A 57,671-nucleotide genomic window follows, 5' to 3' on the forward strand; every position below is an offset into this window, starting at 1 on the left:
CGCTTCGGGCTACGCCCTACGCGCCTTGCCGCGCAGCGAGTGAAAGAAGACTTACACCACTTGCCGGGACATCAACGATGACCTGGCCGGGCGAAAATCGCGTTGTGGACCAATCGACGTGGGCAAACTTTGCGCTCCATTGTCTTCGCAGAGATCTTGCTCAGACGCGCGAGTGGGCGGAACGGTTCGAAGATTTCGACACTCTTTCGAACGATCTGGCGCATTCCAGGTGCTATGAACTGCTATCTGAGTTCGGCGAGGGGCTTTATCCCTGGCGCGGGCATCTGCCTCGGGGCGTCGGACTCCTGGAGCACGGCACCGGAGTGGAGCTTTTCTGTGTCCAGCAGGGGCCGAGCCTCCTCGCTCGCGGGCGACAAAAGATTTGAGTTGGCCGCTTGGGGGCATGGCGGAAAATAGCGGAGTAGGGCTGCCGAGGCAGTGATCTCGGGCTACTTGGAGCGCCGATGTTCTTGGCGAACGACTAACTTTCTCACTTGCATAACGAGATCGCTGGCAGGCGGGCCCGAGCCTTTTGCCACGCGAGGACTACCTCGAGCGAAGGCGGGTCGGTCGCCGCACCCTGCGTTGTAAGTGCTAGCGGCGTCGCGGCCATCTCATAGGGTCGCGCGCAGATGTGGAACCAGCAAAGCCAAGCCTCAACGGCGGCAGAGCATGTTGTTCGATTTACATTTTGAAATACCCCGAAGAGTGCGTTACATTGTCATCGCAGCGCAATGTAGGTGGAACGTATGGCTCAAAAAACGGCAACTCTCAACCTCCGCGTGACACCAGAACTGAAGGAGTTGCTCCGACTGGCGGCAGAACGTGAGCATCGAACCGTAGCCAATCTCATCGAGGTGCTCGTCTACGAGCATTGCTCCCGCCTCGGAGTCAGCGCAGATATCAAGAAGCAGCCCAAGAAAAGCTGACCAAACTACCGGAGGAGAAAAGGTGGACGTTTTTAAATTTCGCGAGAACCTGGTCAGCGAGTACGAACAGTTCACCCGTAGCTTCACGCGCATCAAAGCAGACGACATCCGGGAATTTGTCGACCGCGAATACGACAGCCAGCGCTATTGGCCTGAGCCGCTGATACAAATCAACCCGAACTACCGTCAAGGCGGGACGGTGGAAGAGCTCGTTCATGCCGGGCAACTGAGCCCAGAGTGCTCTGACATCTTCCGGTTGGGTAAGTCGGCAAGTTCCGCAGGCGTCGCGCTGCCCCTGCACAAGCACCAGGCAGAGGCCGTCAGCCTGGCGTTGGCCGGCGAGAGCTATGTGCTGACCACCGGCACCGGCTCCGGCAAGTCGCTCTGCTATTTCATTCCGGTCGTCGACGCCTGCCTAAAGGCGAAGAAGGCGGACCCGATGCCGCGGACGCGCGCCATCGTCATCTATCCGATGAACGCGCTGGCCAACTCGCAGCTCGAGGAGCTGAAGAAGTTTCTCGGGTCGGACCCCGCCACACGCGCCGTGAGCTTTGGCCGCTACACCGGGCAGGAATCTGACGAGGAACGTCAGGCTATGGCGGCCAAGCCGCCGGACATCCTTCTGACCAATTTCATGATGCTCGAACTGCTGATGACCCGGCAGAATGACATCGACAAGGCGGTGATGCGCAACGCCAGGGGCCTGCGTTTCCTGGTCCTCGACGAACTGCACACCTACCGCGGTCGCCAAGGCGCTGACGTTGCGCTGCTGGTTCGCCGCGTGCGCGAAGCGCTCGCCGACGAGCTCATCTGCATCGGCACTTCGGCCACCATGGCGTCCGAGGGCAGTCAGATGGAGCGCAATGCCGTCGTCGCCAAGGTGGCGCGCCGGCTGTTCGGCACGTCCATCGCCGACCGCAACGTCATCACCGAAACTCTGCGGCGCACAACGCCGGAGAGTCAGACACTAGCTTCCGTCCGCGGCAGTCTTGGACCGGCCATTCGGGCAGGTGTCCCGACTGACCTCAACTTCGACGCCTTGGCCGCACACCCGATGTCGGTTTGGGTCGAGCTGACGCTGGGCCTGACCTACGAAGACGACAAGCCGAGGCGCGCTCGCCCTCGCACTCTGGCGGACGCCGCGAAGCTGCTCCACGAAGCCTCTGGCGAGCCCATCGGCAGCTGTCTTGCCTACCTGCAACAGTTCATGCTACGTGCCTACGCCGTCACTGATGGCGCGGGAAAAAGCTTGTTCGCGTTCAAGCTCCACCAGTTCATCGCCGGCGGTGGCAAGGTCTACACGACGCTCCAAGCGCCAGGGCATCGTGCCATCACGCTCGATGGTCAGCAGTTTGTCTCCGGCGACGATGAGCGTCAGCGTCGCTACTACCACGTGCATTTCTGCCGCGACTGCGGGCAGGAGTACATCCCGGTCTGGGACACGGACGGTCATGAAGGCCGGACCTTCAACGTTCGCAGTATCGAAGAGCGGCAACATGACGACGAGCAGGTCAAGTTCGGCTTCCTGATGCCCGACGGCCGAGGCCTCTGGGACCCGGAATCCCTGGAGCGCTATCCAGAGTCATGGCTCGAGGAGCGTGCCGACGGCGAGTGGCGCATCAAATCCGGCCAGCGCAAGTTCGTCCCCCAGGCGCTCAAGGTGCGGCCGGATGGCGTGGTCAGTACCGACAGCGGTCTGCCCGCGTGGTTTATCCCGGGCGCTTTCCGCTTCTGCCTGGCTTGCGGGGTGTCGCATACGACGTCGGGCAAGGACGCGCTGCGCCTGACCTCGTTGTCTGGCGAGGGCCGCAGTTCTGCAACGACGATGCTCACGCTGTCGGCCCTGCGCTACCTGTACGAGCAAGACCAGCAGCTGTCCGCGGACGCCAAGAAGGTCCTTGGCTTCTCCGACAACCGGCAAGACGCCGCGCTGCAGGCGGGGCACTTCAACGACTTCCTGCAGGTGCTGCTGACGCGGTCGGCGCTGCTGTCGGCTGTGCGCAAGGCGGGCGGTAGCGCGCTGTCGGAGCGTGAGGTTGCCAACGCCATCTTCGAGGCGCTCGGGTTTCACCGCGACGACCCGTCAGTGCGGGCCGAGTACATGCAGCAACCCGAGGTCAAAGGCAACACACGGCGGCAGGTGCAGGAGGCCATGCGCGGCATCCTCGGCTATCGAAGCTACTTCGACCTGCGGCGCGGCTGGCGCTTCAATAACCCAAACCTCGAACAGCTCGGCCTGGTCCGCATCGGCTACCAAGACATCGACGATCTGGCGGCAGACGCCACAGAGTGGGCCGAAGCCCCCCAGATCCTGCAAGCGGCCAATCCGGCGGAGCGAGCAACAGTTCTGCGAGCACTGTTCGACTTCATGCGCCAGGGCCTGTGCATCGCTACGCGCTACCTCGACCGCACTGAACTCGAACAGCTCCGCACCCAGAGCTACGCCAACCTGTGCGAGCCCTGGGGCTTCACCGAAGACGAGCGCCCGGTGGCGTCCCGCTGGTTCGTCACCTCGCGCCCGCGTGAGGAAACCGACCGCCGTGGTCGTCGCTTACAGGTCGAAGATTTCCTGATCATTGGCTCCAGCCGCTCGCGCCTGGGCAAGCTGCTGCGGCAAGGCAGCACATGGGGCGGCGGCAACCCGTACTACAAGTACATCAACGACCAGACCTACCCCGATGTCATCCAAGCACTGCTGACGGCCGCCGAGTCCTACGGCATGGTCAAGCGCGAGGAGACAGACTTCGGCATGACGGGCTGGCAGCTCAACGGCACCGCGTTGCAGTGGGAGGTTGGCTCCGGCGAGAGCACGCGCCAGGCCGAAGACAACGCCTTCTTCCGCAGCCTCTACCTGAACATCGCCGGGCTGTTAGACAGCCCCGTTCATCAGCTGTTCGACTTCGAGGCCCGCGAGCATACGGCACAGGTGGAACAAGAAGACCGGCTCGAACGCGAGGCACGCTTCCGCTTCACTGACAAGGACCGCGCGGAATGGCGCAGCAAGAACGGGATTGAGCTCGAATGGCTGCCAGTCCTGTTCTGCTCACCCACGATGGAACTCGGCGTCGATATCTCGTCACTGAACACCGTCTACATGCGCAACGTGCCGCCCACCCCGGCCAACTACGCCCAGCGCAGCGGCCGCGCCGGGCGTGCGGGTCAGCCGGCGCTGGTCATCACGTATTGCGCGAGCCAGTCGCCTCACGACCAGTACTATTTCCGCGACCCTGTGCGCATGGTGCACGGGCAAGTGAATGCGCCCACGCTCGACTTGGCCAACCTGGAATTGGTCAAGAGCCACATGCATGCCATCTGGCTGGCAGAGACCGGCAAGCGCCTAGGCAACAGCGTGCGCGACCTGCTGGACATGAACCTGCCGGAGGCGCTGCCGGTGACCGAAGAGATGGCCACGGAACTCGACAAGCCGGAAGCCAAGAAGCGCGCACACCAACGTGGCCTGAAGGTTCTGAGCATGTTGGTCACCGAGCTAACGCCAAAGAACGCCCCCTGGTACACGGACCAGTGGGCCGAGGCGGTGTTCCAGCGGGCGTACCACGAGTTCGACGGTGCCCTGCAACGCTGGCGTGACCTGTATCGCGCCACTGCGCAGGCCATCGAGCTGAACTTCAAGATAGAGAACAACCCGGCCGCCAGCGAGCGTGAGCGCCGCGAAGCCCAGCAGCGCCACAACGAGGCTCGCAAACAGCGTGACTTGCTGCTGGCCGGCGACAGCGCATTCAACAGCGACTTCTACACCTACCGCTACCTAGCCAGCCAAGGCTTTTTGCCGGGCTACAACTTCCCACGCCTGCCGCTGCTGGCCTATCTGCCTGCACGCCGCGGCTCCATCGGTCGCGAGAGCTTCCTGTCGCGCCCGCGCTTCCTGGCGCTGGGAGAGTTCGGCCCCTATAGCCTTATCTACCACGAGGGCAGCCAGTACCGCGTCACCAAGGCCCTGCTGACCATCACGGGCCAGGACCAAGTCAGCGAAGGCGCCAGGCTGCCCACTGAGATTGCCCGCCTGTGCCCGGCATGCGGCTACGGCCACTTCCGCTCGCAGCGCGACGCCGATCGCTGCGTTTCCTGCGGAGCCTCGCTGTCCGGAGCGCAGGAAATCAAGAACCTCTACCGCATCGAGAACGTCTCGACCAAACGCGCTGAGCGCATCACTGCGAACGAGGAAGAGCGGGTGCGCCAGGGCTATGAGATGCAGACCACGCTGCAGTTCGCCCAGGCCGAAGGCAAGCTGCAGATGGTCACCACAGTGGTCGAGGACGACCAGGGGCCGCTGCTCGAAATGCAGTACGGCCCCGCCGCAACCGTCTGGCGCATGAATTTCGGTTGGCGCCGCCGCAAAGAAAAGGCCATTCAGGGCTTCATGATGAACCCGGTGACCGGCCATTGGGTGGGCGGTGTTGACGACGGCAATGGTGAGAAGGAAGCCGAGAGCGAGGCGCCGCCGGACAAGACACCGCCGCAGCGCATCGTTCCCTACGTCGAAGACCGGCGGAACATCCTCATCGTGCGCCCGCACTACCGCCTGGGCGAACTCGCGGCCGAAACGCTGACCACCCTGCAGTACGCGCTCAAGCGTGGCATTGAGGCGGTTTACCAGCTCGAAGAGAGTGAGCTGATGGCCGAACCGCTGCCCACGCGCGACAACCGCCAATCCATCCTACTGTTCGAGGCGGCCGAAGGCGGCGCCGGCGTGTTGACCCGTCTGGCCACCGAGCCGGATGCCCTGTCAGCCGTTGCCGCGAAGGCCTTGGAGGTCCTGCATTTCCTGGCGTCGCCGGCTGGTCAGCCTTGGTCTCGCAAGACGCTGACCGAAGAACTCGACCACGACGGCAAGCCTTTGTGCGAGGCCGGCTGCTACCGCTGCCTACTGTCGTACTACAACCAGCCCGACCACGCGCTCATCGACCGCAAGGACAAGGACGCCGGCGGACTGCTGCTCGACATTCTGTGCCGCCTGACGCAGGCACATGCCCACCAAGGCACGCAGGGGCGCGCCCCCCACGAGCACGACGCCCAGCTTGCGCGCACCGCGGGCAGCTCGCTCGAACAGGCCTGGCTGGACCATGTGAACGAGCACGGCTACCGCAAACCTGACCGTGGCCAGCACACCATCGCCGGCGCCAAGGCTTGCGCCGACTTTTTCTACGACGAACTGAACCTGGCCGTCTTCATCGACGGCCCGCACCACGAAGCCGAGGCCCAAAGCGCCAAGGATTCCACCATCGACCGCGCACTCGACGAGCTCGGTGTCCTGGTAGTGCGCTTCCCCAAGGAAGTGTCTCGCTGGCCCGATATCTTCGAGAACAACGCCGACCTCTTCGGTCCCGGCAAGCCCTGATCGACATGAACGCTCCTACGCCGGAATTCCTTCCGGGCAGCCTCGTTGCGGCCCGTGGCCGTGAGTGGATAGTTCTGCCCGAGTCAAACACCGAGACGCTGCGCTTGCGCCCTTTGGGTGGCGGTGAGCGAGACGAGACGCTCATCTACCTGCCGCTCGAGCGGCAGCCCGTGCAGCCGGCCACTTTCCCCTGGCCGAACGTCACGCAAGCGCGCAACCACGCGGCCAGCCAATTGCTGCTGGACGCACTACAGCTCAAGCTGCGCAGCGGCGCGGGCCCGTTCCGCAGCTTTGGCAACATAGCTGTGGAGCCCCGCGCTTACCAGCTCGTGCCATTGCTGATGGCGCTCAAGCAGCCCACGGTGCGTCTGCTGGTAGCCGACGACGTGGGTGTCGGCAAGACCATCGAAGGCGCCCTTATCGCCCGCGAGTTGCTCGACCGAGGCGAAATCCAGCGCATGACGGTGCTCTGCCCGCCGCACCTGTGCGAGCAGTGGCAGCGCGAGCTCTCCGAGCGCTTCCACATCCAAGCAGCGGTGGTCCGGTCCAACTCGGCTGACCGATTGGAGCGAGATCTCCCGCCCGGCACCTCGCTGTTCCATGCCCACCCATTCACCGTCGTCAGCCTGGACTACATCAAGTCCGAGCGCCGCCGGGAAGCTTTTCAGCGCTCCTGTCCCGAGTTCGTCATCGTTGACGAAGCGCACACTTGCACCCAGGGCAGTCAGGGTCGACAGCAGCGCTACCAATTGCTCAAGGGTCTAGCAGCGCAGCCCGAGCGACACTTGCTGCTGCTGACCGCCACGCCGCACAGCGGCGATGAGGAGGCCTTCTTCAACCTTCTCGGCCTGCTACGCCCCGACTTCACGCAGCTCAAGGACCTGCCCGTTGGCCAGCGCAGCGACCTGCGCGAAGACCTGTCACGGCACTTCGTCCAGCGTCGTCGGCCCGACATCGCCGAATGGCAAGACACCTCCATGTTCCCCGACCGGCGCACGGCTGAGCTAACTTACAAGCTCACTGGTGCGTGGGGTCAGCTCTTCAACGATGTGCTGGTGTATGCCCGAGAACTCGTCGAGCGTTCCGAGGGGCAGGGGCTGCGCGAGCAGCGCATGAATTGGTGGGCGGCGCTGGCACTGTTGCGCTGCATTTCCTCGTCGCCAGCTGCAGCAGTCAATGCGTTGCGAACCCGCCTGGTGGGTGCACTCGGTGAAGCGGCGGCAGATGACGCCGTCTCGCTCGAAGAATTCGAAGCCCAGGCCAGCGACCGAGTGCTCGACGGAACAGACGACGCGCTTTCCACCGACGACATTGAGCCCGGGGCGCAGACCGAAGATGGGCAACGGCTGCAGGCGCTCACGGCCAGCGCCGCCGCGCTGGCCGGCCAACAGAACGACCCCAAGTTCGCCAAGCTGCAGGAGCATTTGGCGTTGCTGCTGAAGGACGGCTTCCAGCCCGTGGTCTTCTGCCGCTACATCGCCACGGCGCACTACCTAGCGTCGGCGTTGCAGGAGAAGTTCAAGTCGGCGACCGTCAAGGCGGTCACAGGTGAGCTCACACCGGATGAGCGCGAAGCAGCCGTCGAGCAACTGGGCGAGAGCGAATGCCGTGTACTTGTCGCCACCGATTGCCTCTCCGAGGGCATCAACCTGCAAGGCCTGTTCACCGCCGTCGTCCACTACGACCTCAGCTGGAATCCGACCCGGCACGAGCAACGTGAAGGGCGCGTGGACCGCTTCGGCCAGAAGGCTCGCGAGGTGCGCAGCACCATGCTGTATGGCGAAGACAACCCGGTCGATGGCGCGGTGCTGCACGTCATCCTTCGTAAGGCCGAAAGCATCCGCAAGGAACTGGGTGTCCTTGTGCCGATGCCGGACAATGAAGGCAAACTGACTCAGGCGTTGATGAACGCAGTGCTGCTGCGCAAGGGCGCAGCGACTTCCTATCAACCCGAACTCGACCTATGGGGTGAACCCGCCAAGGAAATTGACCTCGCCTGGCAGAGCGCCAAAGAGAAGGCCAAACAGAACCGCTCCATCTTCGCCCAGCGCAGGCTGAAGCCCGAGGACGTGCTGCCCGAATGGCGCAAGTCCACCGCCGTGCTGGGAGGTGAAGCCGAGGTCGAGCGTTTCGTCAGTCGCGCTGCCGCCCAACTCGGGGCACCACTTCAGTCCGTGAAGCAGCACTTCAAGCTGCTCACCGAACACCTGCCAGCATCCGTTCGTGAACGCCTGGCCGCAGAAGGCTTGACCGGCACGCTGCGCATCGATTTTCACCAACCCGCCGGTCAGGGCACTGCCTTCGTGCACCGCACTCACCCCCTGGTGGCCGTGTTGGCTGATACGTTGCTGGAGCAAGCGCTGGACGTCTCGCCCATCAACGCCGATGACCCTCTGGTTGCCCGCGCCGGCGTTGCGTTCGTCGCGAAGGTGTCGCTCAAGACCACGGTGCTGCTGCTACGCATTCGCCACCAACTCACGGTCACTCATGGCGCGAACACACGACTCTTGATGTGCGAAGAGGCAGTGGCCGTCGCTGCAAGTGGCTCGGAACCTTTCTCCGAACTGCCCTCTGACCAGACCCGTACTCTGTTGGGCGCCGAGGCAACCCGTAACTTGCCCGCGCCGCTGCGTGACCGTCAATTGCAAACCGCGCTCGACGCATTGCCGTCTTGGCAGCCTCAGCTCGAAGCCATCGCCAAGGCTCGTGCCCAATCCCTCCTGTTGGACCACCGCCGCGTACGCGAGGCAGCCGAAGGTCGCGGAAGCTACCAGGTCACCGCCAGTCTACCGGTGGATGTGATGGGTCTGTACGTGCTGTTGCCCGATGCGGGTGCCTCGGGTGGCAACTCAGTCATGGGAGCCTGACACCATGGCCAAGCGAATCACTCATCAACTCGCCTACCGCGCTATCCGAATCGAAGGCGGACTGCTCCCGGCCGACGAGCTCACCCGCCTGACCCTGCTTGCTGACCCCAAGGGCAGCGAACAGACCGAGACTCAATACCGCATTGCCAAGGGGCTGAAGCTGCGCGACGAAATCGCGCGCGACTTCAAGATTGCACTCAACCTCTGGCAGGACTTTCAGGCCCTTCGCCGGCGACAAGACGTACGGGTCCATGACGTGACCGTACGAGAGTGGCTGTTGCCGCTTCTGCGCGACGTGTTGCACTTCCACGATGCGGCGCGCTGCCCGGTCATCAAGCACGGCGACCACCAGTACGCCATCGGCCATGCCGGCAACAGCGGCCACGTTCCCCTGGTGTTCGCGGGCTTCGACCAACCGCTGGACTCTGCCGCCGAACGATTCGGGGAATTGAATCCGGACACCGACAAGACGCGCAAACGCAGCCCCTTCATGCTGGCGCAAGAAGCGCTGAATGCCACCGATACCTCACTCTGGGCCATCGTAAGCAATGGCCTCACGCTGCGCATCCTGCGCGACAACGCGAGCCTGACCCGGCCTGCCTACATCGAGGTTGACCTCGAGGCACTCTTCACCGAAGAGCTGCTGGCCGACTTCAGCGCCTTCTGGCTACTGGCCCACGCCACCCGTTTCTCCAGCGCATCTGGCAGTGCTGATACGTCACCCGCCGATTGCCCCTGGGAACGCTGGCGCGCCGCCGGCGAACTGGCCGGCGTCACCGTGCGCGGCAAGCTGCGCTACCAGGTGGCCGAGGCCCTGCGGGCACTGGGCACCGGCTTCGTCTCGCACCCAGCCAACGGGGCACTGCGCGCTGCACTGCAGTCGTCAGACAGTGGCTACGACCGCCAAGCCTTCTTCGAGGAACTGCTCCAGCTGGTCTACCGCTTCATCTTTCTTGCCACCGTAGAGGACCGACGTGACCGCACCACTGGCGAGCGCCTAGTCTTTGCGCCCGATTCGACAGCCGAGTCGAAAGCCCGCTACCTGTCCGGCTACTCGCTCACCTGGCTGCGCGAGCGGGCCGTTCGCCGTAGCCAACACGACCGCCATGCCGACCTTTGGCAGGCGCTGACCATCACGTTTGGAGCGCTGGCTCGCGGTGAGCCCGCGCTGGGACTACCCGCGTTGGGTGGTCTGTTTGAAGCCGACCAGTGTCCATACCTGGACACCGCCGAACTGGAGAACCGCCACCTGCTTTCCGCCGTATTCCAGCTTGGCTGGTTCCGCGCAGACGGCGGCCTCTCGCGCGTCAACTACCGCGACATGGGCCCCGAGGAACTGGGCAGCGTCTATGAAAGCCTGTTGGAACTGGTGCCGGACCTGCAAGGCCTCAGCCACCTAGCGAGCGCTCGCCTGGCCTTCGTCGGTGACGACGAGACAGACGCATCCACCAAGGGCAACACCCGCAAGCTCACCGGCAGCTACTACACACCCGACAGCCTGGTGCAGGAGCTCATCAAGAGCGCTCTGGAGCCGGTTATCACTCAGACCGTCAAGGCCAACCCGGAACGTCCGGTGGATGCCCTGCTGTCGCTCACCGTCTGCGACCCGGCCTGCGGCAGTGGTCACTTCCTGCTGTCGGCCGCGCGCCGGCTGGCTGACGAAGTGGCGCTGCACCGCGCTGCCGCTGAACGCGAAGGCGGCGCTCCCACCCCCGCCGACTACCGCCACGCGCTGCGCGACGTGGTCAGCCGCTGCATCTACGGCGTGGACAAGAACCCCATGGCCATCCAGTTGGCAAAGACCGCCCTATGGCTAGAGGCGTACTCGCCTGACCGGCCTTTGAGCTTCGTGGACCACCACCTGCGCGTGGGTGACGCATTGCTGGGCGTGCTGGACCCGAAGGTGTTGGAACACGGTATCCCCGATGAGGCCTACACCGCTCTGTCGGGCGACGACAAGGCAGTGGCCAGTGCATTGAAGAAACAGAACAAGGCTGATTTGAAGAGTTGGAAGAGCATTGCGTCCGGCGACTGGGTGACACCGGCCCGTTTCGCAGCGCAGGTGGTGTCGGCCGACACGTTGGACGACGACACGCCCGAACACCTCGCTGCCAAGCGCCAGGCCTGGCAGGCCGCCGACGCCGCCGCGCACAGCAGCACCTTCGCCCGACTGGCAGACACCTACGTGGCGGCCTTCCTGGCCCCCAAGCTGGTGGATACCACGGCGACCGTTCCCCTGTCGGGCTATCTTTGGAGTGTGCTGAGCGACCAGCCTGCCAACTCCAATGTCGAGAGTGCAGCCCAGGCGCTGTGCCGGCAGCACAGAGTCTTCCACTGGTGGCTGGCGTTTCCTCAGGTGGCGGCGCAGGGTGGCTTCAGCGTGATGTTGGGTAACCCGCCCTGGGAGCGCATCAAGCTGCAGGAAGAAGAGTTCTTTGCCACCCGCAGCCCCTTGGTGGCCGAGGCGAAACACAAGGCTGAGCGAGCCCAGCGCATCGAGTGGCTGCGCGAAGGTGTGTTGCTGCACAGCGTGAACCCAGACCTGGAACGCACCGAAGGTCTGACGCCGCCTAACCGGGCCGAGATGGCGCTGTACGCCGGGTTCATCGCGGCTCGGCGCGGCGCCGAGGCAGCCAGCCTCTATGCGCACGATGGGCGGCGCTACCCGCTCTCTGGCGTAGGTGATGTGAATACCTACGCGCTGTTTGCCGAAGCCTTCTTGCAGGCCACCGCGCCGAGTGGACGAGCTGGCTTCATTGTGCCGACTGGCATTGCAACGGACGACTCAACCAAGGCGTACTTCGAGCGCTTGGCCGTAGGTGGCTATTTGCGCGGCCTGCTGTGCCTGGAGAACGAGGAGTTCGTGTTCCCCTCGGTGCACCACTCGTTCCGCTTCGCCTTGTTGACTTTGGGGGGGAGCCCGACTACCGACCCGGCGAATCTGGTGTTCTTCGCGCGTCAGCCCGAACAGATTCACGATGTGCGCCGTCGGTTTCAACTGACCTCCGCCGAGTTCGCCCTCATCAACCCGAATACTCGTACCTGCCCGGTCTTCCGTAGCGAGCGCGACGCCGAGCTGACCAAGAAACTCTACCGCTCCGCGCGAGTACTCATTCAAGAGGCGGACATCAACGAAGCGGGCGATGTGGTCCAGCCGGAGATGAATCCGTGGGGCATCAGCTTCCAAGCAATGTTCCACATGTCCAGCGACAGCGGCCTGTTCGCCGATACCGCGGCCGGCGTCGGCCAGCCTCCGCATCTGCCGCTGTATGAGGCAAAGATGCTGCACCAGTTCGATCACCGCTGGGCGACCTACGTGGACGCCACCAGTGGTGCGGCGGGCGAGGTGGAAACCGCCGACCTCAGTGAAGCTCAGAAGGCGGATCCTGCCTTTGCAGTGCAGCCGCGCTACTGGGTGGATGAACGTGAAGTGCTGGCCCGCATCGCCCACGTGCCTGCGCGCGTGTCGCGCGCCTGGTTAGCCCTGCATGCCGCGCAGGACGCCGGGTTACAAGACGCCGTGGATGGCGCGCTGGCCGGACTGCTGTTGGCGCTGGCGCAGTGGGTGACCGGTGAGCTGTTCTATCGCGCTGCCGGCACACCCCCATCAGCCACTGGGTGGACGGCCACCCAAGCACAGCCGTACGTCGCGTCCACCGAACTGCAGCTCAAGGCCCGCTTCCCGCGCCTGAGCGAAGTTCTGCGTGGCGAAGGCCTAACTATCAAGAAGGCGCTTGTCGAGTTTCCGAAGTGGGCGATGCAGAACGCTAATGCGCGCCTAGCTGACTATGAACTTGCGGCCCTGACCGAAGAGTTGCAAGCTGCTACGCTCTCAACAGCGCTTCGTACGCTGCTCAACGCCTGGCTTGACCGTCGCAGTCCCCGGTGGTTGATTGGGTTTCGAAACATCGCTCGAAGTACCGACGAGCGTAGCTTCATCGCTTCAGTGGTGCCGCGCATCGCGGTGGGCCATTCGATGCCACTCATCGCTGTGGAGAAGCCTCCAGCGCAATGCGCATCACTCGTTGGCTTGCTGGGCGCGCTCGTTTTCGACTATGTTGTTCGCCAAAAATTGGGCGGCACGAATATGACGTTTGGCTACGTGAAGCAGTTTCCGGTGCCAGAGATTGATCGCTACACGCCCGCCGCCCTGGATTTCATCGTCCCCCGCGTACTCGAACTGACGTACACCGCGCACGACCTCAAGCCCTGGGCCGACGACCTAGCCGCATATGACGAGCGCCCCGCCACCGAACGCGGCCTGCCCTTCGCCTGGAACCCCGAGCGCCGCGCCCAACTGCGTGCCGAGCTCGACGCCTACTACGCCCGCCTCTACGGCCTCTCCCGCGATGAGCTTCGCTACATCCTCGACCCCAAGGAGGTGATGGGCGAAGACTATCCCAGCGAGACCTTCCGCGTACTCAAGGAAAGCGAGATTCGAAGCTTCGGCGAGTATCGGACGCGAAGGCTGATTCTCGAAGCGTGGGACAGGCTGGCTCAGGGCGAGCTTCCACAGTCGTCGAACCTCCAACAAGCTGCCCAGTACTCGGCGCAGGCCATGATTCGGAACGACGACGAAGCATGGCTCGCGGGTCTGGTCGCTGCGCTCTTGACGTCGGCCGCCGATGGCTGCACGGTGGATGAATTGCAAAACCTGGTAGCTCGGTCAGCTCAAGCGGGCGACCAGCTCGACGAGTCGGAGGCCCGGTTGCTGGCGAGCAATATCGACAGTGCCCAGTTGGTCAGAGCGCGAAGCCTCTTGGACAGAATCAGACCCATCGTTGAACGCTTGGAAGGTTGCGGCGCGGTTGCCCGACGCGTTGTGAGCGCCGCTTCCCGTTTCAGGCGGACAGACGTCGCGCTCCCTACCGACGTGGCGCAGACACCGGGCCAAGCAGAAGTTGCGGGCTTGCTGCATCTGGTCGAGAACCGACGACTGCAAAAGGCAGCCGGGGTCGAAGTGACGTCCAAACCGCAGTTGCCAATGAATCGCGGCGTGGGCTGACGGGAGGAGAAGACATGGCACAGTGGCTCGAGGCATTTCCGCGCATTCGGTCATCCCCCAGGTTGTGGGTTGAGATTGTCTGGCTTTTGGAATCGCGCGAGCCGCTGGTGCTGACGCGCACCATCAAGCTTCAGCAGGGCCTGAACATTGTTTGGGCCAAGGAGTCCGGTACGCAGGCCGGCTCCAGTTTGCGTAGCGCTGGGCATGGGGTCGGGAAGACGTCGCTGTGTCTTCTGCTTCGCCATGCATTAGGTGACGACGCGCCCGCCATCGGTGCCTTGCGCGAAAAGGCCGTAAGCGGGTTCCCGAAGGGGGGTGTTGCGGCCAAGGTGCACGTGGACGGCGTGACCTGGGTGGTCTTCAGGCCTTATGGGGCTTATGGCCACTCGCTCGCTGCGGCGGTGGACACCTTGGACGCGTTGCTCGCTCCAGGGGTAGTCAATCAGTTCCAGGCGTACCTCGCCGCGTTGGAGGAGTTTTCAGTTGGGCGACTGGCGTCGCCGTCGTTGCCGGGCACCAACCAACCTTTGAAATGGCGACACGTGCTGGCGTGGTGCATTCGAGACCAGCGCAGGCGCTTTGACGGCTTCTACAACTGGCGCGACGGCGAGGGCCTAGGCTTCACACGTTCTCGCCGGGACCCGCCTGTTTTTGTCAGTGTTGTCCTCAGCTTGCTCGATGCCGCGATGGATGAACTGATTCGTGCCGCCGAAGTCAAGCAGGTCGAGGTCGACCGAACTGAAGCCAGGCTGCCAGACCTGGAGCGTGAGCCGGAGCTGATGCTGAGTGGCGCGCTGCGCGAGATGCGATCGCGCGTCAAGGCCGGCGAAGACGAGCCCGTCTTCCAAGACACCGCTGGAGAGTCTATTGAGTCGCGTGTTGCTGAGGCGACGGCCGCTGCCTTGGCGCAGGAATCCGAACTCGAGAAGCAGTCTGACGCGGCTGAAGAACGCGTCCTAGATGCCCTCCGTCGGCTCAAGGAACTGGAGCACGAGCTCGAGGTAGAGAAAGCTGAGGTCGGTATCGCCCAATCGCGAGTCACTCAGAACCAACCGGAACTGGAGAGGTTCATCAAGCTGCGCGAGACGCTGCAAAACCCAACCGGGCGTTGTGACATCGGCGGCATCGAGATATCGGCATGCGAGCACGTGCTGATGCGGCGCACGAGGCCGGAACTCAACCTGATTCGGGACGAACGCGAGGTCAAGCAGAACGCGTCGAACCTCGCGGCCCAACTGAAAATCTGCGAGGAGGCGTTGGAGACGGCAGAGGCCCGCATTCAGCCCCAGGCGCAGCAGCTCTTGGACCATCGTGCCGAGGTTCGGCGCTTGCGCATGCGCATCGCCACCAGCGAGGCCTCGCGGGCGACGTTGAAGCAGTCCTGGGATGCGCTGAAGCTCAGACAGGAACGGCGCGACAAGGGCACGGATAGCGCGGAACTTGTTCGGGCACGCGATAAGCTCGCCGCTAGCAAGAAGGAACTGGAAAGCCTGAAGGTCGGGCTTGAAGCGCGTAAGTCACAGCAGTCCAAACGCTCCGACGACTTGAAGGCCCTGACTCGAACGGTTGGCGAGCGCATGCTCGGGTCGCCAAGCCACGCGCGATTCCTACCAGGCGATGAGTACCGGCCGTTTGGGGTGGCGAAGGGTGGCGAGGCCTATCAGGTATTGGAGGTCCTCCTGGGTGATGTCGTCTGCCTCATCGACTCAGCGACTTCTGCTGAGAGTCACCACCCCGGATTCCTGGTCCACGACTGTCCCCGGGAGGCCGACATGAGCGAACTGCTGTACCGCGAGTTCTTCATGGCTGCCGCGGAGGCGGCAGAGCAGTTGGCCGGTGCAGACGGTACGCCGATTCAGTTCATTGTGACGACGACATCAGCGCCGCCAGGCGAACTGCAGAGCGACCGTCATGTTGTGCTTGAGTTGGAGCCCGGTGTCGATGACAAGCTACTTTTCGGGCGCGAGTTGCTACCCTCGTTGCCTGGGTTCGAGCCAATTTGAACTGCGATGTCGATGAACCCCGAGTCCACACCTGATGCGACCGTCGTGGTCGCCGCAGCTCCTGCTACTCCTCAGCTCGTTGGGCCAGGCTACCTTCATCACTTGAAGCAAGGGGAGTCCTTGACGCTCGGCGCAGGCGCAACCTGCGAGGTTTGGGAGCTCGACGTCCCCAGTGATGCGGCGTGCCTCAGCGAATGGGCCAGCAGATTCCGGCAGACCTACTGTCCTGACAGCGACATCGACATCCTGCGAGAAGGCACGGGGAAGTCGCGAGCCGAGTACTTGTTGGAACTCGTCTTCCCGGACAAAGGCGCCGCCCCAGGGCCGGCAGTTCGTGCTGGAGATTTCGCGGAACTGTTGGTCTCAGACTTCGTGGAGTTCATGCTCGGCTACTGGGTGCCGCGCGGAAAGTATGCCGAGAAGGGAAGCCGGGACGAGTCCGTCAAGGGCGTCGATATTGTCGGCTTCAAGTGCCCAAGCGCCGAGCAACCGAAGCCTACCGACGAAATGCTGACCTTCGAAGTGAAGGCGCAACTGAGCGGGGGCAAGTACAGCGGAAGACTGCAAGTCGCGGTTAACGACTCAGGAAAGGACTACCTGCGAGCCGGCGAAACGCTGGCCGCGATGAAGCGCCGTATGTACCTTGCAGGCCAGCAGGCACCTATGTTGGTCGTGCAACGATTCCAGAATGCCGTGGACCGCCCCTACCGGCTTCTCTCGGGCGCTGCCGCCATTCTTTCTGATGGCGCATTCGACATTGACGGCATCAAGGCAACCATCACGGCTGAACACAACAACGCAGGGAACTTGAAGCTCATCGCTGTCAAGGGCACAGACCTGATGACGCTGGCTCATGCCCTGTACCAGCGAGCAGCCGATGAAGCCTGAAGCCGCCAGCCGCCGGTACTTCGGCATTACGCGCTCGAAAGGGAAGATGTACGAGCTGGGGCTGCCCGTGGCGTCGCACATTGCCGTGCCTGAAGACGTGGAACCCGCTGCGCTGTTCCCGCTGTCGATTGGAACGCTCGTGGATGCATCTGCGGCGCTCAACGATGCGCCTGACGTTCTAGAGGGATTGCCAGACGACCTGCGGGATGACATTGGCTTCGCGGCCAGCTTCTTCGACGCTTACCTGGGTTCTCGGTTCGATACGGGCGTGTCGCGAGAGGTCACGCTGCTTGCATCGGCCAGCTATTTCTTGGGGCAGCGCCCTGGAAGCAGCCTGGTGCTGGCCCGACGTCTTCCTGTGGAAGGTGGCGATGCCATCGAGCAGTTGGCTATCTGGGCACTTCGGGCGGACTGGCGTGAGGAGCCGAACTTGCCTGACCATCTGTTTCGTAAATTGGCCCGCCAACTGATGAGCCACTTCAACGAGGGGGGCCCGGTCGAGCCAGTGGTGACGATGCTGGATGAACTTCGGCGGTTGACATACGCCAAGGGTACATCTCGAGACGTCGTACTTGCCGAGGTGATATCGGCGGTGGTCAAACTGCGGATGGCTGGCTCGGCCTGGACATTGCTGCCCGGGTTCAGCGGATTGAATAGTGGAGCCTGGGCAGAAGCAATACGCCGCCCCGGCTTCCCCAAGGAGCTCTGGCCATCCCAGAAGTTGCTTGGCACGGCTGGCCTTTTCTCCGGGCGGTCCGGCGTAGTCCAGATGCCCACGAGTGCAGGGAAGACGCGTTCCGTCGAAATTATTCTTCGGAGCGCGTTCTTGGCTGATCGAACACGGGTAGCTGTGCTCGTTGCACCATTCCGCGCCCTGTGTCACGAGATAGCCACCTCCTTGCGTCATTCTTTCAAAGGGGAAGACGTCAAGGTCAACGAACTCTCGGATGCGCTGCAACTGGACTTCGTTGACCAGTTGGCCGAGCTCCTGGGCCAGACTGCACCCACGACGCGGTACCTCCTGGTGCTGACGCCGGAAAAGCTGCTGTACGTCTTGCGACAGGAACCGGGCTTGGTCGCGCACATCGGCATGGTGGTCTACGACGAAGGGCACCAGTTCGATACTGGATCACGCGGCATCACCTACGAACTGCTGCTCACGGAAATCAAAGGGCTGCTTCAAGTCTCGGCGCAGACGATTCTCATCTCTGCGGTCATCAAAAATGCCGAAGCAGTAGGAACGTGGCTCATCGGCGCCCAGCCGAACGTCGTCAACGGCACTGGGCTCTTGTCGACGGCCCGGTCTGTTGCGTTTGCGACATGGAGCGAGCGACTTGGGCAGCTCTTCTTCTTCGAGTCTGATAACTATGCGCGGCCAGATTACTTCGTCCCGCGGAGCATCGAATCCCAAGAGCTGGAGCTTCGCGGAAGGGAGCGAAGGCCGCGCTTTTTTCCGGAGAAGGGTGACGATGCTTGGAAGGACGTGTCGCTTTACCTTGGCATTCGACTGACGCCGAACGGCGCCGTCGCCGTCTTCTGCGGAAGGAAGGACACTGCCAACGGCCTTGCTGAGCGGGCCGTGGAGGTGTACGAGCGCGGCTTCAATCTGCCTCCTCCTGCCGCAGCCTCGGACGCTGACGAGATACAACGCCTGGTCCATCTTGCAACCCAGCACTTCGGCGCCGAGTCAACGGTCGCCCGAGCGGCGGCCTTGGGTGTCTTCGTTCATCACGGTACGACACCGCAAGGGCTGCGGTTGTCTATCGAACACGCGATGCAAAGTGAGCTCATCAAGCTCGTCGTTTGCACCTCAACCCTGGCTCAAGGTGTCAACCTCCCTATTCGGTACCTCATCGTCTCGGGCGTCAATCAGGGCATCGAACGAATCAAGACAAGGGATTTCCAGAATTTGATTGGCCGTGCCGGCCGTGCCGGCATGCACACCGAGGGCCTGGTACTGTTCGCGGATCCTAGGATCATCGACAGGCGCCAAGCGGAGAAGTGGCGCCTGAAGAACGCGGTCGAACTCTTGCAGCCGGAGAATTCAGAAGAGACATCGAGCTCGCTGCTGACGTTGTTGGCGCCATTTCCCTCACCTGATTGGGACAACGTAGTTCAGTTACCCCTGGACATGGTCTTGAATGCCTACTTCTTGTCCGGTGATTCGTTAGATGACTGGGCCACGGAGGCGTGCAAAACGTATCCAGATTCATCGCTTGACGCTCGGGTACTTGTGCGAGGAATTGTCGAGCGCAAGAAGCTATTGACAGCACTCGAGAGCTATTTGATGGCGAACCGCGGAGCAGACAGTTTCGAAGACTTCAAAGTTCGAGTGCGCATCTTGGCAGCGTCGACGCTTGCGTATGCGTTGGCGGACGATGTGTCGAAGATCGCGCTGGCACAACTCTTTGACCTAGCCGCAGACCATATCGAGCGGGTGGCCCCGGAGCCGGGAAGACAAACCATATTTGCCAAAACCTTGCTTGGCGCGATCGATGCCGCCTCCGTGGAAGCATGGGTACAACAACATGAGGAAACGCTGCGTCCGTTATCAACTGCTGATGACTGGCTGCAGGCCGTATGGCCCTTGTTCCTGGCAACGGTCGATGACAAGCTCCTGACGAGGATGGAGCCCAACGGAACTCCGTTACAACTCGCGCAGGCCTGGATGCGCGGTTCTTCCTATCGCGAGCTCATTGGCTTGGCAATGGATGCCGGAGCGACGAAACCTTGGGGAGAGGATGGCAGGCGCCGTCTCACCGAAGTTGACGTACTCAATTTCCTCGATGGTTGTCTCGGATTCGACTGTCCACTCGTTCTCGCGGGGGTAGGTCAGTTCCTCTTCGGGACGACCGGACTCGCCGCTGAGGGCTCGGCCACGCTGAAGGATTTTCAGAAATCGCTGAAGTACGGGTTGCCGAGCAAGCTCGCCATTTCAGTGTATGAGTCCGGACTCGCGGACCGATGCGTTGCACAGGACGTCGCGATTGAGATTTGGTTGGCTGGGTATGAAGGTTCGCATTTCAGTCCTGCTCTGGCCGAATACCGAGAGGTCGTCGCCGGTGTTCTCGCTACTTATCCGGCATATTTCAGTGCAGTGCTTGAAGGACTGTGACTGGCAATACTCGCAACTTGATTTGGGACGGCTTGAGGAGAAATTCAGAATGACAGACACGCTGTTCAAGGAAGTCCACTACTCGCTTGGTGGCCTCATAAACGACATTGGCCTTGGGCGCATCGGCTTGCCCGACATCCAGCGCCCATTCGTCTGGGCCAATGCCAAGGTACGGGACCTGTTCGACTCGATGTACCGCGGCTGTCAAAGGCTTAGGGGAGCGGGGGCGTGAGCACAGCTTCGACGGGCTCGCGATGACGCCTCTGCAACGAGTTCGGCTCGAAAAGGCGGCCGCAGATTGCGGCTTTGAAATGACTCCTGTCGAGCATATTGAAGGTCTGGAGCTCAGGTCGGCGCTCTTCCCTGAGTCGGTGGTCGTTCGACCTGTGGGCGACCTTTCCTTCGAAGTCTCAGCGTCGAACGCCCAAATAGTCAGCAACGCCGCCGGTGGGGTGGCCTATGTCGCGAGAGGTTTCTCGGAGCTCTATGATGCGCTTCGGGCCGCCGCTGCCCGCGCTCGCACGCTGCCCAATCGAGTCGCCGACAACTTCCGTTGGCAAACCGCTAACTTGCAACGGTCCACCGAGGCTGAGCGTCTTGTAGTTCAGCGTGTTGGTCAGAACCTCTTCCGCGCTTCACTGCTTGACTATTGGCAAGGCCACTGCTGTGTGAGTGGGCTTGGGATCGCGGAGCTGCTTCGTGCCTCTCACATCAAGCCCTGGGCTCTTTGCGCGGACGACGATGAACGTCTGGACGTGTTCAATGGCTTCCTGCTTGCCCCGCACCTCGATGCGTTGTTCGACGCGGGGCTTTTAACTGTCGACTTTGATGGTGCTGTCCGCATGTCGGCTCGCGTAGATCGCAAAGACATCGAATCACTCGGGCTGCCCAATTCGATGGCTGTTTCTGGTTTGCATGACCGTCATCGTCACTATCTTGCCTTCCACCATGCGAAGGTTTGGCGAGGTTAATCGTTGGGAGAGAACATACCGAACAGACAAGATAGCAAACCGCTTGCTGAAAACAGCAAAGAACAGCGGCCTCCAAGGCCCTCAGGCAGCCATTTGACTCCAACGCCGGCAATAAGTACGACCATGCATCCGCCTACCCACACGGGACCCGAAGGTCTAGCCTCCGCGGCCCTGTTGGCCGGTGTGCAGCACCAATTCGAATACCCGCCAGAGTGCTCGCTTACGCATTGGCCTGTCACCGAGATCAAGAGCGTCAACGCCACCTTGCTGAAGTCCCTGCGTGGTCGCGGCAATGTTTACGCGCTGTACGTCCGTGGTAAGAACGAGAAACATTGGGTTCCGGTGTACGTCGGTCAAAGGAAGAGTGTGAGTCTGCGCGAACGTATCAGCCACCACCTAATTTCCAAGAATGAACGAACTGGTTCGATGCTCGCAGCTGTTAAGACTGCAGTTGCTGCGGGCGAAGAGATCGGCTTTTCGCTAATCAAAGTACAGCCTGAGTCGCTGCGCCTCTTCGTGGAGGAAACGATCATCGCCTCAAACAAATCGAGGCTACCTTGGAACACACATGGATAGGCTCCAGCGTTGGATTCCACCGACCTCGAACCAGAGATCTACGGATTTGCAGGTCGTTGCTCAGATATTCCGGTCGTCTAGAAGGCTGGCAATTCGACTACCGAGCGCGGCCTCCGCGCGAAAGTACCCCAACACGCTCACGACGCTCTGATGCCCCGTCATTGCCATCGTTTCGGCCAAAGGCATGTTCTGCCGTCCGGCCTCGGTCACAAAGCCCGAGCGCAGCGAGTGCGCGGAAAATTCCCCCTCGATGCCGGCCAGCGCACACCTTTCTTTGACGATGTCGCGCACGGCCGCAGCACTGAGCACCTCGCCCAGATGTCCACCTTTGCGCACCCGTCGAAACAGCGCACCACTCGTAATGCCACTGGCGGCCAGCCAGGCGGCCATCGCTTCGCCCGCGCTGCCGACCAGCGGCTTGGTGTCCTGCGGCCGCTCCACGCCCGCCTGGTTGGTCTTGGAATGCGTCAGCGTGTAGAGAAAGACGGCCGGCTCGACGCGACGCAAGTTGTCAAACGTGGCCGCCGCCACCTCGGACCGTCGACGTCCACCGGTGGCCCAAGCGAACAGCAGCAGAGCCCGATCACGTCGGCCGCGTAGTGAGTCATCGCAGGTGGCGAGCAGGGCCTGGAAGGGCTCCTTGCTCAGCGCGCGTTGCTTGCGGGGGAGGGCGCCGCGCTTGGCGTAGGCTCGCCGGGTCTTCGCCAGAAGCTCGCGCACCAGTGCATCGCCGCAGGGGTTCACCTGGTGCGCCAGCTGATGGGTCTTGGACAGGACGGCGACCCGATGCACCAGGGTGCTGAAGGCGGGCGCACCCAGCTTGCCTTTGTAGCCGTTGTCCACCAGCACGCGATCGACCGCGGCCGGCAGTTGCGAGACCAGGCCCGTTGGGGTCGTTCGCTCGGCGTGGTCCACGACGAACTGCACCACCGCCGGCACCGGCACCGGCAGACGCAGCGGCTGGCCATACCGCGCGGCAAACCACGCGGCCCAGTAGCGCAGCGCGGAGCGGTAGGCCGCCAGCGTGTTGGCGGATTCGCCCTCGCGCAGCAGCTCGCGCGCGGCGTCTTCCGCCATTTCCGACAGCTTCGCCGGGTCGAGCATGGGGTGGCGCTTGAGACTGACCTCGGCCACCGAGGTTTTCACGGGCTCGGATTTCATATTATTTAATACATGTCATGTATGATGTATTACATATATAGAATACAACTCTCGATAAGTTTTCATTTTATCGAGGGTAAAAAGCCTGAATCGGAGCCGCAGATGGAGAGCAGAAGTTCGAGAGGCATCCAGGAGCCGCAGGTGTGGGCCGCAGCGGACCAGCTGCTGGCCGAAGGGCTGCGCCCGACCATCGAGAGGGTCCGGCAGAAAATCGGCAGCGGCTCGCCGAACACCGTGAGCCCGATGCTCGAGCGCTGGTTTGCGGCGCTCGGGAAAAGGCTCGGCCAAAGCCCAGATGTCGCTCTGCATAGCGCCACGCTGGGAGGCATTCCGCCGGCGCTATTGCAGATCGCCCAAAAGCTCTGGGAGGCCGCGCGAGAGGAGGCGGCCCGCGCGCAGGCGCTGCAGACCGAAGCTCTCCGGCGCGACCACGAACTCAAGGCAGCTGCACTCGACGAACAGCAGGAGCAACTCAGGCAGCGGGAGGTCGCGTTCGAACAGGCCCGGGCAAGCCTCGAGAGCGCGCTGGCCTCGTCGCGGCAGGCGCTCGAATCCGCAAACGCCCAGCAGGCAGAAACATCGCGCCTGCACGATGGCGCGCAAGGCGAGATTCGCCGGCTTCAGGAGGCGCTTGCGCACGCACAGGCACTGCATGAAACACAGCGGGTTGAACATCGGGCGGCCGCGGCAGCCCGCGAAGAGGCCGTCAAGGAGATCGAGGCGCGGCACACCACGCGCGAGCACCGGCTGTTGGGGGACATCGATCGCGAACGTCTGGCAACCCGCCAAGCGGCCGCCGACCTGGCCAAGGAGCAGAAGCTGCGGGGTCGCTGCGAAGAGGAGGGCGCCTTTAAACTGGAGGCTGAACGCGCTTCACTGCGGACGGCCGAGAAGGTGGCCGAGCAGCTTCGCGCCGAGCTTGCTGCAAAATCTGCCGAGCGTTCACAAGTACAGGCAGATGTTCGCTCCGCCAGACAAGCCCACGACGACTTCCGAGCTCGATTGGCGGCGGAGGAGAAAGCCCACGAAGCCACGCGCAGCCTGTTGGCCAAGGCGATCGCATCGAAAACGGGGAAGGGGCGGCGCGCGCCAGGCGCATCAGCAACTGCCTGAATGGAAGAGTCCCATCGCGAAGGAGTCGAGCAATGAGCGAAATCGACAAAGAGAAACTGCCGGGCAACGCGCGTGATCGGCAGCCGCCTGAAGGCTATGGGAGCTGGTTGGAGTACGCTGTCGACACATTCGACAGTCGGCCCAACATCTTGCATACCCTCTTCGCGGACACAAGTTCTGACCTGCGGGAATGGATTGAAGACACGGCGTGGGCCGAGTTGAACGATTTGAGAGTGCGTGCCGGTCTTGCACCGATTGAGCAACGCTCGAAGCACCGATGAACTCAGGCACGACTGAGACTGTTCGGTAGTCGTTACGCACGCAAACCGACCAAACGTCCCCTCGCGATTTCCGAAGCAGCGAGGGGTCCAGCCGTCAGGAAATCATCAATTCCCGCCTGACCAAACCTACGGCATTCCGCTCCCACTTTCCGCCGTCGCCGAGGGGAGACGAGCTCTAAATTGGCAGAGGACCGAGCAAGATTTCTGTTGCGCTTCAGCGTGGCTACGCCACCTTGCCCGTCCTGCTCCGAAACCATGTCCGACTATCCTTTGAGCCAACGCCTTCCACGCAGCGTTGTTCAAATTGGCCGCAGTCATTCAGCACCTGGCGCCAACTGGAGCACCGGTAGCGCTCCAACGTGTACTCGGGATGCAGCGCCTGCATCCGCTCCACCATCCCGGCCAGTGGCGTCCAGCCGTCCACTGCCAAGACGGTTTCAGCTTTGCGCAGATGCTCGACCATCGAGCTCAATCCCCAATTCACGGTGCCATCCGGTTCGATGCCGTGGATGATCAAGTCCGACCAGGTGTCGCTCGCCATGAACGCGGCCATCTGCTGACGGCCCTTGTCCAAGGACTGGAGCCAGCCACTTGCCTCAATGCAACGCAGGTCGATCTGCGCATGGCTCTCGTCCAGATAGGCATCGGCGTCCAGGCAGCCTTGCTCCGACCCGAGGTCGAACATCCCGATGAAATGATGCGCCAAGCGATTACGCAAGCTCACCAGGTCGCGCAGACCTGAGACGACGCGATCGTAGTCCCCGGGGTCCAGCGAGATGCGCGCATCCATCCGAAACCAGATCTGCTTACTGTCTGGTGGTTCCCATTCGGGTCCTGAGGCGTCATCCGCGGGGAAAGGGTGAGGGGAGAGATAGGTGCCGCTCAACGCCGTAACGAGGCCGCCAAGCGTTTGGGTAGCGAACGCCGCCTCGCGCTTCTGCTGGATGTCATGCAGCTGTGTCGAGGGGCCCGCGATCTGGAAGTTCACGGCCAGCTTTTTGATCATGCTCTCGTACTGCTGCAAGCGCAGCATGCAGCGTCCTAGCTTGCGCTGAACTTCCCGCTGGAGAGCGTCTATCGACCCCGACTTGGGCATCACCGCCGCGACCACGGCGAGCTCTGTTGTCTCTTGCTTTGCTGCGTCCATCAATCCCTCGGGTTACGTTTTGTCGAGGACCGACAGTACGCAGGCCTTGTAGTCCTGTCAAAGCCGAGGTCGTATCGCCAAACAGCAGTACTTGCAAGCCGGTTCTTCTTAAATCATCATTGGACGGCGCCTGTGCGCAGAGGCCGCGAATTCGATTGGTGCGACAAGCGGTCACTACTTGGATCGTACAAACGGCGCAACCCCGAAACTAGGTACGACTTATGCTCGCGCGCGGTACAAACTCGTTCGGGCTTTGCACCTGCCCGGCCAACCTGCTAGACATCGTTTCAGTTTGCAGCCTCGGCTCAATGCCCAGGCAGGACCGGCAGCAAATGAACTGATCGACGAAGGCTGCGTTGGCCGCACATTTGAGAGAAAAGAATTCAGCATGCAATACGAGGTCATGATCACTGCCGATGGTGTTCCCGTCGATCAGTTGTCCGCTGCGGCGGCGAATTTTCGCCTAGTCATGGAAAGCAAGCTCGGCGGCACTGCGCAGGTTCGCCCATGCTTCTTGGCAAGCGCGAAGCTCACGCGGGAAGGGGGCTCTTCGCTTTTTCCGCAGGAGGCGATTGATGCTCGAGCGTGGACGTCAGCATTCAGCGAGGCGGAGGCGGCCGTGAAGAGAGCGCTCGATCGTCAAGACGTCGGCATCATGGTAAAGCTGGGCCTCCCGGTCCATTGAGGCGATACCGAGTGACCATGCCAGTAACCTTCCCCCAATCTTTGGAGCACCGGTATGGATGACTGGCTGATGGAGAAATTCGAAGGGGACTGGAGAGTAATGCGCCAGCGCGGTCGCGAACTCTGGTGGTGCGGGTGGACGGCAGTGATGCTCGGAGCCACTCCCTTGATCGTCATCTGGAAACTCCTTCAGTTACCTCGCGACCCTCTCATCGCCGGGTTGGCTTCCTCCGTGCCTGGGTGGGCTCCTGCCGTTGCACTGGTAGTGCTGTACGTCGGTTTGGTAATGGCAGCCTGCGGTTGGTATATCCATCGACTTGGCAAGCGCCTTCAGGCGTATTTCTGACAACGCCGACGGGCCGGGCAGGCCCCCTGACGTGCGCAATGATGGCGCGCTTCCCGTCCTGACGTGTTATCCATGAATGGGTCGCGAGGGGCCGCCTTCGCGGAGATCAGCGGCCCTTGGGCCACTGAGTCTCTTTCACGTCGCTTTCGCGACGCTGCCAGTTTCGCGTTCCGCAACCGTTAGCTGCTGTGGATTACTGGGCCCAGTGCGTAGTTCATGTCGCGGAAGGCCGTTTTCGATGTGCAACTTTCTGTCGGCCGACTGTTGACGACGAACTCATGGCGATCGGCCGTTATGATTTAACATAATGCACATTGTGTTTATTTCAGATGAACACAACGAGGCCCCCAGCCGGTATCAACGCTTCAGCGCGCTCCCCGAACCCCGGCCCTCGTAGTTCACGCCCTTCGTCTGCTTGACCTCGACCTTCTTCGCGTCCGGGCACGGCTCGTTCGAATAAGCGACCTTGCCGCCATGTACGCACTTGTAGATCGAGTGCTGCGCCATCGCGCCGGACGCGAAACCCATCAGTCCAAACGCCAGCAACATGGCGCCCGCCGGCTTCACCATTTGCCGTCCTTCGGAATCGCCTTGGGCGCATTGGCTTTGGCTGCCGCCGCCGCAGTGATCAACGACGCCGCTTCCGGACGGTTCGCCTTGTTGGCAAAGTCGACGGCCGTCATGCCCAGCTGGTTCTTCATCGTGGTGTCCGCGCCCTCGGCCAGCAGCAGCTTCACCGCCTCGCTCGAGCCGTACATCGCAGCCATCATCAGCGGCGTGGTGCCATTGGGCGATTGCGCGTCGATGAATGCGTAGTTGTCGAGCAGCACCTTCATGATGGTCAACTGGCCGCTGGTCGCGGCGTAGTGCAGCGGCGTCCAACCCGTCTTGTTGACCGCAGCGTCGCGCTTCAGCAGTTGCGTGACCAGGTCCTGCTGGCCCTTGATCGCGGCCAGCATCAGCGGGGTTTCATCCTTGGCGTTGGTCAGGTCCACATTGGTCTGAGGCGACTCGATCAGCACCTGGATGACTTTCGGCGAAGGCTCACGCAATGCGATTAGCAAACCCGTCTGGCCGTGTTCGTCGCGCGTGTTCGGATCAAAACCGCGCTGCAGCAGCGTGCGCACGCCGCTGGCGTTGTCGCCACGCACGGCCCGGAAGAAGTCTTCGAACGAACCGGCATGCACTGAAAAAGATGCAGCAAAAACAATGAGATAAAGAGATTTTTTGATGTAGTTCTTCATGATTTAACGTCCCTGAACAACGTTTCGAAGTTGTCGCTCGTGGCTTTGGCGATGGCCTCCACGGGCACTTTTCGCAGTTCGGCGATCTGCCGTGCCACGAATGGCACGTAGGACGGATTGTTGGTCTTGCCGCGGTACGGCACGGGCGCGAGGTAAGGGCTGTCGGTCTCGATCAGCATGCGGTCCAGCGGCACGAAAGCGGCTACGTCGCGCAGATCCTGGGCCTTCTTGAAGGTCAGGATGCCGGAGAACGAGATGTAGAAACCCAGATCGAGCGCCGCGCGCGCCACCTCGGCGGTTTCGGTGAAGCAATGGAACACGCCGCCGGCCGCATTGCCGGCGCCATCCTCGCCCTCCTCCTTGAGGATCGCCAGCGTGTCGGACGAGGCCTCGCGGGTGTGGATGATCAGCGGCTTGCGGGTCTGTTGAGCGGCGCGGATGTGCACCCGAAAGCGGTCGCGCTGCCATTCCATGTCGGAGATGCTGCGTCCGCCCTTGCGTTCCTCCATCTGGTAGTAGTCGAGGCCGGTTTCGCCGATGGCGACCACGCGGGGCCTGGCCGACAGCCGCACCAGGTCTTCCACGCTGGGCTCGGCGATGTCCTCGTTGTCGGGGTGCACGCCGACGCTGGCCCAGAAGTTGTCGTAGCTGGCGGCCAGCGCCTGCACGTCGTCGAACTCTTCAAGCTTGGTGCAGATGCAAAGCGCCCGGTCGACCTGCGCGGCGGCCATGGCGGCGCGGATCTGCGGCATCTGGTCCGCGAACTCGGGGAACGTGAGGTGGCAGTGGGAATCGGTGAACATCGGAAATGGTGAAGTGCGCGGCGCACTCCCTGGTGGGAGGTGGCGCCGTCGACGGAGTTCCGCGTCACGGGGACGGCGGAAAACTCAGATGGTTTGCGTGGGACGGTCGGAGGCCATCGAACCGCCCAGCGCAGCCTCGATGCGTGCCTTGAGCTGGCGCGATTTTTCGTCGGACGGAAACCGGATGCCCACGCCCGGTGCCCGGTTGCCTGCCGCACGCGATGGCGTGATCCAGGCGACCTTGCCTGCCACCGGATAGCGCTGCGGGTCTTCGGGCAGCGTCAGCAGCACATAGACATCGTCGCCGAGCCGGTATTCGCGCGTGGTCGGAATGAAGATGCCGCCTTCTGCGAACAAAGGGATGTAAGCCGCGTACAACGCGCCCTTTTCCTTGATGGCGAGTTGGATGACGCTCGGCCGGGCGGGCGTGGCGTTGGGAACGGCGGAGGCGACAGGTTGGTTCATGGGCGACGAGCGGCAGAGTTTAGGGTGGTTCGCGCTTCGCTCACAAGCGCTTCCAGCATGAGGCCCGCATTGAACGGGTGTTCCGCGGTTCTGGCGGCACTTGCCAACGACTTCGACCAGCGCGCCAGCGCCAGCCGCGACGGCGCGGCGGGCAGGTCGGCGGCATCGAAGAACCGGGGCGCGGCGCCATTGCCGACAGCCATCAGGTCGTGGCAAAGCTTCTGCAGCGCACCGACGGCCTGCGCCGGCGCGTGATCGGCCAGCGCGCCCACGTCGCCACGCGTCATGGCCTTGGGAAGCAAGGACCAGGCCTTGGGCGACTGACCCGAGCGCGCGAGCCGCAAGGCGTCGCTCGGCCGGCCGCCGGCGGCGCGCAGCAATGCGGCCGCATCGGCGGCGGGCACGTCCTGCGCGGCCAGCCAGGCTTCGGCCTCGGCGGTTTCAGGCCAGGGCAGCGTGAAGCCCAGGCAGCGGCTGCGGATGGTGGGCAGCAGTTGCCACGCGGCCTCGCTGGCGAGCACGAAGCGCACATCGCCGACGGGCTCTTCGAGCGTCTTCAGCAGCGCGTTCGCGGTGATGGTGTTCATGCGCTCGGCCGGATACACCAGCACCACCTTGCCACGGCCGCGCGCGCTGGTTCGCTGCGCGAAACCGACCGCATCGCGCATCGCCTCGACGCGGATCTCGCGGCTCGCCTTGCGTTTCTTGTCGTCGATGTCGGCCTGCGCCTTCTCGTCGAGCGGCCAGTTCAGTTCCTGCATGGCGACTTCGGGCATCAGCACGCACAGGTCGGCATGCGTGCGAACCTCGATGGCATGGCAGCTGGCGCAGTGGCCGCAGGCTGTGCCCTCCGGCGTCGGCTGCTCGCACAGCCATGCGGACGCGAGCGCCAGCGCGAGTTCGTACTGGCCGATGCCGGAGGGACCTTGAAGCAGCCAGGCATGGCCGCGCTGGCGCAGCAACTCCGTGAGCGGCTGGCGCAGCCAGGGGGACAGGGCCGGCACGCTCATCGGGCCGTTCCTCGGTTCAGCACGCCACGCGCCACCAATGCCGTTTCGACCTGCTGCCACACCTGGTCGCGGGCCTGGCTGGCATCGATGCGCACGAAGCGGTTCGCATCTGCGGCCGCGCGGGCCGCGTAGCCCTGGGCGACGCGGCTGAAGAATTCGACGGGCTGGGCTTCGAACTTGTCGGGCACGCGGGCGCCGGCCAATCGCTGCGCCGCGATCCCGGGCGCCAGGTCGAACCACAGCGTGATGTGCGGCTGAAGTGGCGCCGCCCTGCCCGCCTCCGCCTGCACCCATTGTTCGAGCGTCGACAGCACGGCTTGATCGAAGCCCCGCCCCGCGCCCTGGTAGGCAAAGGTCGCGTCGGTGAACCGGTCGCACAGCACCACGTCGCCGCGCGCCAGCGCCGGCTCGATGACCTGCGCGATGTGGTCGCGCCGCGCCGCGAACACCAGCAGCGATTCGGTCAGCGGATCCATCAGCTGCTCGAGGATCAACTCGCGCAGCGTCTCGGCCAGCGGCGTACCACCGGGCTCGCGCGTGCGCACGACCTCGCGGCCCTGCGCCCTGAACAGGGCTTCCAGCGCATCGAGGTGGCTCGACTTGCCCGCCCCGTCGATGCCTTCGAGCGTCAGAAACAGACCGTTGTCACTCATTGGGTCGCCTTCGGTTTGGAATCGCTGCCGCCCCCGCGCTGATAGCGGTTGACCGCGCGGTTGTGGTCGTCGAGCGAACTGCTGAATTGGCTTGTGCCGTCGCCGCGCGAGACGAAGTACAGCGACTTGCTCTGCGCCGGCTGCACCGCAGCCAGCAGCGCTGCCTTGCCGGGCATGGAAATCGGCGTCGGCGGCAGCCCGCCGCGCGTATACGTGTTCCAGGGCGTGTCGGTCAGCAGGTCTTTCTTGCGCAGGTTGCCGTCGAAGGCGGTGCCCATGCCGTAGATCACCGTCGGGTCGGTCTGCAGCGGCATGCCGATGCGCAGGCGATTGGTGAAGACAGCCGCGATTTCCGAGCGGTCTTTGGCCTTGCCTGTCTCCTTTTCGACAATGCTGGCCAAAATAAGAGCCTCATCGGCCGATTTCAGCGGCAGATCGGAAGCGCGGGCGGCCCAGGCGGCTTCGAGCTTCTTGTCCATGGCCCGCATCGCGCGCTGCATCAGGGCGATGTCGGTCGAGCCTTTCGAGTAGGTGTAGGTGTCCGGAAAGAAACGCCCTTCCGGATGCAGGCCCGGCTTGCCCAGCCTGGCCATCAGCGCCTCGTCGCTCAGGCCCACGCTGTCTGGCTTGAGCTGGTCGGCCTTGGCGAGCGCGGCGCGCACCTGGCGGATGTTCCAGCCCTCGACCAGCACCAGGCTGCGCGTGGCTTCCTCGCCGCGCACCAGAATGTTGAGCAGCAGCTTGGGCGAGACGCCGCGTTCCAGCTCGTAGCTGCCGGCGCGCATCTGGCGGTCTTGTCCCGAGATGCGGAACCACAGGTAGAGCAGCTGCGGCTGCACGTCGACGCCCGTGTCGGCCACGGCTTGTGCGATGCCGCGCGGCGTGGTGCCGGGCTCGACAGACAGGTCGACGCTGGGCGCCGGCAGCTTGAGCGGCTGGTGCACCCACCAGAGACCGGCGCCGCCGAGCGCGAGCGCGATCAGGGCAGCGAGCAGGAAAAGCGTAAGGAAGAAGCTGCGCACGGATCCGATATGGGGAAGACGGAAAAAGCCGGAGAAAACCGATGGATTCGCAGGCTGCAGGGAAGGAGCCCCTGCCGCCCCGAAGGAACAGGCCCGGCCATGATAATTCAGCGATGACCACAGTCGTTCTCAATGGCGTGACCGCCCTCTCCCACCTCGGTGTGATCCGTGCCGAGGGCCCGGACGCCGCCAGCTTCCTGCACGGCCAGCTCACCCAGGACTTCTCGCTGCTCGAGGCCTCCGACGCCCGGCTGGCTGCGCTGTGCACCGCCAAGGGCCGTGTGATCGCGAGTTTCATCGGCATCAAGCCGCAACCGGAGCTGATCCTGCTGGTGTGCAGCCGCGACATCCTGGCCGCGACGCTCAAGCGCCTGTCGATGTTCGTGCTGCGCGCCAAGGCCAAGTTGACCGACGCCACCGAGCAGTTTGCGCTGTATGGCCTGGCTGGCACCGCCCTGACCGGCAACAGCCTCGACGCCGCCGCTTCGCCCGGCAAGCGCACGGCCGTCGGCGAAGACGCCAGCGCCGTGTCGCTGTATCCGGCCGACGGCGTGCCACGTGCGCTCTGGATCGCGCCGGCCGGCCACGCCGCACCCACGGGCCCCGCGCTAGATGCCGCCCTGTGGCAGTGGAGCGAGGTGCGCAGCGGCATCGTGACGCTGACCACGCCGATCGTCGACGCCTTCGTGCCGCAGATGATCAACTACGAATCGGTCGGCGGTGTGAACTTCAAGAAAGGCTGCTACCCCGGCCAGGAAGTGGTCGCGCGCAGCCAGTTCCGCGGCACGCTGAAGCGGCGCACCTACCTCGTGCAGGCCGATGCGCCCGTCTCCGCCGGACAGGAGGTGTTCGCGGCCGCCGATGCCGAGCAGCCCGTGGGCATCGTGGCGCAGGCCGCGCCAGCGCCCGGCGGCGGCTGGTCCGCGCTGGTCTCGATGCAGATCGCGGCGCTCGAGGCCGGTGGCCTGCACGCGGGCGCGGCCGACGGCCCGGCACTCACGGTCGATCCGCTGCCCTACCCCCTGCTCGAGGACATCTGAGTCTCCCATTCCCCCAACGCCCTTGAAGAAAAGGGGCGTTCGGCGCTATCGAACAGATGGCGCCATTTTTTTGCGCGTCGTTTAACCCTGCCGCCGATGCTGCGCCGTAGAAGCCTGCACCGATCAACTCCCGGCAAGGAAGACACCATGAAGCGCAGACTCTTTTCCACCGCCCTGGCCCTGAGCGCCGCGGCCTCGTTCTCGGCCTGCGCGCAGAGCCCGGAGCGGCCTTACGCCCCGCCCACGCCGCCCAGCCGCATCGGCTCGCTGATGCAGATCAGCGTGGTCGACCGCGGCACCGGCACCGAACTGCCGATCTACCGCCACCGCGGCGAATACTGGGTGGCCGGCCGCCCCGGAGCGCGCTACGCGATCCGGGCGCGCAACGCGACGGGCGAACGCATCATGGCCGTGATGTCGGTGGACGGCATCAACGTCGTCACCGGCGAAACGGCCGGCGTCGGGCAGAACGGCTATGTGTTCAGCGGCAGCGAGCGCAGCGACATCACCGGCTGGCGCAAGAGCGATTCGCAGATCGCGGCCTTCGAGTTCGCCGCGGCCGGCAACTCCTATGCGAGCCGCACGGGCCGCCCGGACGACGTGGGCGTGATCGGTGTCGCGATGTTCCGCGAGCGCATGCCCGAGCCGCTCCCGCCGCCGGTCACGCCTTTTCCGTACCGCGACGAACACGGCGAGCGCGAGCGCCGAAGCGATTCATCGTCCCTGGGCGATGCGCGCGCGAAGGCCGGTTCGGCCGACGGTGCCACCGCGGCAGCGGAGTCCCCCGTGGGCAGCCTGCGCCAGCCCGCGCCCAGCCCGAGCCTGGGCACCGCGCACGGCCGCCGCGAAACCTCGTATGTCGGCAAGACCACCTTCGAGCGCGCGCAGTCGTCGCCCGACGAAGTGGTCCGCATCCGCTACGACAGCCGCGAGAACCTCGTTGCCGCGGGCGTGATCCCGGTGCCGCCCGCGCCGCGCTGGCCGCGTCCGGCCGGTCCGTCGCCGTTCCCGGGTTCCGACCCAGGCTACGTGCCGGACCCGCCCGCTCGCTATTGAGAAGAAGAAGGAAGAAGGGACCGGCGCATCTCGATGTGCGGGATGCCGGCCTCCTCGAAGCCGTCGCCATGCGGCACATAGCCCAGCCGCGCATAGAAACGCTCGGCGCTGCGCTGCGCATTCAGCGCCACCACGCTGTCGCCGCGCGCCCTGGCGGCGTCTTCGAGCACCTGCATCACCGCAGCGCCGTGCCCGCCGCTGCGCAGGTTGCGGTGCACCGCCATGCGGCCGATGTGCGAGACGCCGTTCTCGGCCGCCAGCAACCGCCCTGTGGCGATGACCTGCCCGATGCGGTTGCGCGCCACCGCGTGCAGCACCACGGCGTCCTGCGCGTCCCATTCCATCGCCTCGGGAATGTTCTGCTCCTCGATGAACACCGCGCGCCGCAGGGCGCCAGCGTCTCCGCCCAGGGTGGCCCAGTCGCCGGTCTCGACGGTGCTCATCGTCTCGCCGGCCTCGTAGCCGGTCAGCACTTCTCGCAGGGCTGCAGGCACCGGCTTCGAGGTCTGCGTCGCCGGGTCGGCGAACACATAGACCAGCTCGCAGCCGACCAGGAACTGGTCCTGCCGGAAAAGCCCGCCCTCGAACACCATCGAAGAATTGCCGATGCGCGCGCAGCGCACGCCCATGTCCAGCATGTCGTCCATGCGCGCCGAGGCGCGGAAGTCGATGGTGGCCTTGCGCACGTAGAGGTCGCCGCCCAGCGCATGCATCGCCTCTTCGTACGGCAGCGCCAAGGCGCGCCAGTAGTCCGAGATGGCGGTGTCGAAATACATCAGGTAGTGCGCGTTGAAGACGATCTTCTGCATGTCGACTTCGGCCCAGCGTACGCGCAGGCGGTGGAAGAAGCGGAAATTGCTGCGTTGGGTGGCTGCTTCGCTCATGGTGCCAGTGCTTCCTTGAGTGCGCGGGCCGCGTCCTCCTGCGCCTGCAGCGCCTCGGGAATCGCCCGCCCCATCTTGACGAATTCGTGGATCACGCCGCGGTAGATCTCCAGGTCGACCGGCACGCCCGCGGCGCGCAGCTTGTCGGCGTAGGCGATGCCTTCGTCGACCACCGGATCGCACTCGGCCAGGCCGATCCAGGCCGGCGCCACGCCCTCGACGTCGTCGGCCAGCAGCGGCGCAAAGCGCCAGTCGTCGCGGTCGGCCGGCGTGCGGACGTATTGCGCGAAGAAGAAATCGATCATCGCCTTGGTCAACAGCGGGCCGTTGACGTGGCGCTGGTGCGAGGCCGTGTCCTGGTGGGCTGTCATGCCGGGGTAGATCAGCATCTGCAGCGCGAGCGGCAGGCCAGCATCTCGCGCCAGGATCGCGCACACGGCCGCGAGCGTGCCGCCGGCGCTGTCGCCGCCTACCGCCAGGCGCCGCGTGTCGACACCGACGCGTCTACCCTCGTGGGCCAGGAAGGCGAAGGCGTCCCATGCATCGTTCGACGCCGTCGGAAACTTGTGCACGGGCGCGAGGCGGTAGTCCACCGACACCACCGCGCAGCCACTCTTGGCGCTCAGCACGCGGCACAGCGTGTCGTGCGTGCGGATATTGCCGACGGTGAAGCCGCCGCCATGAAAGTACATCAGCGCGGGCAGCACATCGGTGGACGGCGCATACAACCTTGCCGGGATCGCGAAGTCATCGCGTGCGGGAATGGTGAAGTCTTCAACCCGCGCCAGTTCGGGCTTGGGCACTTCGAGCACGCCGGCGCCCTTTTCGTAGGAGGCCTTGGCCTCCTCCGGCGTGAGCCGGTCGAGTGGGGGGTGGCCGGCGCGCGCCATGCGTTCGACAACGCTGGCCATCTTCGGGGTAAGTCGTATGGCGGGGGGTGTTCCCGGCGCGACAACGGCAAGGGTTTCTTTCGTGTGCAAGACTGATCGCTCTTGTTAGATTGGGCTGGTCGGCAATCGTACTGCCCTACGGCATATCCACATTCATGGCACTCATCCAATACCTCACCCAGATCCAGTTCGAATTCGGCGCGATCAAGCTGCTGTCCAGCGAGTGCGCGCGCATCGGCATCAACCGCCCGTTGATCGTGACCGACGCCGGCGTGCGCGCGGCCGGCGTGCTGCAGAAGGCGCTCGATGCCATTTCCGACCTGGAAGTCTCGGTGTTCGACCAGACGCCCTCCAACCCGACCGAAGCCGCGGTGCGCGCGGCCGTGGAGCTCTATCGAAGCGGCCGCTGCGACGGGCTCATCGCCGTGGGCGGCGGCTCGGCCATCGACTGCGCCAAGGGCGTGGCCATCGCGGCCACGCACGAAGGACCGCTCAAGACCTATGCCACCATCGAAGGCGGGTCGCCCAGGATCACCGAGCGCGCGGTGCCGCTGATTGCGGTGCCCACCACCAGCGGCACGGGCAGCGAGGTGGCACGCGGCGCCATCGTCATCGTCGACGACCACCGCAAGCTCGGCTTCCACAGCTGGTTCCTGATGCCCAAGGCCGCCATCTGCGACCCCGAGCTCACGCTCGGCCTGCCGCCCAGGCTCACGGCCGCCACCGGCATGGACGCCATCGCGCACTGCATGGAGACCTTCATGTCGGCCGCGTTCAACCCGCCGGCCGACGGCATCGGCCTCGACGGGCTCGAACGCGCCTGGGGCCACATCGAACGCGCAACAAAGGACGGCAGCGACCGCGAGGCGCGCCTGAACTTGATGAGCGCATCGATGCAGGGCGCCATGGCCTTCCAGAAGGGCCTGGGCTGCGTGCATTCGCTGAGCCACAGCCTGGGCGGCGTCGATCCACGCCTGCACCACGGCACGCTCAACGCCCTCTTCCTGCCCGCGGTGATCCACTTCAACTCGGGCGCCGAATCGGTGCAGAAGGAGCAGCGCCTTCAGCGCATGGCGCAGGCCATGCACCTCGATTCGGCCGGCGATCTCGGCGACGCCATCCGCGACATGAACGCGCGCCTCGGGCTGCCCAAGGGCCTGGCCGAGGTGGGCGTGACGCCCGCGATGTTCGAGCAGATCATCGACGGCGCCATGGCCGACCACTGCCACAAGACCAACCCGCGCCTGGCCACGCGCGACGACTACAAGGCAATGCTCGAAGCCTCGATGTAAGGGCTTCTTCTACGCCTGTTTTCAGAGGGGAAAGCGGCCCGTGCCGCCCCTGCGCGTCATGTATACGACATAAGGAATTTCTAGACTGCCCATCGAAGGTTTCGCATCCGCAGAAGCCCCATGGGTCAGGGAAATTCCGAATGCCGCGTACTGTCCAAGTCCACACCGTCCTGAGCGCCGAGCAGCTCAAGTTCCGCGCCATGCGGGGACGGGAGGGGCTCTCGCAACTCTTCGAGTTCGAGGTGGACATGGTCAGCACCAGCTTCAGCCTCGACCTGAAGCAACTGCTCGGCACCTCGCTCACGCTGGAGCTGGCCGACGAAGGCGCGCCGCGCTTTCTCAACGGCACGGTGGTGCGCTTCGAGCTTGTAGGCCGCGCCAACGAAACCGGCCGCCACTACATCTACCGTGCGCTGGTGCAGCCGTGGCTGTGGTACCTCACGCGCACCACCGACTGCCGCATCTTCCAGAACAAGAGCGTGCCCGAGGTGCTCGACGAAGTGCTGGGCAAGTACGGCTTCCAGTTCGACAAGCGCCTCACGGGCAGCTACCCCGCCATGGAGTACTGCGTGCAGTACCAGGAAAGCGACTTCGCCTTCGTGAGCCGCCTCATGGAGCACGAAGGCATCGCTTATCACTTCGAGCACGGCAACGGCTCGCACCTGCTGGTGCTGGCCGACGACACCGGCAGCTACAAGCCGCTGCCCGGCCACGCCAGCATCGCCTATCGCCCGCGCGACCGCGTGCTCAATGCGCTGGAGCCCTGCATCGACCAGTGGCGAGTGGCCGAGCAGATCACCTCGGGCCGTGTGATGCTCGACGACTTCGACTTCAAGAAGTCGCGCGCCTCGCTGCAGAGCGTGCAGCAAGACCCCAAAGCCCACGAGCATTCGACCTACGAGGTCTACGAATGGCTGGGCGGCTACAGCGAGCACCAGCAGGGCGATGCCTACGCCAAGGTCCGCCTGCAGGAGCTGCAGTGCGCGCACGAGCTGGCTTCGGGCCACACCAACGTCGTGGGCATGGCGCCGGGCTATCTGTTCGAGATGACGCACTGCCCGCGCGAATCGGACAACCGCGAATACCTCGTCACCGAGACCCGCTACAACCTGCAGGAGCCCGAGTACTCCACCGGCGGCAGCAGCGAATCGGTGTGCGAGTTCGACTTCACCGTGCTGCCCTCCTCCGTGGCCTACCGCCCCGCCCGCACCACGCCGCGCCCGCGCACCAACGGCCCGCAGACCGCCACGGTGGTCGGTCCCGAGGAGATCTGGACCGACCGCTTCGGCCGCGTGAAGCTGCAGTTCCGCTGGGACCGCTACGGCCAGTCGGACGAGAACAGCTCGTGCTGGGTGCGCGTGTCCAGCAACTGGGCCGGCGCCAACTACGGCACCATGCACATGCCGCGTGTGGGCCAGGAAGTGATCGTCGATTTCATCGGTGGCGAGCCCGACCGTCCCATCATCACCGGCCGCGTCTACAACAGCGACCAGATGCCGCCATGGGAGCTGCCCGCCAACGCCACGGCCAGCGGCATCCTCACGCGCTCCAGCGCGGGCGGTGCGGCCAACCAGGCCAACATGCTGCGCTTCGAGGACCGCTCGGGCGCCGAGCAGATCCTGCTGCACGCCGAGCGCAACCTCGACGTGGAGGTGGAGGCCGACGAGACGCACACCACCGGCGGCACCCGCACCACCCTCATCAAGGGCCACGAGTCGGCCACCTACCAGAGCGGCGAGACGCGCGACATCACCGCGGGCGCCAAGGAAACCATCAGCGGTGGCGACACCCGCAGCGTGACCGGTGGCTTCACCGAAACAGTGGCCGGCGGCGTGACGCAGACCATCTCCGGCGGCAAGACGCGTTCGATCGGCGGCGGGCTGAACGACACCATCACGGGCGGCGTCAAGCTGGCGATCAGCGGCGGCTTCAACGGCACCATCGACGGACAGGAAATCCGCTTCGTGAGCGCGGGCCGCCAGGACACCATCAACGCCTCGAACACGGTGCAGGTCAACGGCCCCTCGACCACCACCGTCACCGGCCCCACGGTGCACACCTCGCCGGACGTGACCTTCAACACGACGAACCACATCCACAACACGACGCAGCACGTCATCAACACCAGCGTCTACAACACGACGTCGAACACCTACAACAACCTGACGAACAACTACACCAACAACTCCGTCAGCTACACCAACAACTACGCCAAGAGCAGCGACTGGCGGCTGGCGCGTTCGGGCGGCGTGGGCTTTCGCTTCGGAGCCGTGGGCGCCTCGCTGGACTTCTGGGGCGTGCGGCAACAGTTCTACGGCATCAATTCGCAATACGCCGTGCTCAAGGTGGACTTCCTCACCTTCAAGATCGCGAACAAGGGCACCGACATCACCAAGGAAGCCATACAGGTCGGCAACGCCGCGCTGCGCTTCCTGATGGACGGTCTCGCGACCTATGCGCAGGCCATGCACATCGTCATGTGAAGGACACGATGCCTGTCTGGGAAATTCTTCTCTGGGTTGTCTTCGCCGTCGTCATGACGGCGGTCGTCGTGTTCTCGATCGGCGCAGTGGGCTACATGCGCCGCGAGAGCCGGCTGTATTCGGCTGAACAGAAGCTGTGGCTGTCGCTCGCGCAAACGGGCCAGCCAGCCGACGGCGTGCTTCGCAGCCTGCGCATGCACCCGGGAAACATGACCCGCGGCGGCTCGCGCGGGCAGACCGTTTGCGCCGTGGTGCTCGACGTGGACTACGCCGACACCGCCGGCACGCTGCACACGGCGTCGATCCGCACATTCGTCGAGGACGCGCTGGTGCCCCGGTTCCAGGAACCGCTGAAGATCGTTCATCTGCGCTACGACCCGCGAAACGCCGCCTCGGTCGCGATCGACCGCGAGCGCACGCCGCTGGAGATCCCGCGTGCGTCCTGAGCGGATGCCGCGGATGCGCCGCCGATGAAGACCGTCAAGCCATTGCGGCTGAGCGTCACCACGCGGCCGTTCCTGCGCGGTGGCGAGCAGCGCCTGGCCGTGACCACGCTGTGCATGGCATCGATGGGCGAGCAGCCCGTGCTGACGCCCGAACCCGAGTTCTGGAAAGCGCTGTCCGACGAACTCGGTCCGGCCACCGCCATCGACCTGGGCCTGCCGAAGATCCGCGCCGAGGTGCTTGCCACCGGTTTCGCCTACACCGCGCACCAGGCGGAAAAGACGATGTGCGCCGCACGGCTGCAACTCGGCGGCCTTGCCAAGGACCTGGCCGTCTTTGGTGACCGCTATTGGATTGGCGGCCGTGCCACGCAGCCGCAGCCCTTCGAGTCCATGCGCGTGGACTGGACGCGCGCCTATGGCGGCCCCGCCTTCGCGGACAACCCGCTGGGCCGCGGCCACGGGCTCGAACAAGTCGATGGCCGCGAGGTGCAGCGCCTGCCCAACATCGAAGACCCCTCCCACCGCGTGCACCGGCCCGGCGACCAGCCCGAACCCGCCGGCTTCGGCCCGCTCGACATCGCCTGGCCCCGGCGCATGCGCATGATCGGCAGGCAGTACGACGAGCACTGGCGCGCCCACCTGTTTCCGGGTTTTGCCGAGGACATGGACTGGCAGCTCTTCAATGCCGCGCCGCCCGACCAGCGCCTGGCCGGTGCCCTGGAGATCGCTCCGGGCACCCCCTATGCGGTGTGGAACATGCACCCCGGCGTGCCGATCCAGCGGGGCCGACTGCCCAGCTGGCGCGCCCTCGCCTTCATCGCGCGGCGCCGGTCGCCGGGGCAGATCGAGGACATCGCGCAGCGGCTGACCACCGCGTGGTTCTTCCCGCACCTGGAGCGCGTGGCGCTGGTCTTCCATGGCGAGACCCTCATCGAAGAAGACGACGCCAGCGACGTCACCCACGTGATGCCCGCGCTCGAAACGATCGACGCACCACGCGGCCTCGCGCACTACGAGACCGTGCTGCGCCAGCGCTGCGACCCGGAAAAGGGCGCGCTCTACATGTTCCGAGACGATGAACTGGTGCCCCCGGGGGCCATTGGTCCATGGCTCGAACAGCCCGAAACCACCGAATCAGCGCTGGTGCGCAACATGCGCGAACGCGGCCGGCAAGCCCGCGACGAACTCAAGCAGATGGCGCTCGACGCCGGGCACAAGGCGCGCCATTTCAGGGAGCGCGCTCTTCCAGCGCCCTTCCAGCGCACACCCACCCTGCACGAGTTGCCCGGGTTCGTCGAGCAGGCGGATGCCTATGCCCGCGCGCAGCGCGCGCAAGGCGCTGTCGAGCGCGAACGCCTTCAGCGCGAAGCCGACGCCAACGCCAGCGAGTCGAGGAAGGTCGGCTTCGACACCGGCAAGCTGGTGCGCGAGCATGACCGCGCCGAGATCAAGGGGCCGCCGCGCGTGGATGGCGCGTCGGTGCTGCGCGGCTTCACGGGCATCGCAGCGGCCACGGGCACCGCGCCCATGCCGCCGGACCAGGTGGAATCGATGCGAAAAATGACAGAGGCCGGCGAGCGCGGCCTGCTCGCGCTGTACCGCGGCACTGCCCAGCATCAGGCCAGCGTCGATCCCCTGCCCCCCGAGCGGCTTGCGGCACTGCGTGCCCATGTGGCGTCGGTGCTCGCAGGCAGCCGCGATTTCACCGAGATGGACCTGACCGGCGCCGATCTCTCGGGCCTGGACCTGCGTGGCGCATGCTTTCGCCGCACGCTGCTGGAAAGCGCCGACCTGCGCGGCGTGCAATGCGACAGCGCCGATTTCAGCCAGGCCGTACTGGTGCGTGCGCAACTCTCGGGCGCCCGGTTTCATGACGCGGTGCTGCGCGACACGAACCTCGGAGGTATCGCCTGCGAACAGGCTGACTTCTCGCGCGCCGATCTCGAAGGCGCGAAGCTGGACAAGGTGACGCTTGCCGGCTGCAGCTTCGAGGGCGCGCGCCTGCACCATCTGCACCTGATCGATTCGCGGCTGCGCGGCTGCAACTTCGACGACGCCGACATTGCCTACGCCGGCTTCCTTTCCGACGTGACCATCGAAGGCTGCAGCTTTCGGCGCGCCCGCCTCTACAAGGCTGCCTTCCTGTCGTGCCGCGTGGCGCGGCTCGACTTCACCGGCGCTACGCTCGAAGCCTGCGCATGGACCCACACGCCGTGCGACGAGGGCATGGTGTTCGCGGCGGCCCTGCTGCGCACCACCTGCTTTGCCGGCAGCACCAGCCTGCGCGGCGCCAGCTTCGAGGCGGCCACGCTGGTGCAGTGCAGCCTGCGCGCGATGGCCATGGAAGATGCGCGGCTCGCCCGCGCCACGCTCGACACCTGCGACTTTTCTTCCTGCAACCTGAGCGGCGCCGACCTCGCCGAAGTGCAGGCGCCCGACAGCCTCTTCATTCGCGCCGACCTGAGCCGGGCGTCGCTGCGGGGCGCCAACCTGATGACCGCCAACTTCAACAAGGCCCTGCTGCCTAGCGCCGACCTGCGCGAGGCCAACCTGTTTCGCGCCGACATGTCGCAGATCCGCATCGACGGCACCACCGCCACCCAGGGTGCCTACATCGAGCAGACCAAGACCGTGCCGGCCCCGCGCGCGACGCCGATCCGATGAGCCCGCAGGAGCTGGTGCTTCACATCCGCAACGGCAAGCGCATGGAAGGAGAAGATTTCACCGGCATGCCGCTCGACGGCCTCGACCTTTCGGGCGGCATGTTCAGCGAATGCCGCTTCACGCGGGCCTCGCTCGCCGGCAGCCGGCTGGACGACTCGGTGTTCGAGCGCTGCACCTTCGATGACGCGACGCTGGCGTCGGGGCGGCTGGATGGCGTGTCGCTCCTGCGCTGCAGCCTGCGGGGGGTGGATGCGACCGCCAGCCATTGGCCGCGCACCGTCGTGACCGAGTCCGACCTGCGCGACGCGCGCTGCGCCGGTGCACAGCTGGCGGAAACGGTCTTCTACGGCTGCGAGCTGCACGGCGCCAGCTTCGAGCGCGCCACGCTCACCAAGACGATCTTCAACGACAGCCGCATGGGCAACGCGGACCTGCGCAATGCCTCGCTCACGAGCGCGGTGTTCTTCCGCAGCGACCTGCGCGAGGTCGCGTTCCAAACCGCGCGCTTCCACAACGCCGTGTTTTCCGAGGCCGACCTGCGCGGCCAGTCGTTCGCGGGGCAGGCCTTCGCGATGTGCCAGTTCACGGACGCGCGCATGTCCGGCTGCGTGTTCGAGGACGCGCAGCTCGCGCAATGCAACTTCAAGGGCGCAAGGCTCGACGGCGCGCGCATGGCCCGCGTGCAAGCGCCGCAAACCTTGTTCGTCGAGGCAGACCTGCGCGGCGCCGATTTCCGTGGCGCGGCGCTCGACCAGTCGCTCTGGGCCGACGCCTGGCTCGCGAGAGCCGACTTCTCCGGCGCGAGCCTGGAACAAGGCGTCTTCCTCCGCGCCCGCTGCGAGAACGCGAGCTTCGAGCGCAGCCGGCTCGTCTACGCCGATTTCTCCTGCGCGGACCTGCGCGGCGCGAACTTCGAGAAGGCCCGCTTCGAGCGCACCCAGCTGCACCGGGCCGAGCTGGCCGGCTCGCGCTGGAGCGACCGCATCGGTGTGCTCGACAACGACCCCCACCTGTACGAGGCAGAGCGCATCGCCCGCCAGCGCCCGGCCCGCGCCATCCGCCTCGACCGCAACGCCGAGGGTCGCCTCTCCATCGACGCAAAGGACATCGCATGACGATGAGCGCACGAAGCTCCCATTCCACCGCCCCCCCTGCAGACGTCCACGGCGAAAGCGAACTCGCCCCCCTGCTGCACAAGGCGCCGCCCGCCAAGCGGCAGGCCGCCGCGCAGCCCCCGGGCATTTGCATGGCGAAGGTGGTGGCCAGCCATTCGGACGACAGCCACGATGTGGTCCCGACGGGAGAGACCCGGTCGCGGCCCTGTCGCCGCGCCGCCAGCTGCCTGCTGGTGCCCGCGCCGGGCGACATCGTCATGGTCGCAGGCCCTGACGAAGACGAGCTTTACCTGATCGCCGTTGTCGCACAGGCCGACCAGGGCCATGCGGTGCTCGCGGTGAACGGCGACCTGACCCTGGCGTCGAGGCACGGCGGCATCGCCGTGCGCAGCTCCGGCGCACTCGATCTGCAATCGGACACCGCCGTCGCCACCCGCGCACCCGAATGGAACCTCACGGCCGGGCGCGGCCTGTGCAAGGTCTCGGAGCTCGACTACCAGGGCGCCGAGGTGCGCTTCAGCGCGCTGGTCTCGCGTTTCGTGGGCCGCGCGTGCGAGGTGGTGCTCGACCGCCTTCACCTGCTCACCCGGTCGAGCTTCCGCTTGACCGAGGAAGTCGAACAGGTGCGCGCGGGCCAGATCGATATCCAGTCGTCGAGCACCTTGCGCCTGCATGCGAAGAACACGCTCGTCACCAGCAAGGAGCTGGTCAAGATCGACGCCGAGCAGATCCACATGGGCTGATGCCCGGAAAAGGAGCCCCCGCCATGTTTGCCAACTCCCAGATGATGGGCATGGACCTCGCCTTCCCCGATGTCTGCAAGACTCCGCCGGCCGTGCCCATTCCCTACCCCAACTTCGCGCTGGGACCGACCGCCATTCCCAATGCCTGGAACATCCTCTACGGCGGCACGCCGGCGCACAACCTTGCCACGATCACACCGATCACCAATGGCGACAACGCGGGCGTGATGATGGGCGTGGTGTCGCAGACCGTGATGGGTCCTTCGCGACACATCACGGGCGCGTTCACCGTGCTGCTGAAGGGCTCGCCCTGCACGCGCATGACGAGCCTGTCGGTGCAGAACCGCAGCAATATCGTCGGGATGCGGATCGTGCCGAGCCAGTGCAAGGTGCTGGTGCTGGCGGCTTGAGGCCGGGGCCTCCGGAGCTACTCCGCCTTCACCCCCGCAGTGCGGATCACCTTGCCCCACTTCACCGTTTCAGCCGTGATGAAAGCATCGAATTCCTCCGGCGTGCTGCCCGCCGGAATGGTGCCCATCGCATCCAGCTTGGCGCGCGTGTCGTCGCTCCTGATGATGCGCGCCACCTCTTCCGACATGCGCTTGACGATGTCGCGCGGAGTGCCCGCCGGCGCCAGCATGCCCGCCCAGGTGCTGCCGGTGAAGCCCGCGAAACCCTGCTCGATGAAGGTCGGCACATCGGGCGCTGCCGCCAGCCGCTTGTCGCCCGCCACGCCGATCAGCCGAACCTTGCCGGCCTTGGCCTGGTTGATGAGGCCCGTCGGCGCATCGAAGAAAAGCTGGATCTGCCCGCCCATCAGGTCCGTCAGCGCAGGCACCGCTCCGCGGTACGGGATGTGGATCATGTAGGTCTGCGTCAGCGACTTCCACAACTCGGTGGTCAGGTGCGCAGCCGAGCCGTTGCCCGAGGAGCCGAAGCTCACCTTGCCCGGATTGGCGCGCGCATAGTCGATGAGCTCGCGCGCCGTCTTGAAAGGCGCATCGACGTTCACGGCCGCCAGCAGCGGCGACACGCCCATCAGCGAAACGCCGGTCAGGTCCTTGCGCGGGTCATACGGCAGCTTGGGGTACAGCGTGGTGTTGGCCGCATAGGCCGCGATGACGACGCCGAAGGTGGTGCCGTCGGGTGCCGCCTTGGCGATCGCATCGACGCCGATCAGGCTGTTGGCGCCGGGCTTGTTGTCGACGAGCACCGGCTGCCCCAACTTTGTCTGCAGCCCGATCTGCACCAGCCGCGCCATCTGGTCGGTGAAGCCGCCGGGCGTGTAGGGCACGATCACGCGGATCGGCTTGTTGGGCCATGCGGTCTGCGCGAAGGACGGCAAAGCGAGGCTTGCTGCGGCGGCGGCAATCGTGAACCGGCGGCGGGACAGCGTGGTTTGGGGCATGGCGGAGGGGACCCTTCTTCGTTGCGTTGCTTCGGGAAATGGACTGGGCCATTCTCGAAGCGCCATCCACCCATCCGGTCAGGGTTTGCCCGGCACTGCCAGCGGCAACCTCATGTCGAACCGCGCCCCGCCACCGCTCTCGTTCGCCGCCTCGATCCGCCCGCCATGCGCGTGCACCACAGCCTGCGAGAGCGCCAGCCCTAGCCCGAGGCCCGGTGTCTTCTCGTCCGAGCGCGCCGTGGCGCCGCGGTAGAAGCGCTCGAAGAGGTGAGGCATTTCGTCGCCGCGTATGCCGGGGCCACTGTCGGCCACGCTGATGACGGCCTCGTTCGCCTCGTTGTCCGCCCGCAGGCTCACACGCACCGTGGTATCGGGCGGAGAGAACTTCAGGGCGTTGTCCAGCAGGTTGGCCAGCGCGAGGCTGGCCGCGCCACGGGCGAAGCGCGCGGCCACGGGCGAAGCGGGCGCCAGCGACAGGGCAAGGCGCCGCTCGCGCGCCAGTGGTTCCAGCCGCCTCAGGGCCTCTTCGGCGAGCTGATTCAGCGACACCGTTTCCACCGCGTCGCGCTCCTGGCCGGCGTCGAGGCGGGCCAGCACCAGCAGTTCCTCGACCAGCAGCGTGAGCGACTCGACCTCCTCCAGCGAAGAGCGCAGCGTTTCCACATACGCGGCCGGTTCGCGCGGCCTGCGCAGTGCCAGTTCGAGTTCGGTGCGCAGGCGCGACAGCGGCGAGCGCAGCTCGTGCGAGGCATCCGACGTGAAGCGCCGCTGCGCTTCCATGCCCTGCTCGATGCGCGCCAGCATGTCGTTGAGCGTGTCCACCAGCCGGCCGATCTCGTCGCGCGTGCCGGGGTGCGGCAGCCTTTCGCCGAGGTTCGCGTCGCCGATGCGGTGAGCCTGCCGCACCACGTCGTCGATGGCGCCGAAGGCACGCCGGGTGATGAGCGCGCCCGCTGCGCCCAACGCCAGCAGCAGCGCTCCGCCGAGGATGATGAACAGCACGCTGGCCATGGCCACGGTGCGGTTCACGTCGTCCAGCGAGCCGGCCACCTGCACCGCCAGCAGCGAGGCACGGCCCGGCACGGGCACCGAGACCATGCGCGTGGGTTCCTCGCCGTAGCCGTCGAGCGTTTCGAACACGGTTTCGCCGGCCGCGAGCCGCTCGCGCAGCACGGCCGGAATGGGCAGCTGCGCCTCGCCGAGGTTGCTGCTGCGCGCGAGCACGCGGCCATCGGCATCGACGATCTGCACCAGCCGGTCGAGCCGCACGAACGACGGCGCGCCCGGGCCCGGCGGCGCTTCGTGGACGATGACCGTGTCGCCCTCGCCGGCCGACAGCAGCATGCCCATTTCGGTCTCGGCCAGCGCGAGCAGTGCGGCGTCGAGTTCGCGGTGCACGTTGCGCGAGAACACGAGGTACGAGCCGAAGGCGGCGACCGCCATCACCACCACGATCACGCTGACGTGCGCCAGCGCCAGCCGCTTGCGGAAACTAAGCATGCGCAACGCCACCGGTGCTGCCGTCGTCCGCCAGCGCCAGCCTGAAGCCGCGCCCGCGCACGGTCTGGATCAGCGGTGCGGCCGGCGGCGCATCGACCTTGCGGCGCAGGTTGCTGATGTGCACGTCGATCAGGTTGTCGATGGCGATCAGGTCGTCCTTCCACACCTGCTCGGCCAGGCGCGAGCGGCTGACCACCTCGCCGGCATGGCGCAGCAGTATCTGCAGGATCGCGAACTCCTTGTGGGTCAGCTCCAGCACCGAGCCGCCGCGCAGCACGCGCTGGCTCATCGGGTCGAGGCTCAGGTCGACCAGCGAAAGCACCATCGGGCGCACGAGCTCGGAGCGGCGCAGCAGCGCGCGCACGCGGGCCAGCAGTTCGTCGAAGGCGAAGGGCTTGGTCAGGTAGTCGTCGGCGCCGGTGTTGAGGCCGGCCACGCGGTCGCTGAGCGCGTCGCGGGCGGTGAGCATGAGCACGGGCGTCTTGCAGCCGCGCTGGCGCAGGTCGCGGCACAGGGTGAGGCCGTCCTTTCCGGGCAGCATCCAGTCGAGCACGATCAGGTCGTAGGCGACGACGAAAGCCTCCTCGTCGCCCTCCTCCGCGGTATGCACCACGTCGACCACGAAGCCCTCTTCCTGCAGGCCCCGGGCCAGCAGCCGGGCGGCCTTGCGGTCGTCTTCGATCAGCAGAATTCTCATGGCGCGGATCATGCCGCGTGTTCCTGACTGCCGGCCACCGGGCCGATTCTTAAGAGAACTTCAGGATTTCTTGGGAGCTTCTTCAGACGCCTTTTCTTACGCTCCCCGGCAGGAGACGGGAGCGGATCGAGGGCATGGGAAGGCGTCCCGTGCACGGCGCGCCCGTCCCGCGAGATCCGTATCGTGATGAAGAAGAAATCCCTCTACCAGATCACCCCCGCGCGCATCGTCTTCGGCGTGATGACCTGCGCGGCCCTGTGCGTTGACTCCTTCGACGGCGCCGCCCATGCAGCCACCACCGTGGCCGCCGCCCCCGCGCCGATGCTGGTGCGCCAGGGCAACCGCCTGAGCGTGCCCGCCGGCTCGCCGCTGCGCGATCGCCTGCTGGTCGCCACGGTCGGCCAGGACACGCTGCCGCACGAGGTGAGCCTGCCCGCCACGGTGGAAGCCAATCCGGCCAATACCGCCAACATCCTGCCGCCGCTGACCGGCCGGCTGCTCGAGCTGAAGGTGCGCCTGGGCGACACCGTCAAGCGCGGCCAGGTGCTTGCGACGATGAGCTCGCCCGACCTCGCGCAGGCCGTGGCCGACGCGCAGAAGGCTCGCGACGCACTCGACCTCGCGCAGCCGCGGCCCCGGGCCGGGCGCGGCGCGGCCGCGCCGCCCGCCCCCCACCCCCCCGCCGCGGGGGGGGGGGGGGGCGCGCGCGGCGTGAACGAGGCAGGCTCCAACGCCGCGAAGGACGTTGAAGCCGCCAGCAGCAGCGTCGCCCAGCAGAAGGCCGAGCTCCAGCGCAGCGAAGCGCGCCTGCGCAGCCTGGGCGCGGACGCGAGCGGCGCCCAGGCCGGCCAGGTGCTGAAGATCGTCGCGCCCACGTCCGGCACGGTCACGGCGCTGAACGCGGCCGCCGGCTCCAGCCTGAACGACGCCAACGCGGTTCTGATGACGGTGTCGAACCTGGATTCGGTCTGGGTCACGGTCAACGTGCCCGAGGGCGTGGTCGGCACGGTCGCGCCTGGGCAGAACGTGGTGGTCACGCTGGCGGCCTACCCGGGGCGCAGCTTCACTGGCAAGGTGGCCTTCGTGAGCGCGGTGCTCGACGCGGACACGCGCCGCGCCCGCGCGCGCATCGTCTTCGCCAACCCCGACGGCATCTTCAAGCCCAACATGTACGCGACGGCCGTGCTGGGCGTGCCGCAGGGCGTGCAGCCGCAGGTGCCGGCATCGGCGCTGCTGATGAACAACGACAGCGTGAGCGTCTTCGTCGAGGCCGAGCCCTGGACCTTCGTGCGCCGCACGGTGGAGCTGGGCCGGGAAGACGGCGACAAGGTTCGCATCCGCAGCGGCCTGGCCGCCGGCGAGCGCGTGGTGGTCCGCGGTGGTGTGCTGCTGAATGATTAATCTCATCATCACCCAGTTCTTCCGCCGCAGGCACCTGGCCTGGGCGATGTCGGTGGCGCTCGTGCTCTTCGGCGCGTGGTCATGGACGCAGATGACGGTGGAGGCCTACCCCGACCTCGGCGACGTGAACGTGCAGGTGACCACGCAGGTCAACGGCCTGGCCGCCGAGGAGATCGAGCAGCAGATCACCACGCCGCTGGAGCGCGCGCTGAGCAACACGCCGGGGCTGGCCTCAATCCGCTCGAGCAGCACCTTCGGGCTGTCGCTGATCACGCTGACCTTCAAGGACGGCACCGACGACTACTTCGCGCGCCAGCGCGTGACGGAGCGCATCGGCCAGGTCAGCCTGCCCTCGGGCGCGCAGCCCGGCCTGGGGCCGGTGGCGGGGCCGGCCGGCGAGATCTACCGCTACACGCTGGAGTCGGACACCAGGAACCTGATGGAACTGTCGGAGCTGCAGCGCTGGAAGGTGATTCCCGCGCTCAAGCAGGTGGCGGGCGTGGTCGACATCAACAACTTCGGCGGCTTCACCCGCGAGTTCCAGCTGGAGCTCGACCCGGCGCGCCTGCAGAAGTACGGGCTGGTGCTCAACGACGTGGTCACGGCCATCAACAACAACAGCGCCAGCGCCGGCGGCGGGCGCATCGCGCGCGGCGACCAGAGCTACGTGGTGCGCGGCATCGGCCAGATCCGCACGCTGGACGACCTGGGCACGGTGGTGGTGGCGCAGAGCAACGGCTCGCCGGTGCAGGTGCGCGACCTGGGGCGGCTGCAGTTCGGCCACCAGGAGCGCGGCGGCATCCTGGGCAAGGACACCAACCCGGACACCATCGAGGGCATCGTGCTGATGCTCAAGTACGAGAACCCCTCGCGCGTGCTGGAGGGTGTGCACAAGAAGATCGACGAGCTGCAGGCCGAGCTCGCGCCCATGGGCGTGAAGATCGTGCCCTACATCGACCGCGACGACCTGGTGAAGCTCACCGTCGACAAGGTGACGCACACGGTGCTCGAAGGCATGGCGCTGGTGTGCTTCGTGCTCATTCTTTTCCTGGGCAGCCCGCGCAGCGCGGTGGTGGCTGCCGTGGCCATTCCGATGTCGCTGGTGACGGTGTTCATCGTGATGCACTTCACCCGCATGCCGGCCAACCTGTTCTCGCTGGGCGCGATCGACTTCGGCATCATCGTGGACGGCGCCATCGTGGTGATGGAGGCCATCCTGCGGCGAAGGGAAGAAGAGCCCCACGCCACGCTCACCGAGGGCAACATCCTCGAGACGGTGAGCCACGTGTCGGGACCGATCTTCTTCGCGACGCTGATCATCATCACGGCGTACTTTCCGCTGTTCGCCTTCGAGCGGGCCGAGGGCAAGCTGTTCAAGCCGATGGCCTTCACGGTCGGCTACGCGCTGGTGGGTGCCCTGCTCTGCGCGCTCACGCTCATTCCGAGCCTGGCCTACGTGGCGCTGCGCAAGCCGAGCAAGCCCTTCGTCAACAAGCCGCTGGTGTGGCTCACCGGTGCGTACCGGCGGGTGCTGGCGCGGCTGCTGGAGGTGCCGGCCATCGCCTACGGGCTGAGCGTGGCGGCGCTGGCCGCGGTGGTGGTGCTGGGCGCCACGGCCGGGCGCGAATTTTTGCCCGACATCGACGAAGGGGCGTTGTGGCTGCAGGTGCAGTTGCCCTCGGGCCTGTCGCTGGACAAGGCCAGCGAGATGGCGACCGAGCTGCGGCACGTGCTGCTCGAATACCCCGAGGTCTCGTACGTGGTGACGCAGCTGGGCCGCAACGACGATGGCACCGACCCGTGGACGCCCTCGCACATGGAGGTGCCGGTGGGTCTCAAGCCTTATGGCGAGTGGCCGGCCGGGGTGAAGAAGGCCGACTTCGTGCGCACCCTGACCGAGCGCTTCGCGCGCATGCCGGGCTTCGACGTGGGCATCAGCCAGCCCATCATCGACGGCGTGAACGACGCCGTGGGCGGCGCGCACAGCCCGCTGGTGCTGCGCATCTACGGCGACGACCTGAAGGAAAGCCGGCGCATCGGCAACCAGATCGTCGACCTGCTCGAAACGGTGCGCGGCACCGCCTCGGCGTCGCTGTTCCAGGAGCCGCCGATTCCGCAGGTGGTGATCCAGCTCAACCGCGAGGCGGCGGCGCGCTTCGGCGTGAACGCGAACGACGTGGCCAGCCTGATCCAGACCGGCATCGGCGGCGCGCCTGTCATCACCGTGTACTCGGGCAACCGCACCTACAACGTGTCGGTGAAGATGCCCAGGAGCGCCAAGGGCAATACCGAGGCCATCGGTTCGCTGCTGCTCAACAGCTCCAGCGGGGCCAAGGTGCCGCTCGCGCAGGTGGCCGACATCCGCCTGCAGACCGGCGAAAGCACGATCTCGCACGAGATGAACGAGCGCCAGATCACGGTGCGCGTGGACAACCGCGACCGCGACCTCGCCTCCTACCTCGACGAGGCGCGCGATCGCATCGCGAAGGAAGTGAAGTTCGACCCCACGAAGTTCCGCCTGCAATGGGCCGGCCAGTTCGAGAACCAGCAGCGCGCGCAGGCCCGGCTGAGCGTGTCGCTGGCCATCGTGGTGAGCATCATGGCGGTGCTGCTGTTCTTCCAGTTCGGGAAGATCCGGCAGGTGGCGCTGATCCTCGGCGTGGTGCCTATGGCCACGCTGGGCGGGCTGATCGCGGTGCACGTGGCGGGTGAAACGCTCAACGTGGCAACGGCCGTGGGCTTCATCGCGCTCTTCGGTGTCTCGATACAGAACGGGATCATCATGGTCGCGAACTTCCGCCGCGTGCGCGGCGAAGGTCTGGAGCTGCAGGCCTCGGTGCTCGAAGGCGCGACCGAGCGGCTGCGGCCGGTGCTGATGACGGCCACGGTGGCATCGGTGGGCATGCTGCCGGCGGCGTTGGCCACTGGCGTGGGCACCGACGTGCAGCGCGGGCTGGCCACGGTGGTGGTCGGCGGGCTGGTGGTGTCGACGCTGCTGACGCTCTTCATCCTGCCCACGCTGTACTTCGCGATGGAACGCGTGTTCGAACGCAAGGGCTGGGGCACGCGCTCGCGGCGCGACCGCTAGGAAAGCAGAACAAGCAATGACGACAAAGAAGACAAACCTGGCGACGCCCGTGGCGGCCGGCATCGCGGCGATGCTGCTGGCCGGCTGCGCGGTCGGCCCCGACTACGCCCGCCCGCAGTTGAATCTGCCTCAGCAGTACACGCCCGCGCCACCTGTAAGCAAGGAAGCCGAAGGCGTGCCGCTGGCGCGCCTGTCGCCCGATCTCGACGTGCCGGCCCAGTGGTGGCAGGCCTTCCGCAGCGAGCCGCTGAACGCGCTGGTCACGCAGAGCCTTGCCGGCAACCCGACCATCGAGGCGGCCGACGCCGCCCTTCGCGCGGCGCAGGAGAACGAAGCCGCCGACCGCGCCGCCTTCTGGCCCAGCGTGGCGCTGGGCTATTCGCCGATGCGGCAGCGCGTGGCCAGCGCGGTGGCGAGCCCGGTGTCGTCCAACGCGAGCCTGTACACGCTGCACACGGCGCAGGTGACGGTGTCGTACACGCCCGACGTGTTCGGTGCCACCCGCAGGCAGGTGGAAGGCGCGCAGGCCAATACCGAGCTGCAGCAGTTCCAGGGCGTTGCCGCAAAGCTCACGCTCAGCAGCAACGTGGTGACCGCCGCGATCACCGAGGCCTCGCTGCGCGCGCAGCAGGCCGCCACGCTGAAGATCATCGCGGGCCAGAAGGAAGTGCTCCAGGCCTACCGCAAGCAGCTGGCGCTGGGCCAGGTGGCGCCAGCCGACGTCGACGCGCAGGAAGCCGCGCTGGCCGCCACCGAGGCCACGCTGCCGCCGCTGGACCGGCAACTGGCGCAGCAGCGCAACCTGTTGGCCACGCTGGCGGGCCGCTTCCCGAGCCAGGGCGTGGAGGCGCGGTTCGATCTGGATGCGCTGCAGCTGCCGACGGAACTGCCGCTGACCCTTCCTTCCAGCCTGGTCGAGCATCGCCCCGACGTGCGTGCCGCCGAAGCGCAGCTGCAGGCCGCCAGCGCCGCCATCGGCGTGGCGGTCGCGGCGCGGCTGCCGAACGTGACGCTTGGCGTGAACTCGTACGGCTCCTCGGCCTACCGGCTGGCGGACCTGTTCAAGTCGTCATCGCTCTTCTGGACGGTGGCCGCGAGCGTGACGCAGCCCATCTTCGACGGCGGCGCGCTCAAGCACCGCGAGGCAGCCGCGCGCGCCTCCTTCGACCAGGCAGCCGCGCAGTACCGCGCGACGGTGCTCGCCGCCTTCCAGGACGTGGCCAATACGCTGGAAGCCATCGATGCCGACACCCGCGCGCTGCAGGCGGCGGTGAAGGCCGAGCGCACGGCTTCGCAGAGCCTGGCGCGCACGCAGGCGCAGGTGCGGCTGGGCGATGCCAGCGCGCTCTCGCTGCGCATTGCCCAGCAGGCCCAGCAGCAAGCACTGCTGAATCTCGTACAGGCCCGTGCGCTGCGGCTGACCGATGCCACCGCCCTCTTCCAGGCGCTCGGCGGCGGCTGGTGGAATGCGCCACAACCTGCCATCGTCTCGTCTTCTTCCATTTCCACCGCATCGCCATGAACATCATCCGCCACGACATGGGCCCCCGCTTCAGTGAGATGGTGACCGTCGACCTGGGCGCTGCGCGCCTGCTGTACCTCTCCGGCCAGGTGGCCGAGAACCCTTCGCTCGACATCACCGGGCAGATGCGCGAGATCCTGCGCCACATCGATCGCCTGCTCGCCACCCAGGGCGCGACCAAGCAGGACCTGGTGAGCGTGACGATCTACCTGCGCACCGTGGGCGACTACGCCGCGATGAACTCGGTGTGGGACGAATGGGTGCCCGCCGGCCACACGCCGGCGCGCGCCACGGTGGGGGCGAAGCTGATCGACTCCGAGTACCGCGTCGAGATCCAGGCCACGGCGGCCATCACCGCGATGGGGCCGACGCCGTGATGCGCACGGTCGTTCTTTGGGGGCTGATGCTGGGCGGCTGCTCGGCCTTCGATGCGCATTCCTTCGACCGTTCCGCCGGCTGGCGGGCCGCGCAGGTCGTCAGCGTCGGGCGCACGAGCGATCTGGCAGCCACTGCCGATCGCGATTGCGGTGCAGACGGCGGTGCCGCGACACCCTACGCCGTCGTGCGCTACCGCTACGGCGGCGTGCACACGCGCTCGGTAGGCACGGGGCGATGGCCTCAAGGCGCCGAACTCAAGGTCGGCGATGCGGTGGAAGTGAACATCCTCGACTGCGCGGCACCCTTGGCACTGCTGGCGCCGGTGGGTCAGAGCGGCAGCAGCTCGGGCACGCCGTCGCGCTGAAGCCAGCCCTCGAACTCGTCGGACAGCCGCCGCGCTTCGCGCGTGGCGCGGCCCCACGCGGCGATGCGTGCCTGCGCGTCGTTCGCGAAGTGGATGAAGTCCTTGCGGTCGGGCAGCTTGCCGTTGGGCAGCGAGCGCACCCAATCGGGGTCGGGCGCTAGCAACACCATGCGGTCGAGGAAGCCGCTGGCCTTGTGGCGCCAGCGCAGCCCCTTGTCGAGCCAGCCCGGCACCACCGCCTGCTGGAAATGCGGATACAGCACGATGCCCTCGTCGGCCGGCTGGTAGTCCAGGTGCAGGTGGTAGTCGGTGATGCCGCCGTCCCAGTAGGCGCCGCGCGGCGCGCCGGGAATGTCGTGCACCGCCGCCAGCAGGAACGGAATGGAGCACGAGGCCTGCAACACCATGTTGAAGTTGGCCTCGCTCAGTGCATGCTGGCGCGTGCGGAAGTCGCGCGTACCGAAGGGCAAGGAGGCGCCGGGCGTGGAGAACACGCAGCGCTCCAGCCACGCGCCCAGGCTCCTGCGGTGCAGGCTGTTGGTCGCGAAGGCGCCCAGGTAGCCGACAGGAGTGCGCGCCCTGCCCTCGCGCCCGAGGATGTGGCGTCCGCGCGAAGTCACCACGTGCAGGCGGTAGCGCGGATGGTTCAGCACCTCGGCGATGCGCCCGCCATAGAAGTCTTCGAGGCTCTGGGCGAACTTGTCGCTGAGCTGGCGCGGGCTGAGCCGCTTCTGTCCCGGCGGCACTTCGAACTGCTGGTGCACGTAGTCGTGCTCGAAGCGTTCGAAAGCGGTGTCAGGGTCGGCCAGGCAGGCCGTCGACAGCCGCCACGCGCCGATGGAGGCGCCCACCAGATGCACCTGCTGGCTCGACTGCGTGAGCCAGCGCCCGAAGATGAAGCGGTCGAGCGGCCCGAGGATCAGCCCCTTGGGACCGCCTGCCGCGCCGGGGATGGTGCGCACGTCCTGCGAGCGCAGGCCGTGCCGTTCGATGTGCTTGCGGGCCGCGGGGCCGGCGTAGATGCGCAGGGCTTTCATGCCGGATGCTTCCGCAAGAACCGTGCGTTGCCGACTACTTGCGCAACCCCTGCAGCTTGGCAAACGCGCTCGCCATCTGCCCCGCCGGCTGCGGCGAGTTGTCGCGCCGGCCTTGCTGCTGCTGGCCGCGCCCTGCCCCTTCGAAACGGTTGTCGCGCGGGCCGTCACGGCGCGCGGGCGCTGCATCGAGCTTCATCGACAGGCCGATGCGCTTGCGCGCCACGTCCACTTCCATCACCTTGACCTTGACGATGTCGCCGGTCTTGACGACTTCGCGCGCGTCGTTCACGAACTTGTGGCTCAGCTGGCTCACGTGGACCAGGCCGTCCTGGTGCACGCCGAGGTCGACGAAGGCGCCGAACTGGGCCACGTTGCTCACGGTGCCCTCGAGGATCATGCCCTCGGCCAGGTCCGAGATGTCATCCACGCCGTCGTTGAAACGCGCCACCTTGAAGTCGGGGCGCGGGTCGCGGCCCGGCTTCTCGAGTTCGCCCAGGATGTCCTTGACCGTGATGACGCCGAATTTCTCGTTGGCGAACAGCTCGGGCTTGAGCGCCTTGAGCATGTCGGCGCGGCCCATCAGCTCGGCAATCGGCTTGCCGGTCTTCACGATGATCTGCTCGACCAATGGATAGGTTTCCGGGTGCACGCCGGTGATGTCCAGCGGGTCGGTGCCGCCGCGGATGCGCAGGAAGCCCGCGCTCTGCTCGAAGGCCTTGGGGCCGAAGCCGGTCACGTCGAGCAGTTGCTTGCGGGTGGAGAACGCACCATTGGCCTCGCGCCAGCGCACCACGGCCTTGGCCACGCTGCCCGACAGGCCCGAAACGCGCGACAGCAGCGGCACGCTGGCCGTGTTCAGATCCACGCCCACCGAGTTCACGCAGTCTTCGACCACGGCCTGCAGCGTGCGTGCGAGTTCGCTCTGGTTCACGTCGTGCTGGTACTGGCCCACGCCGATGCTCTTGGGATCGATCTTCACGAGTTCGGCCAGCGGGTCTTGCAAACGTCGCGCGATGGAGGCTGCGCCGCGCAGGCTCACGTCGACATCGGGCATTTCCTGCGAGGCGAATTCACTGGCGGAGTACACCGAAGCGCCCGCCTCGCTCACCACGACCTTCTCGACCTTGATTTCCGGCGCGCCGGCCTGCGCGGCCATCTTGGCGAGCAGCTTGATGAGGTCGGCGGCCAGCTTGTCGGTTTCGCGGCTGGCGGTGCCATTGCCGATGGCGATCAGGTTCACGCCGTGCTTGGCGCACAGCTTGCCCAGCGTGTGCAGCGAGCCTTCCCAGTCCTTGCGCGGCTCGTGCGGGAACACGGTGGCGGTCTCGACCAGCTTGCCGGTGGAATCGACCACGGCCACCTTCACGCCGGTGCGGATGCCAGGGTCGAGGCCCATCACGACACGCGGTCCGGCCGGCGCAGCCAGCAGCAGGTCGCGCAGGTTGTCGGCAAACACCTTGATGGCGACCTTCTCCGCGTCTTCGCGCAGGCGGGTGAACAGGTCACGCTCGGTCGACAGCGCCAGCTTCACGCGCCAGGTCCAGGCCACGCACTTGCGCAGCAGGTCGTCCGACGGGCGGCCCGCATGGCTCCAGCCCAGGTGCAAGGCGATGCGGCCTTCGGCGATGCTCGGCTTGCCCGGTTCGGGCTCGACCGGCAGCACCAGCTTTGCATCGAGGATGTCGAGCGCGCGGCCGCGGAAGACGGCCAGCGCGCGGTGCGATGGCACACGGCCAATGGGCTCGTCGTACTCGAAATAGTCGCGGAACTTGGCGACGTCGGCGTTGTTCTCGTCCTTGCCGGCCATCAGGCTGGACTTGAGCAGGCCTTCGTTCCAGAGCCATTCGCGCAGGCCCTGGACCAGAGCAGCGTCTTCGGCCCAGCGCTCGGAAAGAATGTCGCGCACGCCGTCGAGCACGAGCGGCACTGTGGAGAAATCGGGGCCCGGCTTGCCGTCGTCCAGCGTGGTGGCGGGCTGCAGGAAGGCCTTGGCTTCCACGGCCGGGTCCAGCATGGGGTCGGCC

General features: G+C 65.6%; 44 protein-coding genes (1 of these 44 running past the window's edge). 28 read left to right on the forward strand and 16 right to left on the reverse strand.

Annotated elements, in window-relative coordinates; all coding sequences use genetic code 11:
- Window positions 1–749: 749 nt before the first annotated feature.
- The 10 genes from ACCC97_RS10175 (at window position 750) to ACCC97_RS10220 (ending at window position 21,710) form a co-directional block, all read left to right on the forward strand.
- Window positions 750–929, forward strand: coding sequence for a DUF1778 domain-containing protein (locus ACCC97_RS10175; RefSeq protein WP_413332618.1), 180 nt, complete (start codon window positions 750–752; stop codon window positions 927–929).
- A gap of 22 nt (window positions 930–951) precedes the next feature.
- Window positions 952–6,285 carry a DEAD/DEAH box helicase gene (locus ACCC97_RS10180; protein ID WP_413332620.1) on the forward strand — a complete coding sequence of 1,778 codons (5,334 nt, stop codon included), beginning with the start codon at window positions 952–954 and terminating at the stop codon, window positions 6,283–6,285.
- A 5-nt stretch (window positions 6,286–6,290) separates the two neighbouring features.
- A complete protein-coding gene (locus ACCC97_RS10185) occupies window positions 6,291–9,152 on the forward strand; it encodes a helicase-related protein (RefSeq protein ID WP_413332622.1) in 2,862 nt (953 codons plus the stop codon).
- A gap of 4 nt (window positions 9,153–9,156) precedes the next feature.
- Window positions 9,157–14,157, forward strand: coding sequence for an Eco57I restriction-modification methylase domain-containing protein (locus tag ACCC97_RS10190; protein ID WP_413332624.1), 5,001 nt, complete (start codon window positions 9,157–9,159; stop codon window positions 14,155–14,157).
- Between the two features lie 14 nt (window positions 14,158–14,171).
- Complete coding sequence (locus ACCC97_RS10195) at window positions 14,172–16,160, forward strand: hypothetical protein (RefSeq protein ID WP_413332626.1); 1,989 nt, start codon at window positions 14,172–14,174, stop codon at window positions 16,158–16,160.
- 120 nt (window positions 16,161–16,280) lie between these two features.
- Window positions 16,281–17,048 carry a virulence associated protein gene (locus ACCC97_RS10200; protein ID WP_413332628.1) on the forward strand — a complete coding sequence of 256 codons (768 nt, stop codon included), beginning with the start codon at window positions 16,281–16,283 and terminating at the stop codon, window positions 17,046–17,048.
- A complete protein-coding gene (locus tag ACCC97_RS10205; protein ID WP_413332630.1) occupies window positions 17,038–20,163 on the forward strand; it encodes a DEAD/DEAH box helicase in 3,126 nt (1,041 codons plus the stop codon). The genes ACCC97_RS10200 and ACCC97_RS10205 overlap by 11 nt, the downstream gene beginning before the upstream one ends.
- Window positions 20,164–20,212: 49 nt before the next feature.
- On the forward strand, window positions 20,213–20,395 hold the full coding sequence (locus ACCC97_RS10210) for a hypothetical protein (RefSeq protein WP_413332632.1): 183 nt from the start codon (window positions 20,213–20,215) through the stop codon (window positions 20,393–20,395).
- A gap of 22 nt (window positions 20,396–20,417) precedes the next feature.
- Window positions 20,418–21,134: an HNH endonuclease gene (locus ACCC97_RS10215; protein WP_413332634.1), complete on the forward strand. Its 717-nt coding sequence runs from the start codon at window positions 20,418–20,420 to the stop codon at window positions 21,132–21,134.
- Window positions 21,135–21,257: 123 nt separating this feature from the next.
- A complete protein-coding gene (locus ACCC97_RS10220) occupies window positions 21,258–21,710 on the forward strand; it encodes a hypothetical protein (protein WP_413332636.1) in 453 nt (150 codons plus the stop codon).
- Window positions 21,711–21,770: 60 nt separating this feature from the next.
- Here ACCC97_RS10220 and ACCC97_RS10225 read toward each other — a convergent pair whose 3' ends face one another.
- On the reverse strand, window positions 21,771–22,871 hold the full coding sequence (locus ACCC97_RS10225) for a site-specific integrase (RefSeq protein ID WP_413332638.1): 1,101 nt from the start codon (window positions 22,869–22,871) through the stop codon (window positions 21,771–21,773).
- Window positions 22,872–22,892: 21 nt separating this feature from the next.
- On the opposite strand from ACCC97_RS10225, the gene ACCC97_RS10230 reads away from it, so the two are divergent.
- Together ACCC97_RS10230 and ACCC97_RS10235 are read left to right on the forward strand one after the other, a co-directional pair.
- Window positions 22,893–23,984 carry a DNA-binding protein gene (locus tag ACCC97_RS10230; RefSeq protein WP_413332640.1) on the forward strand — a complete coding sequence of 364 codons (1,092 nt, stop codon included), beginning with the start codon at window positions 22,893–22,895 and terminating at the stop codon, window positions 23,982–23,984.
- Window positions 23,985–24,016: 32 nt separating this feature from the next.
- Window positions 24,017–24,265 (forward strand): hypothetical protein, encoded by a 249-nt coding sequence (locus ACCC97_RS10235; RefSeq protein ID WP_413332642.1) that lies wholly within the window; start codon window positions 24,017–24,019, stop codon window positions 24,263–24,265.
- A 223-nt stretch (window positions 24,266–24,488) separates the two neighbouring features.
- Here the strand turns inward: ACCC97_RS10235 and ACCC97_RS10240 are convergent, their stop codons facing one another.
- Window positions 24,489–25,412: a hypothetical protein gene (locus tag ACCC97_RS10240; RefSeq protein WP_413332644.1), complete on the reverse strand. Its 924-nt coding sequence runs from the start codon at window positions 25,410–25,412 to the stop codon at window positions 24,489–24,491.
- A gap of 388 nt (window positions 25,413–25,800) precedes the next feature.
- Between ACCC97_RS10240 and ACCC97_RS10245 the strand changes: the two genes are divergently transcribed.
- Window positions 25,801–26,097 (forward strand): hypothetical protein, encoded by a 297-nt coding sequence (locus ACCC97_RS10245; protein WP_413332645.1) that lies wholly within the window; start codon window positions 25,801–25,803, stop codon window positions 26,095–26,097.
- A 54-nt stretch (window positions 26,098–26,151) separates the two neighbouring features.
- Window positions 26,152–26,442: a hypothetical protein gene (locus ACCC97_RS10250; RefSeq protein WP_413332647.1), complete on the forward strand. Its 291-nt coding sequence runs from the start codon at window positions 26,152–26,154 to the stop codon at window positions 26,440–26,442.
- Between the two features lie 357 nt (window positions 26,443–26,799).
- On the opposite strand, the gene ACCC97_RS10255 is transcribed toward ACCC97_RS10250, so the two are convergent.
- The 7 genes from ACCC97_RS10255 to mltG all read right to left on the reverse strand — a co-directional run bounded on the left by ACCC97_RS10255 (window position 26,800) and on the right by mltG (window position 31,639).
- Window positions 26,800–27,012 carry a DUF4124 domain-containing protein gene (locus ACCC97_RS10255; protein WP_007827714.1) on the reverse strand — a complete coding sequence of 71 codons (213 nt, stop codon included), beginning with the start codon at window positions 27,010–27,012 and terminating at the stop codon, window positions 26,800–26,802.
- Window positions 27,006–27,686, reverse strand: coding sequence for an ankyrin repeat domain-containing protein (locus ACCC97_RS10260; RefSeq protein WP_413332649.1), 681 nt, complete (start codon window positions 27,684–27,686; stop codon window positions 27,006–27,008). Before ACCC97_RS10260 ends, ACCC97_RS10255 begins: the two co-directional genes overlap by 7 nt.
- A complete protein-coding gene (locus ACCC97_RS10265; protein ID WP_007827710.1) occupies window positions 27,683–28,489 on the reverse strand; it encodes a TatD family hydrolase in 807 nt (268 codons plus the stop codon). The genes ACCC97_RS10260 and ACCC97_RS10265 overlap by 4 nt, the downstream gene beginning before the upstream one ends.
- Window positions 28,490–28,573: 84 nt before the next feature.
- Window positions 28,574–28,954, reverse strand: a complete 381-nt coding sequence (locus ACCC97_RS10270) for a PilZ domain-containing protein (protein WP_007827708.1) — start codon at window positions 28,952–28,954, stop codon at window positions 28,574–28,576.
- The gene (locus tag ACCC97_RS10275; RefSeq protein WP_413332650.1) at window positions 28,951–29,964 is read right to left on the reverse strand and encodes a DNA polymerase III subunit delta'; all 1,014 of its coding nucleotides are present in this window, start codon (window positions 29,962–29,964) and stop codon (window positions 28,951–28,953) included. Before ACCC97_RS10275 ends, ACCC97_RS10270 begins: the two co-directional genes overlap by 4 nt.
- Window positions 29,961–30,617, reverse strand: a complete 657-nt coding sequence (tmk, locus tag ACCC97_RS10280; RefSeq protein ID WP_413332652.1) for a dTMP kinase — start codon at window positions 30,615–30,617, stop codon at window positions 29,961–29,963. The genes ACCC97_RS10275 and tmk overlap by 4 nt, the downstream gene beginning before the upstream one ends.
- Window positions 30,614–31,639 (reverse strand): endolytic transglycosylase MltG, encoded by a 1,026-nt coding sequence (mltG, locus tag ACCC97_RS10285; protein ID WP_007827703.1) that lies wholly within the window; start codon window positions 31,637–31,639, stop codon window positions 30,614–30,616. The genes tmk and mltG overlap by 4 nt, the downstream gene beginning before the upstream one ends.
- A 113-nt stretch (window positions 31,640–31,752) precedes the next feature.
- Between mltG and ACCC97_RS10290 the strand changes: the two genes are divergently transcribed.
- Window positions 31,753–32,679, forward strand: a complete 927-nt coding sequence (locus ACCC97_RS10290; RefSeq protein ID WP_413332654.1) for a YgfZ/GcvT domain-containing protein — start codon at window positions 31,753–31,755, stop codon at window positions 32,677–32,679.
- A gap of 147 nt (window positions 32,680–32,826) precedes the next feature.
- Window positions 32,827–33,735 carry a hypothetical protein gene (locus tag ACCC97_RS10295; RefSeq protein WP_413332656.1) on the forward strand — a complete coding sequence of 303 codons (909 nt, stop codon included), beginning with the start codon at window positions 32,827–32,829 and terminating at the stop codon, window positions 33,733–33,735.
- On the opposite strand, the gene ACCC97_RS10300 is transcribed toward ACCC97_RS10295, so the two are convergent.
- Together ACCC97_RS10300 and ACCC97_RS10305 are read right to left on the reverse strand one after the other, a co-directional pair.
- A complete protein-coding gene (locus ACCC97_RS10300) occupies window positions 33,729–34,619 on the reverse strand; it encodes a YbgC/FadM family acyl-CoA thioesterase (RefSeq protein WP_413332658.1) in 891 nt (296 codons plus the stop codon). The two genes, ACCC97_RS10295 and ACCC97_RS10300, sit on opposite strands and share 7 nt — an antisense overlap.
- A complete protein-coding gene (locus ACCC97_RS10305) occupies window positions 34,616–35,530 on the reverse strand; it encodes an alpha/beta hydrolase (protein WP_007827697.1) in 915 nt (304 codons plus the stop codon). The genes ACCC97_RS10300 and ACCC97_RS10305 overlap by 4 nt, the downstream gene beginning before the upstream one ends.
- A 134-nt stretch (window positions 35,531–35,664) precedes the next feature.
- Here ACCC97_RS10305 and ACCC97_RS10310 point away from each other — a divergent pair, with 134 nt between their 5' ends.
- The 7 genes from ACCC97_RS10310 to ACCC97_RS10340 all read left to right on the forward strand — a co-directional run bounded on the left by ACCC97_RS10310 (window position 35,665) and on the right by ACCC97_RS10340 (window position 44,662).
- Entirely contained in the window at window positions 35,665–36,801 is a 1,137-nt protein-coding gene (locus ACCC97_RS10310) for an iron-containing alcohol dehydrogenase (protein ID WP_413332660.1), read from the forward strand.
- A gap of 140 nt (window positions 36,802–36,941) precedes the next feature.
- Window positions 36,942–39,284: a type VI secretion system tip protein TssI/VgrG gene (gene tssI, locus ACCC97_RS10315; protein ID WP_413332662.1), complete on the forward strand. Its 2,343-nt coding sequence runs from the start codon at window positions 36,942–36,944 to the stop codon at window positions 39,282–39,284.
- 8 nt (window positions 39,285–39,292) lie between these two features.
- The gene (locus ACCC97_RS10320) at window positions 39,293–39,730 is read left to right on the forward strand and encodes a hypothetical protein (protein WP_007827692.1); all 438 of its coding nucleotides are present in this window, start codon (window positions 39,293–39,295) and stop codon (window positions 39,728–39,730) included.
- Window positions 39,731–39,754: 24 nt separating this feature from the next.
- Window positions 39,755–42,394, forward strand: coding sequence for a DUF2169 domain-containing protein (locus ACCC97_RS10325; RefSeq protein ID WP_413332663.1), 2,640 nt, complete (start codon window positions 39,755–39,757; stop codon window positions 42,392–42,394).
- The gene (locus ACCC97_RS10330) at window positions 42,391–43,509 is read left to right on the forward strand and encodes a pentapeptide repeat-containing protein (RefSeq protein WP_413332665.1); all 1,119 of its coding nucleotides are present in this window, start codon (window positions 42,391–42,393) and stop codon (window positions 43,507–43,509) included. The genes ACCC97_RS10325 and ACCC97_RS10330 overlap by 4 nt, the downstream gene beginning before the upstream one ends.
- Entirely contained in the window at window positions 43,506–44,252 is a 747-nt protein-coding gene (locus tag ACCC97_RS10335) for a DUF3540 domain-containing protein (RefSeq protein WP_007827689.1), read from the forward strand. The genes ACCC97_RS10330 and ACCC97_RS10335 overlap by 4 nt, the downstream gene beginning before the upstream one ends.
- 23 nt (window positions 44,253–44,275) lie before the next feature.
- On the forward strand, window positions 44,276–44,662 hold the full coding sequence (locus tag ACCC97_RS10340; protein ID WP_413311963.1) for a DUF4150 domain-containing protein: 387 nt from the start codon (window positions 44,276–44,278) through the stop codon (window positions 44,660–44,662).
- A gap of 17 nt (window positions 44,663–44,679) precedes the next feature.
- Here ACCC97_RS10340 and ACCC97_RS10345 read toward each other — a convergent pair whose 3' ends face one another.
- From ACCC97_RS10345 to ACCC97_RS10355, 3 genes are all read right to left on the reverse strand, one after another.
- Window positions 44,680–45,660 carry a tripartite tricarboxylate transporter substrate binding protein gene (locus tag ACCC97_RS10345; RefSeq protein ID WP_413332667.1) on the reverse strand — a complete coding sequence of 327 codons (981 nt, stop codon included), beginning with the start codon at window positions 45,658–45,660 and terminating at the stop codon, window positions 44,680–44,682.
- A gap of 78 nt (window positions 45,661–45,738) precedes the next feature.
- Window positions 45,739–47,160 carry a sensor histidine kinase gene (locus ACCC97_RS10350; RefSeq protein WP_413332669.1) on the reverse strand — a complete coding sequence of 474 codons (1,422 nt, stop codon included), beginning with the start codon at window positions 47,158–47,160 and terminating at the stop codon, window positions 45,739–45,741.
- A complete protein-coding gene (locus ACCC97_RS10355; RefSeq protein WP_413332671.1) occupies window positions 47,153–47,857 on the reverse strand; it encodes a response regulator transcription factor in 705 nt (234 codons plus the stop codon). The genes ACCC97_RS10350 and ACCC97_RS10355 overlap by 8 nt, the downstream gene beginning before the upstream one ends.
- A 186-nt stretch (window positions 47,858–48,043) precedes the next feature.
- On the opposite strand from ACCC97_RS10355, the gene ACCC97_RS10360 reads away from it, so the two are divergent.
- Genes ACCC97_RS10360 through ACCC97_RS10380 form a run of 5 tightly spaced genes read left to right on the forward strand, consistent with a single transcriptional unit; the run spans window position 48,044 to window position 54,610 of the window.
- Window positions 48,044–49,258 carry an efflux RND transporter periplasmic adaptor subunit gene (locus ACCC97_RS10360; protein ID WP_413332673.1) on the forward strand — a complete coding sequence of 405 codons (1,215 nt, stop codon included), beginning with the start codon at window positions 48,044–48,046 and terminating at the stop codon, window positions 49,256–49,258.
- Window positions 49,251–52,346 (forward strand): efflux RND transporter permease subunit, encoded by a 3,096-nt coding sequence (locus ACCC97_RS10365; RefSeq protein ID WP_413332675.1) that lies wholly within the window; start codon window positions 49,251–49,253, stop codon window positions 52,344–52,346. Before ACCC97_RS10360 ends, ACCC97_RS10365 begins: the two co-directional genes overlap by 8 nt.
- Window positions 52,347–52,362: 16 nt before the next feature.
- Window positions 52,363–53,868 carry an efflux transporter outer membrane subunit gene (locus ACCC97_RS10370; RefSeq protein ID WP_413332677.1) on the forward strand — a complete coding sequence of 502 codons (1,506 nt, stop codon included), beginning with the start codon at window positions 52,363–52,365 and terminating at the stop codon, window positions 53,866–53,868.
- Entirely contained in the window at window positions 53,865–54,245 is a 381-nt protein-coding gene (locus ACCC97_RS10375; RefSeq protein WP_007827674.1) for a RidA family protein, read from the forward strand. The genes ACCC97_RS10370 and ACCC97_RS10375 overlap by 4 nt, the downstream gene beginning before the upstream one ends.
- A complete protein-coding gene (locus ACCC97_RS10380; RefSeq protein ID WP_007827672.1) occupies window positions 54,245–54,610 on the forward strand; it encodes a hypothetical protein in 366 nt (121 codons plus the stop codon). Before ACCC97_RS10375 ends, ACCC97_RS10380 begins: the two co-directional genes overlap by 1 nt.
- Here ACCC97_RS10380 and ACCC97_RS10385 read toward each other — a convergent pair.
- Together ACCC97_RS10385 and ACCC97_RS10390 are read right to left on the reverse strand one after the other, a co-directional pair.
- On the reverse strand, window positions 54,574–55,647 hold the full coding sequence (locus ACCC97_RS10385) for a phospholipase (RefSeq protein WP_413332679.1): 1,074 nt from the start codon (window positions 55,645–55,647) through the stop codon (window positions 54,574–54,576). The genes ACCC97_RS10380 and ACCC97_RS10385 overlap by 37 nt on opposite strands.
- Window positions 55,648–55,681: 34 nt before the next feature.
- Window positions 55,682–57,671, reverse strand: partial view of a Tex family protein gene (locus tag ACCC97_RS10390; RefSeq protein ID WP_007827667.1) — the 3' portion only. It continues 386 nt past the right edge of the window; 1,990 of the gene's 2,376 nt are visible here — the last part of the coding sequence; its start codon lies beyond the right edge, outside the window; its stop codon occupies window positions 55,682–55,684.

The organism is Variovorax sp. Varisp85, from assembly GCF_047304045.1.
GTDB lineage: Bacteria > Pseudomonadota > Gammaproteobacteria > Burkholderiales > Burkholderiaceae_C > Variovorax.

Coding starts and splice junctions, on each gene's coding strand:
- ACCC97_RS10175 (WP_413332618.1), top strand. CDS start 750: ATGGCTCAAAAAACGGCAACTCTCAACCTCCGCGTGACACCAGAACTG.
- ACCC97_RS10185 (WP_413332622.1), top strand. CDS start 6,291: ATGAACGCTCCTACGCCGGAATTCCTTCCGGGCAGCCTCGTTGCGGCC.
- ACCC97_RS10190 (WP_413332624.1), top strand. CDS start 9,157: ATGGCCAAGCGAATCACTCATCAACTCGCCTACCGCGCTATCCGAATC.
- ACCC97_RS10195 (WP_413332626.1), top strand. CDS start 14,172: ATGGCACAGTGGCTCGAGGCATTTCCGCGCATTCGGTCATCCCCCAGG.
- ACCC97_RS10205 (WP_413332630.1), top strand. CDS start 17,038: ATGAAGCCTGAAGCCGCCAGCCGCCGGTACTTCGGCATTACGCGCTCG.
- ACCC97_RS10210 (WP_413332632.1), top strand. CDS start 20,213: ATGACAGACACGCTGTTCAAGGAAGTCCACTACTCGCTTGGTGGCCTC.
- ACCC97_RS10215 (WP_413332634.1), top strand. CDS start 20,418: ATGACGCCTCTGCAACGAGTTCGGCTCGAAAAGGCGGCCGCAGATTGC.
- ACCC97_RS10220 (WP_413332636.1), top strand. CDS start 21,258: ATGCATCCGCCTACCCACACGGGACCCGAAGGTCTAGCCTCCGCGGCC.
- ACCC97_RS10225 (WP_413332638.1), bottom strand. CDS start 22,871: ATGAAATCCGAGCCCGTGAAAACCTCGGTGGCCGAGGTCAGTCTCAAG.
- ACCC97_RS10230 (WP_413332640.1), top strand. CDS start 22,893: ATGATGTATTACATATATAGAATACAACTCTCGATAAGTTTTCATTTT.
- ACCC97_RS10235 (WP_413332642.1), top strand. CDS start 24,017: ATGAGCGAAATCGACAAAGAGAAACTGCCGGGCAACGCGCGTGATCGG.
- ACCC97_RS10240 (WP_413332644.1), bottom strand. CDS start 25,412: ATGGACGCAGCAAAGCAAGAGACAACAGAGCTCGCCGTGGTCGCGGCG.
- ACCC97_RS10245 (WP_413332645.1), top strand. CDS start 25,801: ATGCAATACGAGGTCATGATCACTGCCGATGGTGTTCCCGTCGATCAG.
- ACCC97_RS10250 (WP_413332647.1), top strand. CDS start 26,152: ATGGATGACTGGCTGATGGAGAAATTCGAAGGGGACTGGAGAGTAATG.
- ACCC97_RS10255 (WP_007827714.1), bottom strand. CDS start 27,012: ATGGTGAAGCCGGCGGGCGCCATGTTGCTGGCGTTTGGACTGATGGGT.
- ACCC97_RS10260 (WP_413332649.1), bottom strand. CDS start 27,686: ATGAAGAACTACATCAAAAAATCTCTTTATCTCATTGTTTTTGCTGCA.
- ACCC97_RS10265 (WP_007827710.1), bottom strand. CDS start 28,489: ATGTTCACCGATTCCCACTGCCACCTCACGTTCCCCGAGTTCGCGGAC.
- ACCC97_RS10270 (WP_007827708.1), bottom strand. CDS start 28,954: ATGAACCAACCTGTCGCCTCCGCCGTTCCCAACGCCACGCCCGCCCGG.
- ACCC97_RS10275 (WP_413332650.1), bottom strand. CDS start 29,964: ATGAGCGTGCCGGCCCTGTCCCCCTGGCTGCGCCAGCCGCTCACGGAG.
- tmk (WP_413332652.1), bottom strand. CDS start 30,617: ATGAGTGACAACGGTCTGTTTCTGACGCTCGAAGGCATCGACGGGGCG.
- ACCC97_RS10290 (WP_413332654.1), top strand. CDS start 31,753: ATGACCACAGTCGTTCTCAATGGCGTGACCGCCCTCTCCCACCTCGGT.
- ACCC97_RS10295 (WP_413332656.1), top strand. CDS start 32,827: ATGAAGCGCAGACTCTTTTCCACCGCCCTGGCCCTGAGCGCCGCGGCC.
- ACCC97_RS10300 (WP_413332658.1), bottom strand. CDS start 34,619: ATGAGCGAAGCAGCCACCCAACGCAGCAATTTCCGCTTCTTCCACCGC.
- ACCC97_RS10305 (WP_007827697.1), bottom strand. CDS start 35,530: ATGGCCAGCGTTGTCGAACGCATGGCGCGCGCCGGCCACCCCCCACTC.
- ACCC97_RS10310 (WP_413332660.1), top strand. CDS start 35,665: ATGGCACTCATCCAATACCTCACCCAGATCCAGTTCGAATTCGGCGCG.
- tssI (WP_413332662.1), top strand. CDS start 36,942: ATGCCGCGTACTGTCCAAGTCCACACCGTCCTGAGCGCCGAGCAGCTC.
- ACCC97_RS10320 (WP_007827692.1), top strand. CDS start 39,293: ATGCCTGTCTGGGAAATTCTTCTCTGGGTTGTCTTCGCCGTCGTCATG.
- ACCC97_RS10325 (WP_413332663.1), top strand. CDS start 39,755: ATGAAGACCGTCAAGCCATTGCGGCTGAGCGTCACCACGCGGCCGTTC.
- ACCC97_RS10330 (WP_413332665.1), top strand. CDS start 42,391: ATGAGCCCGCAGGAGCTGGTGCTTCACATCCGCAACGGCAAGCGCATG.
- ACCC97_RS10335 (WP_007827689.1), top strand. CDS start 43,506: ATGACGATGAGCGCACGAAGCTCCCATTCCACCGCCCCCCCTGCAGAC.
- ACCC97_RS10340 (WP_413311963.1), top strand. CDS start 44,276: ATGTTTGCCAACTCCCAGATGATGGGCATGGACCTCGCCTTCCCCGAT.
- ACCC97_RS10345 (WP_413332667.1), bottom strand. CDS start 45,660: ATGCCCCAAACCACGCTGTCCCGCCGCCGGTTCACGATTGCCGCCGCC.
- ACCC97_RS10350 (WP_413332669.1), bottom strand. CDS start 47,160: ATGCTTAGTTTCCGCAAGCGGCTGGCGCTGGCGCACGTCAGCGTGATC.
- ACCC97_RS10355 (WP_413332671.1), bottom strand. CDS start 47,857: ATGAGAATTCTGCTGATCGAAGACGACCGCAAGGCCGCCCGGCTGCTG.
- ACCC97_RS10360 (WP_413332673.1), top strand. CDS start 48,044: ATGAAGAAGAAATCCCTCTACCAGATCACCCCCGCGCGCATCGTCTTC.
- ACCC97_RS10365 (WP_413332675.1), top strand. CDS start 49,251: ATGATTAATCTCATCATCACCCAGTTCTTCCGCCGCAGGCACCTGGCC.
- ACCC97_RS10370 (WP_413332677.1), top strand. CDS start 52,363: ATGACGACAAAGAAGACAAACCTGGCGACGCCCGTGGCGGCCGGCATC.
- ACCC97_RS10375 (WP_007827674.1), top strand. CDS start 53,865: ATGAACATCATCCGCCACGACATGGGCCCCCGCTTCAGTGAGATGGTG.
- ACCC97_RS10380 (WP_007827672.1), top strand. CDS start 54,245: ATGCGCACGGTCGTTCTTTGGGGGCTGATGCTGGGCGGCTGCTCGGCC.
- ACCC97_RS10385 (WP_413332679.1), bottom strand. CDS start 55,647: ATGAAAGCCCTGCGCATCTACGCCGGCCCCGCGGCCCGCAAGCACATC.